Origin of the sequence: Sinimarinibacterium flocculans, from assembly GCF_003201205.1 — a bacterium.
GTDB classification, from domain to species: Bacteria; Pseudomonadota; Gammaproteobacteria; order Nevskiales; family Nevskiaceae; genus Solimonas; species Solimonas flocculans.
This window is the reverse complement of record NZ_QICN01000009.1, coordinates 56,557-110,792: the sequence shown is the minus strand read 5'-3', so window position 1 is coordinate 110,792 and position 54,236 is coordinate 56,557. Positions and strand designations below refer to the sequence as shown.

The 54,236-nt window shown below is 67.5% G+C and carries 60 protein-coding genes (1 of these 60 running past the window's edge); 9 read left to right on the top strand and 51 right to left on the bottom strand.

What is annotated here, in order from left to right; all coding sequences use genetic code 11:
- Positions 1-627 precede the first annotated feature (627 nt).
- From C8D93_RS15490 to C8D93_RS15475, 4 genes are read left to right on the top strand one after another with little or no spacing between them, the layout of a single operon-like run.
- On the top strand, positions 628-1,551 hold the full coding sequence (locus C8D93_RS15490; protein WP_110266123.1) for a TIGR03756 family integrating conjugative element protein: 924 nt from the start codon (positions 628-630) through the stop codon (positions 1,549-1,551).
- 10 nt (positions 1,552-1,561) lie between these two features.
- Complete coding sequence (locus C8D93_RS15485) at positions 1,562-2,971, top strand: integrating conjugative element protein (RefSeq protein WP_110266122.1); 1,410 nt, start codon at positions 1,562-1,564, stop codon at positions 2,969-2,971.
- The gene (locus C8D93_RS15480; protein ID WP_110266121.1) at positions 2,968-3,306 is read left to right on the top strand and encodes a hypothetical protein; all 339 of its coding nucleotides are present in this window, start codon (positions 2,968-2,970) and stop codon (positions 3,304-3,306) included. Before C8D93_RS15485 ends, C8D93_RS15480 begins: the two co-directional genes overlap by 4 nt.
- A 15-nt stretch (positions 3,307-3,321) precedes the next feature.
- Positions 3,322-4,827: a conjugal transfer protein TraG N-terminal domain-containing protein gene (locus C8D93_RS15475; RefSeq protein WP_110266120.1), complete on the top strand. Its 1,506-nt coding sequence runs from the start codon at positions 3,322-3,324 to the stop codon at positions 4,825-4,827.
- Here C8D93_RS15475 and C8D93_RS15470 read toward each other — a convergent pair.
- From C8D93_RS15470 to C8D93_RS15460, 3 genes are read right to left on the bottom strand one after another with little or no spacing between them, the layout of a single operon-like run.
- Positions 4,824-5,186, bottom strand: a complete 363-nt coding sequence (locus C8D93_RS15470; protein ID WP_110266119.1) for a DUF3742 family protein — start codon at positions 5,184-5,186, stop codon at positions 4,824-4,826. The two genes, C8D93_RS15475 and C8D93_RS15470, sit on opposite strands and share 4 nt — an antisense overlap.
- Before the next feature lie 19 nt (positions 5,187-5,205).
- Positions 5,206-5,619: a putative toxin-antitoxin system toxin component, PIN family gene (locus C8D93_RS15465; RefSeq protein ID WP_110266118.1), complete on the bottom strand. Its 414-nt coding sequence runs from the start codon at positions 5,617-5,619 to the stop codon at positions 5,206-5,208.
- On the bottom strand, positions 5,619-5,837 hold the full coding sequence (locus C8D93_RS15460; protein ID WP_110266221.1) for an AbrB/MazE/SpoVT family DNA-binding domain-containing protein: 219 nt from the start codon (positions 5,835-5,837) through the stop codon (positions 5,619-5,621). Before C8D93_RS15460 ends, C8D93_RS15465 begins: the two co-directional genes overlap by 1 nt.
- 226 nt (positions 5,838-6,063) lie before the next feature.
- Here C8D93_RS15460 and C8D93_RS20470 point away from each other — a divergent pair, with 226 nt between their 5' ends.
- From C8D93_RS20470 to mobH, 3 genes are all read left to right on the top strand, one after another.
- The gene (locus C8D93_RS20470; protein ID WP_146216627.1) at positions 6,064-6,855 is read left to right on the top strand and encodes a hypothetical protein; all 792 of its coding nucleotides are present in this window, start codon (positions 6,064-6,066) and stop codon (positions 6,853-6,855) included.
- A gap of 342 nt (positions 6,856-7,197) precedes the next feature.
- Positions 7,198-7,665 carry a hypothetical protein gene (locus C8D93_RS15450; RefSeq protein WP_110266116.1) on the top strand — a complete coding sequence of 156 codons (468 nt, stop codon included), beginning with the start codon at positions 7,198-7,200 and terminating at the stop codon, positions 7,663-7,665.
- Between the two features lie 255 nt (positions 7,666-7,920).
- On the top strand, positions 7,921-9,783 hold the full coding sequence (gene mobH, locus C8D93_RS15445; RefSeq protein WP_110266115.1) for a MobH family relaxase: 1,863 nt from the start codon (positions 7,921-7,923) through the stop codon (positions 9,781-9,783).
- Between the two features lie 503 nt (positions 9,784-10,286).
- On the opposite strand, the gene modC is transcribed toward mobH, so the two are convergent.
- The 9 genes from modC to C8D93_RS15400 form a co-directional block, all read right to left on the bottom strand.
- Positions 10,287-11,369: a molybdenum ABC transporter ATP-binding protein gene (gene modC / locus C8D93_RS15440; RefSeq protein ID WP_110266114.1), complete on the bottom strand. Its 1,083-nt coding sequence runs from the start codon at positions 11,367-11,369 to the stop codon at positions 10,287-10,289.
- Positions 11,366-12,043, bottom strand: coding sequence for a molybdate ABC transporter permease subunit (gene modB, locus C8D93_RS15435; protein ID WP_110266113.1), 678 nt, complete (start codon positions 12,041-12,043; stop codon positions 11,366-11,368). The genes modC and modB overlap by 4 nt, the downstream gene beginning before the upstream one ends.
- Positions 12,044-12,053: 10 nt before the next feature.
- Positions 12,054-12,863, bottom strand: coding sequence for a molybdate ABC transporter substrate-binding protein (gene modA / locus C8D93_RS15430; RefSeq protein ID WP_110266112.1), 810 nt, complete (start codon positions 12,861-12,863; stop codon positions 12,054-12,056).
- 275 nt (positions 12,864-13,138) lie between these two features.
- Positions 13,139-14,068: a bifunctional molybdenum cofactor biosynthesis protein MoaC/MoaB gene (moaCB, locus tag C8D93_RS15425; protein ID WP_110266111.1), complete on the bottom strand. Its 930-nt coding sequence runs from the start codon at positions 14,066-14,068 to the stop codon at positions 13,139-13,141.
- Positions 14,065-14,529 carry a molybdenum cofactor biosynthesis protein MoaE gene (locus C8D93_RS15420; protein WP_110266110.1) on the bottom strand — a complete coding sequence of 155 codons (465 nt, stop codon included), beginning with the start codon at positions 14,527-14,529 and terminating at the stop codon, positions 14,065-14,067. The genes moaCB and C8D93_RS15420 overlap by 4 nt, the downstream gene beginning before the upstream one ends.
- Before the next feature lie 3 nt (positions 14,530-14,532).
- Positions 14,533-14,784: a MoaD/ThiS family protein gene (locus C8D93_RS15415; protein WP_110266109.1), complete on the bottom strand. Its 252-nt coding sequence runs from the start codon at positions 14,782-14,784 to the stop codon at positions 14,533-14,535.
- A gap of 114 nt (positions 14,785-14,898) precedes the next feature.
- A complete protein-coding gene (gene moaA / locus C8D93_RS15410) occupies positions 14,899-15,927 on the bottom strand; it encodes a GTP 3',8-cyclase MoaA (RefSeq protein ID WP_245903929.1) in 1,029 nt (342 codons plus the stop codon).
- Between the two features lie 317 nt (positions 15,928-16,244).
- On the bottom strand, positions 16,245-17,456 hold the full coding sequence (locus C8D93_RS15405; RefSeq protein ID WP_110266107.1) for a molybdopterin molybdotransferase MoeA: 1,212 nt from the start codon (positions 17,454-17,456) through the stop codon (positions 16,245-16,247).
- On the bottom strand, positions 17,453-17,944 hold the full coding sequence (locus tag C8D93_RS15400; RefSeq protein WP_110266106.1) for a molybdopterin-binding protein: 492 nt from the start codon (positions 17,942-17,944) through the stop codon (positions 17,453-17,455). The genes C8D93_RS15405 and C8D93_RS15400 overlap by 4 nt, the downstream gene beginning before the upstream one ends.
- 65 nt (positions 17,945-18,009) lie before the next feature.
- Here C8D93_RS15400 and C8D93_RS15395 point away from each other — a divergent pair, with 65 nt between their 5' ends.
- Positions 18,010-18,381 (top strand): winged helix-turn-helix domain-containing protein, encoded by a 372-nt coding sequence (locus C8D93_RS15395; protein WP_110266105.1) that lies wholly within the window; start codon positions 18,010-18,012, stop codon positions 18,379-18,381.
- Positions 18,382-18,478: 97 nt separating this feature from the next.
- On the opposite strand, the gene C8D93_RS15390 is transcribed toward C8D93_RS15395, so the two are convergent.
- The 16 genes from C8D93_RS15390 to C8D93_RS15315 all read right to left on the bottom strand — a co-directional run bounded on the left by C8D93_RS15390 (position 18,479) and on the right by C8D93_RS15315 (position 31,996).
- On the bottom strand, positions 18,479-18,685 hold the full coding sequence (locus C8D93_RS15390; RefSeq protein ID WP_110266104.1) for a TOBE domain-containing protein: 207 nt from the start codon (positions 18,683-18,685) through the stop codon (positions 18,479-18,481).
- Between the two features lie 93 nt (positions 18,686-18,778).
- The gene (locus tag C8D93_RS15385) at positions 18,779-19,486 is read right to left on the bottom strand and encodes a putative 2OG-Fe(II) oxygenase (RefSeq protein ID WP_211307379.1); all 708 of its coding nucleotides are present in this window, start codon (positions 19,484-19,486) and stop codon (positions 18,779-18,781) included.
- A gap of 244 nt (positions 19,487-19,730) precedes the next feature.
- A complete protein-coding gene (locus C8D93_RS15380; RefSeq protein WP_110266102.1) occupies positions 19,731-20,117 on the bottom strand; it encodes a cyclic pyranopterin monophosphate synthase MoaC in 387 nt (128 codons plus the stop codon).
- A 26-nt stretch (positions 20,118-20,143) separates the two neighbouring features.
- Positions 20,144-20,737 carry an OmpW/AlkL family protein gene (locus tag C8D93_RS15375; protein ID WP_110266101.1) on the bottom strand — a complete coding sequence of 198 codons (594 nt, stop codon included), beginning with the start codon at positions 20,735-20,737 and terminating at the stop codon, positions 20,144-20,146.
- A gap of 92 nt (positions 20,738-20,829) precedes the next feature.
- Complete coding sequence (locus C8D93_RS15370) at positions 20,830-21,444, bottom strand: hypothetical protein (protein ID WP_110266100.1); 615 nt, start codon at positions 21,442-21,444, stop codon at positions 20,830-20,832.
- Positions 21,431-21,871 (bottom strand): Fe-S cluster assembly sulfur transfer protein SufU, encoded by a 441-nt coding sequence (gene sufU / locus C8D93_RS15365; protein ID WP_110266099.1) that lies wholly within the window; start codon positions 21,869-21,871, stop codon positions 21,431-21,433. The genes C8D93_RS15370 and sufU overlap by 14 nt, the downstream gene beginning before the upstream one ends.
- A complete protein-coding gene (locus C8D93_RS15360; RefSeq protein WP_110266098.1) occupies positions 21,868-23,121 on the bottom strand; it encodes an aminotransferase class V-fold PLP-dependent enzyme in 1,254 nt (417 codons plus the stop codon). Before C8D93_RS15360 ends, sufU begins: the two co-directional genes overlap by 4 nt.
- Positions 23,118-23,942: an XdhC family protein gene (locus C8D93_RS15355; protein WP_110266097.1), complete on the bottom strand. Its 825-nt coding sequence runs from the start codon at positions 23,940-23,942 to the stop codon at positions 23,118-23,120. The genes C8D93_RS15360 and C8D93_RS15355 overlap by 4 nt, the downstream gene beginning before the upstream one ends.
- Positions 23,942-24,586, bottom strand: a complete 645-nt coding sequence (locus C8D93_RS15350; protein WP_110266096.1) for a nucleotidyltransferase family protein — start codon at positions 24,584-24,586, stop codon at positions 23,942-23,944. The genes C8D93_RS15355 and C8D93_RS15350 overlap by 1 nt, the downstream gene beginning before the upstream one ends.
- Positions 24,583-25,485, bottom strand: a complete 903-nt coding sequence (locus C8D93_RS15345; protein WP_110266095.1) for an XdhC family protein — start codon at positions 25,483-25,485, stop codon at positions 24,583-24,585. The genes C8D93_RS15350 and C8D93_RS15345 overlap by 4 nt, the downstream gene beginning before the upstream one ends.
- A gap of 2 nt (positions 25,486-25,487) precedes the next feature.
- The gene (locus tag C8D93_RS15340; protein ID WP_110266094.1) at positions 25,488-26,681 is read right to left on the bottom strand and encodes a vWA domain-containing protein; all 1,194 of its coding nucleotides are present in this window, start codon (positions 26,679-26,681) and stop codon (positions 25,488-25,490) included.
- 7 nt (positions 26,682-26,688) lie between these two features.
- Positions 26,689-27,585 (bottom strand): AAA family ATPase, encoded by an 897-nt coding sequence (locus tag C8D93_RS15335; RefSeq protein WP_211307378.1) that lies wholly within the window; start codon positions 27,583-27,585, stop codon positions 26,689-26,691.
- A 13-nt stretch (positions 27,586-27,598) separates the two neighbouring features.
- A complete protein-coding gene (locus C8D93_RS15330) occupies positions 27,599-28,204 on the bottom strand; it encodes an SRPBCC family protein (protein WP_110266093.1) in 606 nt (201 codons plus the stop codon).
- A 30-nt stretch (positions 28,205-28,234) separates the two neighbouring features.
- Complete coding sequence (locus tag C8D93_RS15325; protein ID WP_110266092.1) at positions 28,235-30,640, bottom strand: aerobic carbon-monoxide dehydrogenase large subunit; 2,406 nt, start codon at positions 30,638-30,640, stop codon at positions 28,235-28,237.
- Position 30,641: 1 nt separating this feature from the next.
- Positions 30,642-31,127 (bottom strand): (2Fe-2S)-binding protein, encoded by a 486-nt coding sequence (locus tag C8D93_RS15320; RefSeq protein WP_110266091.1) that lies wholly within the window; start codon positions 31,125-31,127, stop codon positions 30,642-30,644.
- Positions 31,124-31,996, bottom strand: coding sequence for an FAD binding domain-containing protein (locus tag C8D93_RS15315; RefSeq protein ID WP_110266090.1), 873 nt, complete (start codon positions 31,994-31,996; stop codon positions 31,124-31,126). The genes C8D93_RS15320 and C8D93_RS15315 overlap by 4 nt, the downstream gene beginning before the upstream one ends.
- A gap of 353 nt (positions 31,997-32,349) precedes the next feature.
- Here C8D93_RS15315 and C8D93_RS15310 point away from each other — a divergent pair, with 353 nt between their 5' ends.
- Positions 32,350-33,111 (top strand): LytR/AlgR family response regulator transcription factor, encoded by a 762-nt coding sequence (locus C8D93_RS15310; protein WP_170124051.1) that lies wholly within the window; start codon positions 32,350-32,352, stop codon positions 33,109-33,111.
- 56 nt (positions 33,112-33,167) lie between these two features.
- On the opposite strand, the gene C8D93_RS15305 is transcribed toward C8D93_RS15310, so the two are convergent.
- The 23 genes from C8D93_RS15305 to C8D93_RS15195 all read right to left on the bottom strand — a co-directional run.
- The gene (locus C8D93_RS15305; protein ID WP_245903928.1) at positions 33,168-34,466 is read right to left on the bottom strand and encodes a di-heme oxidoredictase family protein; all 1,299 of its coding nucleotides are present in this window, start codon (positions 34,464-34,466) and stop codon (positions 33,168-33,170) included.
- A gap of 16 nt (positions 34,467-34,482) precedes the next feature.
- A complete protein-coding gene (locus C8D93_RS15300; RefSeq protein WP_146216626.1) occupies positions 34,483-35,028 on the bottom strand; it encodes a hypothetical protein in 546 nt (181 codons plus the stop codon).
- Positions 35,029-35,035: 7 nt separating this feature from the next.
- The gene (locus C8D93_RS15295; protein ID WP_110266087.1) at positions 35,036-37,045 is read right to left on the bottom strand and encodes a TonB-dependent receptor plug domain-containing protein; all 2,010 of its coding nucleotides are present in this window, start codon (positions 37,043-37,045) and stop codon (positions 35,036-35,038) included.
- Positions 37,046-37,169: 124 nt separating this feature from the next.
- Positions 37,170-37,949: a molybdenum-dependent transcriptional regulator ModE gene (locus tag C8D93_RS15290; protein WP_110266086.1), complete on the bottom strand. Its 780-nt coding sequence runs from the start codon at positions 37,947-37,949 to the stop codon at positions 37,170-37,172.
- Between the two features lie 239 nt (positions 37,950-38,188).
- Positions 38,189-39,556, bottom strand: coding sequence for a sensor histidine kinase (locus tag C8D93_RS15285; protein WP_110266085.1), 1,368 nt, complete (start codon positions 39,554-39,556; stop codon positions 38,189-38,191).
- Between the two features lie 97 nt (positions 39,557-39,653).
- Positions 39,654-40,727: a hydrogenase nickel incorporation protein HypB gene (gene hypB / locus C8D93_RS15280; protein WP_245903927.1), complete on the bottom strand. Its 1,074-nt coding sequence runs from the start codon at positions 40,725-40,727 to the stop codon at positions 39,654-39,656.
- A gap of 26 nt (positions 40,728-40,753) precedes the next feature.
- Positions 40,754-41,095: a hydrogenase maturation nickel metallochaperone HypA gene (gene hypA / locus C8D93_RS15275; RefSeq protein WP_110266083.1), complete on the bottom strand. Its 342-nt coding sequence runs from the start codon at positions 41,093-41,095 to the stop codon at positions 40,754-40,756.
- Positions 41,088-41,606 (bottom strand): hypothetical protein, encoded by a 519-nt coding sequence (locus C8D93_RS15270; RefSeq protein WP_110266082.1) that lies wholly within the window; start codon positions 41,604-41,606, stop codon positions 41,088-41,090. The genes hypA and C8D93_RS15270 overlap by 8 nt, the downstream gene beginning before the upstream one ends.
- Positions 41,607-41,624: 18 nt before the next feature.
- Positions 41,625-42,683, bottom strand: a complete 1,059-nt coding sequence (gene hypE, locus C8D93_RS15265) for a hydrogenase expression/formation protein HypE (RefSeq protein ID WP_110266218.1) — start codon at positions 42,681-42,683, stop codon at positions 41,625-41,627.
- Between the two features lie 5 nt (positions 42,684-42,688).
- Positions 42,689-43,837, bottom strand: a complete 1,149-nt coding sequence (hypD, locus tag C8D93_RS15260) for a hydrogenase formation protein HypD (RefSeq protein ID WP_110266081.1) — start codon at positions 43,835-43,837, stop codon at positions 42,689-42,691.
- Positions 43,834-44,529: a D-sedoheptulose-7-phosphate isomerase gene (locus C8D93_RS15255; RefSeq protein ID WP_110266080.1), complete on the bottom strand. Its 696-nt coding sequence runs from the start codon at positions 44,527-44,529 to the stop codon at positions 43,834-43,836. Before C8D93_RS15255 ends, hypD begins: the two co-directional genes overlap by 4 nt.
- A complete protein-coding gene (locus C8D93_RS15250) occupies positions 44,526-44,822 on the bottom strand; it encodes a HypC/HybG/HupF family hydrogenase formation chaperone (protein ID WP_110266079.1) in 297 nt (98 codons plus the stop codon). The genes C8D93_RS15255 and C8D93_RS15250 overlap by 4 nt, the downstream gene beginning before the upstream one ends.
- Before the next feature lie 3 nt (positions 44,823-44,825).
- Entirely contained in the window at positions 44,826-47,228 is a 2,403-nt protein-coding gene (hypF, locus tag C8D93_RS15245; RefSeq protein ID WP_211307377.1) for a carbamoyltransferase HypF, read from the bottom strand.
- Positions 47,225-48,430 (bottom strand): NHL repeat-containing protein, encoded by a 1,206-nt coding sequence (locus C8D93_RS15240; protein WP_211307376.1) that lies wholly within the window; start codon positions 48,428-48,430, stop codon positions 47,225-47,227. The genes hypF and C8D93_RS15240 overlap by 4 nt, the downstream gene beginning before the upstream one ends.
- The gene (locus C8D93_RS15235; protein ID WP_211307375.1) at positions 48,430-49,341 is read right to left on the bottom strand and encodes a NifU family protein; all 912 of its coding nucleotides are present in this window, start codon (positions 49,339-49,341) and stop codon (positions 48,430-48,432) included. The genes C8D93_RS15240 and C8D93_RS15235 overlap by 1 nt, the downstream gene beginning before the upstream one ends.
- Positions 49,342-49,350: 9 nt before the next feature.
- A complete protein-coding gene (locus C8D93_RS15230) occupies positions 49,351-49,575 on the bottom strand; it encodes a hypothetical protein (RefSeq protein WP_110266077.1) in 225 nt (74 codons plus the stop codon).
- Positions 49,576-49,588: 13 nt separating this feature from the next.
- The gene (locus tag C8D93_RS15225; protein WP_110266076.1) at positions 49,589-49,819 is read right to left on the bottom strand and encodes a hypothetical protein; all 231 of its coding nucleotides are present in this window, start codon (positions 49,817-49,819) and stop codon (positions 49,589-49,591) included.
- Between the two features lie 31 nt (positions 49,820-49,850).
- Complete coding sequence (locus C8D93_RS15220) at positions 49,851-50,876, bottom strand: tetratricopeptide repeat protein (protein ID WP_211307374.1); 1,026 nt, start codon at positions 50,874-50,876, stop codon at positions 49,851-49,853.
- 231 nt (positions 50,877-51,107) lie between these two features.
- Positions 51,108-51,809 (bottom strand): energy-coupling factor ABC transporter ATP-binding protein, encoded by a 702-nt coding sequence (locus C8D93_RS15215; RefSeq protein ID WP_110266074.1) that lies wholly within the window; start codon positions 51,807-51,809, stop codon positions 51,108-51,110.
- Positions 51,806-52,558, bottom strand: a complete 753-nt coding sequence (gene cbiQ / locus C8D93_RS15210; RefSeq protein ID WP_110266073.1) for a cobalt ECF transporter T component CbiQ — start codon at positions 52,556-52,558, stop codon at positions 51,806-51,808. The genes C8D93_RS15215 and cbiQ overlap by 4 nt, the downstream gene beginning before the upstream one ends.
- Positions 52,555-53,166: a cobalt transporter CbiM gene (cbiM, locus tag C8D93_RS15205; RefSeq protein ID WP_110266215.1), complete on the bottom strand. Its 612-nt coding sequence runs from the start codon at positions 53,164-53,166 to the stop codon at positions 52,555-52,557. Before cbiM ends, cbiQ begins: the two co-directional genes overlap by 4 nt.
- Complete coding sequence (locus C8D93_RS15200; RefSeq protein WP_110266072.1) at positions 53,166-53,696, bottom strand: NikL family nickel/cobalt ECF transporter subunit; 531 nt, start codon at positions 53,694-53,696, stop codon at positions 53,166-53,168. Before C8D93_RS15200 ends, cbiM begins: the two co-directional genes overlap by 1 nt.
- 1 nt (position 53,697) lies before the next feature.
- A protein-coding gene (locus tag C8D93_RS15195; protein WP_170124050.1) for a DUF4198 domain-containing protein crosses the window boundary here: on the bottom strand, positions 53,698-54,236 show its 3' portion. The gene runs 166 nt beyond the window's last position; the window shows 539 of its 705 coding nt (coding positions 167-705); the start codon falls outside the window, past its right edge; the stop codon is at positions 53,698-53,700.

The window sequence follows — 54,236 nt, the reverse complement described above, 5'->3', positions numbered from 1 at the left end:
GCTGTCTCCCAGGGAGGTCGGTGGATCACTGATGCTGATCGGGCCGGCGGCCTTGGCGCAACACCCTCGCGGAGGGAGGTCTCCTCGGGAACGCGTGAGAGGGATTCCCCTTCGGGCCGGCCGCTGCCGCGGCTTCGAATCCCTCTCACTCCTTCGACAAGCACATACGCAAAAGCCCCTTTTCAAGGGGCTTTTGCGTATGTGTGGCGTGAGAGGCAGCCAAAAACCCGTGTTATGGCTATGAATATACAACAAAAAATGAGTTAGCTTTTTGCTGCTTACCCGAATAGTTACCCGAACATTCGAAAGTGACCGCGGAATTTCAGTGAGTGACGTCCGCTGAGCACCACTCTGCAGCAGATAATTTTACGTGATTTCTGACGAACGGTCACAGCACGAGCAACCAATCCAACAACTCCGCGCAGCGCTCTCACTACTTTGTTGATAGGAGCCTTGATCAGGCGGATCTGATCGTCGAGATCACCAAGCGCAGAAAACCGGGACTGGTTCGTTTCGCCTTCTTAGTCGCTCCAGAGCTACGCCTGGGATCGACTACGACCCGTATCGGTTTCGTACGGGTTCGACATGTCATTCCCTGCCTTCTGCGTCTTCCCTCGGTCGCGGTGGATGTACCTGCGGCTCGCCATCGCCTCTTTGTCGATGTGCGGTGCCACATCGTCAGTCGCCCTGAACACCGCCAACATCGCATCGTCGGCGATGTCGCCCGACTGTTTGGAGTATCGGGTCACCGGGATTTGCTACTGGCTGCTGTGCACGATCACCGGCTGCTCGGTAGAGACATCGATCAAGGTCAGGCACTACGTCCCCGACGCCGTGGTATCGAGCTACTCGAACACCGGCGAGAACCCCTGGACCGAAGTCCGGGCGATGAGCCAGCCCAACTCGAGCGCCCGGGGCGGCGGCGACGGCACGACCAACCACGACAACGAAAACAATCTTGCCCGCTTTAAGAACGCCGACGTCATCGGGCATCCCGGGGGCTTTGTATTCAGCCAGTTCGCCAGCGCATCCGGCTATAGCTGCTCAGGCGCCGGCGCTGCATTCGCACCGTACCTGCTCAGCACGCTCGATACGCTGGCCTGGCGCTACAACGTCCCCGAGGCGCTCTACCCGGAAGCGCTGATCCCCGGCATGCGGGAGATTGGACGTCGAACGAGCCTCAACCTCTGGGGCAACGTCTACCCACGTGGCGGACTGCTCCATCAAGTCGATGACTACAAGGCCGGCGCCGTCGTTGCGCAACGCGCGGGGGACATCGTTACCCGTCGTGGCCAGCCGCATGTCTACCAACCGCTGCTGGCCAGTCCCGCAGACGGCTATTGGCCCGCAGGGGCACTGGTGGAAAGCGACGCGTCAACCGGTAAGTGGCAGGAGCTGACACCCGCGCTGTCGAACAGCTGCACGGTCTTCCCGCACGGCCGCACCCGCGTGCAGGCGCGGCGCGGTGACTATGCGTGGGCGCTGTGGCGTCCTTATGCCTGCTGCCAGCGCGAAGGCCAGACTTTCCTCGGCAGCACGGACTTCATGTGAGTGCGCAGCGATGAACGCTCTGCCCTCCCACTACGTGCGTCGCGCAAGGCCGTACCTGCAGGCGCTCCTGCTCGGCGCTGGCGCTGTGGCGGCGGTCGGCAGCGCTTCTGCCTCTCAAACGCGCATCGACAGCACCGGTGTCAGTGTCAGCGGCAGCGTGATTGGCGACGACGTGCTCTACAGCATCGGCGGGGGCCGCGCCGTATCCATGAGTGGTGCCGGCAACATGCAGAGCATCGGTGTCGGGGTCGGTTGGAACAGCAATCTGATCTGCGGCGACATGAGCATTACGACGACGCTGCACAATCAGCTCAACGGTATCACGCAGGGTTTCCAGGCGATCATGTCGAACGTGATCGAGAACGCTACCGCGGCAGTAGCATCGCTGCCCGCGTTGATTATTCAGCGCGCGGATCCCGGCTTGTATAACTTGTTGACCAACGGAATCCTGCAGGCCAGGCTCGATTTTGACAGGTCCAAGCTCACCTGCCGGGCCATCGCAAATCGAATGGCGGACATGGCTGGCGGCCAGGCCGGATGGGACCAGCTTGCCGAGGCCATGGCGCTCAAGGAGGCGGTCGGCAGCAGCGACGCCGTCTCCGCAATCGAACAAGCCGAGTCCAACCGCGGCAACAGCGGCGTGCCCTGGATCGGCGGTGGCAATGCCGGCGGTGCCGATCAGGACGCGATTAAGGTGGTGGGCGATGTCACCCGCGCGGGTTACAACCTGCTCAACGAGCGCAGCGTTACCGACACGTCCTCGATCGACCCCAGTACCTGCGGGAATCGCCTGACCTGCCAGACCTGGTCGTCGCCGGAGGCCGCGGCCGAGTGGGCGACCCGCGTTCTCGGCGAGCGGGAGCAACGCACCTGCGAGACCTGCACGAAGACCGAGACCACGCCCGGCGTGGGCCTGACACCGCTGATCCAGGAGGAATTCGAGATCAAGCTGGAGGTTCTGCAGGAACTGGTGATGGGAGTTCGGCCGACGACAGTCGCCAATCTCGATACGGCCGGCAGCGGCTCGCTGCCGATCACCCGCGGCGTGATCGAAGCCCTGCGAGATGAACCCGATCAGGACGTGCTGGGCAAGCGTCTCGCCTCGGAAGCCGCGCTGTCCAGCGTGCTGGAGAAAGCCCTGCTGCTCCAGCGCACGCTGCTCACCGGCAGGAAGGAACCGAACGTCACGGCCAATGAGCTGGCCCTGCAAGCGATCGATCAGGAGATCGACGCGCTGGATCAGGAGATCCGCAACCTCAAGACCGAGTTGGAGCTGCGGCGCACGTTGGCTGGTAACTCGGCGCTGGCGATCCTGCAGCGCCACAGCGGCCGCGCATCCGGATCGCGCGGTGTCTTCGAGGGAGACACCACACGCGATCGGCTCAACGAGCTTCAGAAACTGCAGAGCGGTGCGCCATGAACCGGCCAGCCTGGCTTTCCAATCGCCGCGTGGTTGCCGCGTTGGCGTGGAGCCTGCTGGTGGTGCTTATCGCGGTGGCCGTGAACATCGCCGGCATACACTTCATCGGCAGTATCGACGACTGGGAGCGCTGGCTCGAAACGCATACGGAGCACTTCTTCGTATCGCGGCTCTGCCTTTACTCAGCGACAGCCGGCGGCTGGTGGTGGATGCGCAAGCGCCTGCGGCAGCGGGAGCCGGCGGCGCAATCTCACCAGCGGCTGCTGCGCACGGAGATTGCGGCCGTGATCACGCTCGTGCTGCTCGAAGGTAGCTTGCTGCTGCGGCACGGCTGAGCGTGTGAGACCGACATGACGCTCTACACGTCGGACTACCTGGAGTACTACCTGACCCTGGTCGGGTGGATCGTGAATAACGGGATCTGGAGCATCCTTGTCGCGAGCGGGGTCTTCGCATTGCCGTTTCTGGCGATCATCATCCAGGAATGGCTGCGGGCACGCACCGAAGGCGCCGATGAGGGCAACAAGGGCGTGCTGTCCTCGATGCGCGTCGAGAGCCGCGTGTGGGTGGCGATCGTGGTGATCCTATTCGCGGGTATTCCGTTCATCCCGGTGGACTTCAACACGATCAAGTTCGATACCAGCCGCTCGGCGCAGTGTCAGGTCAACGTTCCGCTACCCGCCGATACGGGATGGTCGAACGCGTACACGACAATCAACGACCAGAGCGCACTCGTCCCGGTGTGGTGGTTCTTCATGCACGCATTGTCCCGCGCCGTGACGGGTGCGGCCGTAGCGGCGATTCCCTGCGGCGCAGATCTGCGGCAGATGCGCATGGACGTCGACGCCACCCGCATCGACGATCCCGTGCTTGCTCAGGAAATCGCGGATTTCACGCATGACTGCTACGGACCATCGAGGGCGAAGCTGTTCATGAACAGACCGACGCTCTCCAACGAGCAGATGAACGACGTGACCTGGATCGGATCGACGTACTTCCTCAACACGCCGGGCTTCTACGACACCTACCGCTCCAGAACACCGCGCACGGCCTGGCCGTATGACGTCGATCGCGATGCAGGGCTGGCACAGGTGGACAGCGGTGGCGGCTATCCGTCGTGCTCGCAGTGGTGGTCCGACGACAGCTACGGGCTGCGCAGCCGGTTGCTGGCACAGATCGATCCGGGACTGCTGTCCCGCATCGGCCAGTGGGCCGGCTTCCTGTCGCAGGACCAAGTCGACGATTCGGTGATCCGCGCCCTTGCCTCGCCTCGGCAGCAGAAGCTGAACCAGGGGGCCGTCTATACCGACTATGGTGGGCAGATCGACAAGACACTGCCCAACATCGTGACGCGCGGCGCCTCCGACCTCGGCTTGCTGGTAGGCGCGCTGGGCATCTTCCCCGCCATGGACGTTGTGCGTCAGGCGCTGCCGATGGTGTTGTCGCTGCTGAAGATGGCGCTCGTCATCTGCATCCCGCTAGTGCTGCTCATCGGCACCTATGACCTAAAAGTAGTGATGACAGTGAGCTGCGTGAAGTTCGCGCTGTTCTTCGTGGACTTCTGGTTTCAGCTCGCGCGCTGGATCGACTCGACCATCCTCGATGCGCTGTACGGCTGGGGCCTCGGCTGGAACCGACCGCACACCAACTTCAATCCCCTCATGGGGCTCAACAACGCTTTCGGAGACATCCTGCTGAGTTTCGTACTGGCGATGATGTTTATTGTGCTGCCTGCCTTCTGGATTGCGGCACTTGCGTGGGCTGGCGTACGTGCGGGCAACGTCGCTCAGATGATGATCACGTCAACCGATGGAGCGAAGTCCGCAGGAGGCAAAGCCGTCAATAAGGTGGTCTAGTCGTCATCCGGATCGCCGAGATCGATGCGTGTTTCTCCACGGTACAGGCCGTATCCGGACAAGCCCATGCGCCATTCCGCCTTCTCATCGTCATCTTCAGGGACTGCATTGTCGACAGCCCAAACAAGCACCATTGCAAGCAGCAACAGCAGCGCCAACCAAAACGCCGCGTACAGCAGCACACCCAGCACAACCAGCTTGGCGATCCACAACAGGGCCCTGGCTGCACTCGTCGGCACGCCGCGCCCTACCAGCCAGCCAGCGGCACGCTGTTCGCGACGCAGGTATCCACCCCAGGTGCGGCCTGCGCCACGGCCCAGCCGATGAACCCAGCTTCCACTATGTGCATGCGTTGCCATGGCTCGACCTCCTGTCTTCTTACTCCATCGTCCTAGCCCATTCCTCTGCGGTCAGGATAGGCTGCGAGATAGCGCCGCGCATCGAAAGCAGATCCGCGTCGCCAGTAACCAACGCATCGACCTGTGCGACATGCGCCAGGACCAGAAAAACCTGGTCCTTCTCGTCCCGACACTTAGGTAGATCGGGCCATTGCGCCGGCAGTTCCACGACTTCCGCATACGGCAGGAAGTCCGCCAGCAGTTCCTGTTGCTCCTGCGCAGTCAGCCTGAACTTCGGGTAGGCCAGAACGCGCAAAAGTTCGCTGACCGTGTGCTTGCACACCAGTGGCTTCAATCGCCCCTGCTGCCAAGCCTGGCGAACCCAGGCAAGCCGGCCCGCATGGAAGACCAGCGCCGAAAGCACGATGTTGGTATCCAGGACGACCCTGGGCATCAGCGGCGCGACCAGGCGACAGCGTCCTCCACATCCTGCTCGGTGATGCCGAGTGATTCCAGCTTGTCGCGCACGGCGTTGGCCTTCTGAACGCGGACGGGCGTCAAAACAATGCGCCCCCCTTCGACCGTCACTTCGAAGTATTCCGCGGCATCTACGCTCGACACGGCCGCCTTTGGCAGCGTGATCTGATTCTTGGACGTCAACTTGGCCAGCATCTTCATATCCTCGCTGAGGTCTTCGCTTTGTAATGAAATCTTACTTCCTTACTATTGCATCGACAAGGGCGGCACTCGCTGAGGACCAATTTGTTTTGTTTAATAGACTTTTAAATCATAAATATATCTATTATTCACACTATGGAGGCACGCTTCAGAAGACTCGCAGCCTGAAATCCGTTTCCGACCACATGCAGAGACAACAACGCTTCCGGGGATTTTGACGTTGAACGCACCGATCCGCCTACCTGGACCAACGCTCGCTGAGAGATTGGAAGGGCTGACCGTACTCCTCGCGGACAATGCGGGATTGCCATTTGGGCTTCACGCAGAACTCCACCCCTATCTCGGCGGAAACGCCGATCTCGACATCCGCTGCTTCTTCCCGACACAACGCCATCCAGAACCCGAAACAGACGGCATAGACCTGGCAAAGGTGTTTCGCTGGGCAAAACTACGCGAACGCGATTTCCACAGCGGACTGTATGAATCCCTCGAGTTCGGCGACCTTCAGAACGTCCGATACCGCTCACAGGGTATTGGGACGATTCTGGTCAACGCGACCCTGATGTGCGCAGCACCGCTACTGCAAAGCAGCGCAACGACACGCGGAAAGTTCAGCGACGAGGAGGGCGTGGGTCGCCGCACAAGCTTCTATGCCGGTTACGGCTTCCCCCACCAGTCGTTTCGCACCACCTTTTCAAGTATCCATCCAAGGCCTCCCAACCCGCGCCGACGTTTTTCCGTGGCCCTCCCCGACTTGAATGAATGGAAGGCCGGCTCCCAACACAGCATCGCGCACTCCGTGGCAACGTTCGCTTGCGCCGATTGGATCTCGTTTGCGACGCCAGCCCCTCCGTTTGGCGAGGCGATGGAGTGGTTCTCACTGGCGCCGCGGCGCCAGCACAACCGAAACCGCGAGTGGAAGCGCACGTCCTTCAGTTACCTCTCAGACATCGAGTGGAAGCGCTTTCCATTCCTCGAAGAACGCGAATCGCCTTCCGGGCCCAACTACTGACACTGCGGCAAGACGGATAGCGCAGTATCCGATTCATGGCTGCCTGCGGCTGATTCTCCTGCTGTGATGCCCCTGCCGATGGTTCGCATGCCGCGAACCCTCTAGTCGCCCGCCAGGCGACACCTGCGGCAGCATCGTCCGGCGCCATGCAGGCGCAGCTGCAACTCGTCGACCAGCCAGCACGAGTTCCCGGACTTGTTGTTCTCCCCGATGGGGCATTCGTGCCCCCGGCCCGGATGCCCTTTTTCTTCCACCCAGGAGCATCCGTTCTTCAACACCAGATCGTCCGGGCGGCGCATCCGCCCGACTCCGATGGATGCTCCGCGTTCCAGGAGCATTGACATGGGCATGGACGTCTTTGGAAAAGCCCCGACCTCTGAACAGGGCACGTATTTCCGCAACAATGTGTGGTGGTGGCATCCCTTGTGGCAGTACTGCGAGGAGATCGCCCCCGATCTCATCCCCCCAGATAACCTCGGCCATTCGAATGACGGCTGGGGTCTTGGCAGCGACGACGCCATCGCATTGGCCGATCGTCTCGCGAGCACACTGGCTTCGGGCGAAACGGAGCGGTACGCAAAACGCTACGTGGCATATCTCGAAACACTGCCGCCACAGCGCTGTGACATCTGCGGCGGCACCGGCAAACGCGCCGAACCGCCGCAGATCGGTCCAGGTCCGCTGAACTGCAACAGTTGCAGCGGCGCCGGCACGGTCCCGCACTTCGACACGCACTATCCGTTCTCAATCGAGAATGTGCGCGAGTTCGAAGCGTTTCTTCGTACCTGCGGCGGATTCGAGATCTGCTGATGCTCTGGCACATAGGCGCGGACGCCGTTACCGGCTCCGCGCCTATGTGCTGTCTCTCCCCGCAACCATCCGCTACCCCTGACCACAATCGGACTTGGATCAACCCCGTATTGGCTGTGGTTCGGAAAAACGCGTTGGCCTATAACCCGAAAGGCCAAAGGGCTGAAAGGACCAAGGGAATGGACCTCAAGGGGAAAGGCCCTACCCCAAAGGGCCAAAAGGCTCTCCTGAGCAGCCTGCCATTCGGGGTTCGCCATGCTCTCGCTGTTCCAGCGCAAACGGGTGCCACCATCCAGCGCCACACCTTCCACTCCCTTCACCGAGACACCCAAAGGGCTGACACGGCCGGAGTCGGCCACGTCGCTGCTGGCAACGCCGCGCCGACAGAAGCTGCTGAAACACATCTGGCAGCGCACCTCGCTCTCGCGCCAGCAGTTCACCATGCTGTACCTCGCCCCGCTGGAGCGCTACGCCGATTTGGTTCAACAATTCCCGGCCTCCGAGAGCCATCACCACGCGTATCCGGGGGGTATGCTGGACCACGGCTTGGAGATCGTCGCCTACGCGCTGAAACTGCGACAGTCGCATCTGTTGCCCGCCGGCGTCACGCCGGAAGCGCAGGCCGTTCAGGCCGAGGCTTGGACCGCAGGTACGGCCTATGCGGCATTGCTGCACGATGTAGGCAAGATCGCCGTCGACCTGCACGTCGAGCATGCCGACGGCAGCGTCTGGCACCCATGGCACGGCCCGCTGCGACGGCCATATCGCTTTCGCTACCGCAAGGACCGCGAATACCGGCTGCACAGCGCCGCGACCGGACTGCTCTACACCCAGATACTTGATCGCGCGGTCTTCGACTGGCTCAGCGGCCATCCCGATCTATGGACCGCCCTGTTGTACGTGTTCGCCGGCCAGTATGAGCATGCCGGCACGCTGGGTGAACTGGTCAGGCGGGCCGACCAGGCTTCGGTCGCGCACGAACTCGGCGGCGATCCGGGCAAGGCCCTGACCGCACCCAGGCACGCATTACAGCGCAAGCTGCTCGACGGCCTGCGCTACCTGCTACGGGAAGAACTCAAGCTCAACCAGCCACAGGCTTCCGACGGCTGGCTGACCCAGGACGCCCTCTGGCTGGTGAGCAAGACCGTCTCCGATAAGCTGCGCGCACATCTGCTGTCACAAGGCATCGACGGCATCCCGGCGAGCAACACGGCTGTCTTCAACGTGCTGCAGGACCACGGCATTGCATTGGCTACGCCGGACGGCAAGGCGATTTGGACGGCCACCGTGACCAACGGCACCTGGTCGCACAGCTTCACCTTCCTGAAACTATCACCCGCAATGATCTGGAACGCTTTCGATCGCCCCCCGCCCTTTTTAGGCAGTGTGCGGATCAACCCGGAAGAACCGACGACGACGCTCCCCGAAGACGCACGCAAGGACCGCGAGAAACCCGCCTCCGCGATCACCGTTCCCGTCCCTGCAACACCCGAAGACAATGGCGCCGAATCACTGCTTGGTCTGCTCGATACACCCTTGCCCGCAACTGCGGCTCAGCTACTTCGGCCCACAGCCGCACTTCAGCCGGCATCGTTGCCGAACAACGAAGCAGACGGTACGAGACCAGCCCAAGAAGTGGACCAAGACAATGCCTCATCGCATGACGCACATTTCCTTGCGTGGCTACGCCGGAGCATTCGAACGCGCAAACTTATCATCAACGACACCAAGGCATTGGTACATACCGTCGCCGGTTCAGTCTTCCTGGTAAGCCCTGGCCTCTTCCAGCGCTATGCGCAGGAGCATCCGGAAATCGCCCTGACAGCCCGGCGGAAAGATCTTACCGACTGGCAATGGATCCAGAAGCGCTTCGAGCGCGAAAAGCGACACAGGAAGCACCCGAACGGGCACAACATCTGGACGTGTGGAATCGTAGGTCCACGGAAAAGTCGTCGCCTACACGGCTATCTTCTGATCGATCACGCCTGTGTATTTGACGATCTGCCGCCCGACAATCCCTACTTGACCTTAGACGCAGTATGGGCTGCCGCGGAAACTCCGTGGACTCCAGTGTTCGACAGAAAACTTTCTGGACGGCGCCAGAACGAATCGCCTTGACCATTGCTTTGCTTTCCTGCGCTTCGGGATGCTGGTGCTCATGTGTGTTTCCGGGCACATGGCACCCGCATGGCAGTACTACAAGTCAGACATATCTCGTCCCATTGACTGTGTGCTCACCTGTCGTCGAATGGAGATCTCGACGGATGAAGATCAATTCCGCCATTTCGGCGTCTCTGAATTCATCGCGAAGACGCTATGGATTCAGAGACGCAGGCTGGGCAGCGCACGCGCGTTCCAATGGGGAAGTGCTCCGCGCAGCGAGGCAACCAGGCCAGTGCGTCATTGACCAGAGATGTCCGCGCGGAACGTTCGATCCAGCCAATCGGTATCGCACCCGGATTCCCGGGCAGGCCGATCAACAGAGCCCGCCCATGCCGCGCCGCGTACACCGGCTTTCCCGGCTTCTGCGCCACGTGCCAGAACAGGCGTTCGGCGTCAAGCCGCTCGGCTGAGGGCCGGAATCGACTCGACCGCGCCGAGGGGACAACTGTCAACAGGCCCTAGTCGAGCACCGCGACCGCCTTCACCTGAACCCAGACTGGCATCCCCACCTCCAAGCCAAGCTGCCGCCAGGAACGGTCGGTGATCTGCGCCAGCAGGCGCAGGCCGTGAACATCCAACCCCACCAGACACTGCCCCGGCTGGAAGGGCGCACAGCCGGCAACCCTTCCCTGCAGCAGGTTCAAAATGCTGCTCTGCGCCGGCCGCTGCCGCACAAGGCTGAGGTCGCGCGCCTGGATGCGCAGGCGCAACACGTCGCCGGCCGTCGCCGAGGATCGTGTCACCCACAACCGCCCGTCATCGCCGAAGCGCAGTTCGCTGAGATGATCGCCCTCGTCGTGGCCCAGCACCTGCGCCCCGAACACCACGCAGGGATCGCGCCCCAGTTGGCCGGGCAGGTCCGGCCGTTCCAGCAGCCTCGCCAGCGGACCCTGCGCCTGAACCTGCCCGGCGTCGATCAGCACCAGGTGATCGGCCAGGCGCAGCACCTCTTCGGTGGTGTGGCTGACGTAGATCGCCGGGATCTCCAACCGCGCGTGCAGCCGCTCCAGGTAGGGCAGGATCTCCGCCTTGCGGCTGGCGTCCAGCGCCGCCAGCGGTTCGTCGAGCAGCAGCAGCTTGGGCGCCGTCAGCAACGCGCGGGCGATGGCAACGCGCTGGCGTTCGCCGCCGGACAGTGTCTCGGGATAGCGGCCGAGCAGGCCACCGATGCCGAGCAGCGCGACGATGGCCTCGCGATCCACCGACGCCGGCCGGCCGGCGCGACGAAAGCCATAGTCGAGATTGCCGCGCACGCTGCGGTGCGGGAACAGGCTGGCCTCCTGGAACACGTAGCCGAGCGCGCGCTGATGCACCGGCTGGAAATGGCCGCGCGCCTCGTCCTGCCAGACCTCGCCGTTGACCGCGACATAGGCACCCGCATGGCGCTCCAGCCCCGCCAGCGCGCGCAGGCAGGTGGTCTTGCCCGCTCCGGACGGACCGAACAGTGCCGTGATGCCCCGCCCTGGCAGGTCGAGATCGACTTCCAGCGAGAAGTCCGCGCGCCGCGCCGCCATCCGCAGGCGGATGCCATCGGCGCTCATCCGAAGGTTCGCAGGCGGGGATTGAAGACGTAAAGCACCAGCAGCACCAGGAAAGAAAAGATCAGCAGCACACCGGCCAGCCCGTGTGCAGCGGCGTAGTCAAAGGCTTCGACGTGGTCGTAGATCCGCATCGATACCAGCCGTGTCTCGCCCGGAATGTTGCCGCCGATCATCAGCACTACGCCGAACTCGCCGACAGTGTGCGCGAAGCCGAGTACGGCGCCGGTCAGAAAGCCAGGCCGCGCCAGCGGCACGACCACGGTCAGGAAGCGGTCCAGCGGTCCGGCGCGCAGCGTCGCGGCGACTTCCAGCGGCCGTTCGCCCAGAGATTCGAAGGCATTGCACAACGGCTGCACAACGAAGGGCAGCGAGTAGATCATCGACGCCACGATCAGCCCCTCGTAGGTGAAGGGCAGCAGGCCGATACCGATCGCTTCAGTCACCTTCCCCAGCGGCCCCTGCGGCCCGAAGGCGATCAGCAGGTAGAAGCCCAGCACCGTCGGCGGCAGTATCAGCGGCAGCGCCACGACGGCCTGCGCCGGACGCTTCCACCACGAGCGGCTGCGTGCCAGCCACCACGCTAGCGGCGTACCGATCAGCAGCAGAAGCAGGGTGACGGTCGCCGCCAGTTTCAGCGTCAGCCACAGTGCGGCGAGATCGTCGGCGGGTAGCATGTCCCTCCCTTTACTCGACTGCTTCGGCCTCCAGCAGTGTTTCGACTGTTTCGGCCTCCGGCAGTGTATAGCCGTAGCGTTCGAACACAGCATGCGCCGCCGGGGAGCCGATGTAGGCTGCGAAGCGGTGGGCCAGCGCGTTGTCCGCAGCGCGACGGGTGACGATGAACCCCTGGTCCAGGGGCTCGTGCAATGTCTCCGGAATCAGCGCGTAGCCACCCTTGTCGGCGAGTTGCGGCACCAGCGCCTGCGCCAGTGCGATGATGCCGATCTGCGCGCTGCCCGATTCGACGAACTGCGCGGTCTGGGCGATGCTCTCGCCGTAGACCATGCGGTCTTCGATGGCATCCCAGATGCCCGATGCACGCAGCGCCTCCTCGGCACGCATGCCATAGGGCGCATGGCGCGGATTGGCGATGGCGATGCGCTGGAACTCGGGCCGGGCGAGGTCCTGCACGCTGAGCGCGCTGGCGTCGACGGTGGCGCTCCACAGCACGATGCGGCCGCGCGCGTAGATCTTGGGCGTCGACCCGGCGTGCCCGTCCTCGGCCAACTGACGCGGGAAATCGGTGTCAGCAGAGAAGAACAGGTCGAAGGGCGCACCCTGGCGAATCTGGGTTTGCAGGGCACCGGAGGCACCGTAGACCGGCTCGACACCGGCATCAGGATGCTGGGCGCGGAACTCCGTGACCAGCACATCCATCGCCGGCTTGAGGTTGGCGGCGGTGGCGATGAGCAGCCGCTCCTGCGCTTGGGTAGTGCCTGCCAGCAGCAGAAGCAGGATGAACGCCGCAGGACGAAAGCCAAGTTTTTGGAACATGTCGCTACTCCTTGCCGGAGGATGGCAGTGTCAGGTCGAGGGAGCGGGAGGGACCCGGCCGATGAACTCGATGCGGCCGGAACCGAATGCCGGTGTCGTCGCGTCCGCCAGCGGCAGGAACCGCAGAATAGGTAACGGCGTAGCAATACTGGTATGTCATCCAAGCACTCTCGGCAGGAGGACTGCATCCTTACAAGGTGATGGCGTTGTTGCCAGTATCGTTATGTAACATGTTACATAACGACATGAGCGCAAATCAATTCGGACGGGATGACTCAGCTATAGCCCCCCGCGTGCGGCTTGCCGGGTCGGCAGACTTCGATCAGGTGCACAAGGCTGGGTAGGATGGCCGCCAGCGTTTCAGTCGCGCCGCCACGCGAGCCGGGAAAGGTGACGATCAGGCTTTTCCCGGCATAGCCCGCGACGCCGCGCGACAGCGCCGCATAGGGTGTGCGCCGCTGGCCGAAGGCACGCGCGGCTTCCATCAGGCCAGGCAGGGCTTGGCTGAGATAGGGCGCGACGGTTTCCGTCGTCTGGTCGCGCGGGCTGACGCCAGTGCCACCGACGGTGATGATCAGCGCAACATCCGACGCGAGTGCCGCATCAACCTGCGCCCTGAGTTGCGCCGGCTCATCGGGAATAACGTCGTAACCCACCGGCGCGAAACCGGCAGCCGCGAGTGCCTGTTCGACCGCGCGTCCGGCAGTGTCCGGTTTGCGACCCGCGGCCACGGTGTCGGACAGCACGATCACCCTGGCATCCGCGGCAACCCGAAGTTTGCGGCCAAACTGCGACTTGCCGCCGCGCTTGTCCTCGAGGTGCGTATCGGTAATGCGCAGTTCGGCGGGCCGGCAATGCGGTTTGAGCATGTCGTAGAGCGTCAGCGCCGCGAGGCTGGCGGCGGTGAGCGCCTCCATCTCTACACCTGTGGGACCGATGGTCTCGACGGTGGCGATGATCTTCACCGAGATTCCGGCCAGTTCGTAATCGATGTCCGCGCGATAAATGGGCAGCGGATGGCACAGAGGAATCAGTTCATCGGTGCGCTTGGCGGCGAGGATGCCGGCGACGCGCGCGGTTTTCAGCGCATCGCCTTTCTCGGTATCGCCATTGCGCAGCCGCTCAATGCAATCCGCGGGCGCGTGCAGCACACAGGAAGCGCGCGCGCTGCGCCGGGTTTCGGGTTTGCCGCCGACGTCTTTCATGCGTGGGAGTGGTGGTGGGCATGAAGATGCGGCTCGCCGAGTTCCGGATTGATGCAGCAACCGTCCACGAAGGCGCTGCTGCCGTCGGCGTAGAACTCCTCTTTCCAGATCGGCACACGATGCTTGACGGCATCGACCACGTAGCGGCAGCCGTCGAAGGCTTCGGCGCGGTGCGCAGCGCGGGTCACGCAGTAGATGGCGACGTCGCCGATCTCCAGCATCCCGACGCGGTGTACGACGCGGCAGTACGGCAGGCCGAACCTGGCTCGCGTCTCGACCTCAATCTCGCGCATCAGCCGTTCGGCCAGCGGCGCGTAGGCGGAATAGCGCAGGCGCAGCACACTACGGCCCTCATGGTGGTTGCGCACCGTGCCGCCGAAGATGGCGAGGCCGCCACAGTCGGGGAACGGGCCTTCGGCAAGGAGGGATTCCAGTGCCAGTGGTGATTCCGAAAGCGACACGGCTCACCCCCCGGCCACGGGCGGCAGCAAAGCCACCGTCATGCCGTCTTCCAGTGCCGAGTTCCGCCGCGACATGATCTGGTCGCCCACCGCGCAGGCGGCGCGCCCCAGCGCTTCGGCAGCATCGGGAAAACGCTCGCCCAGCACCGCGATGGCATCGCCCAGCGTGGCGGCGTCATCGGGCAGATTGAGAGTGAGCGGGTCTTCCTGACAGCGGCGGGTCAGGCCGCCGTAAAAGGCAAAGGTGATCTTCATGCTGCTCTACGACTCCTGAATTCGTCTGCTGTTGCCATCCCCGGCACGGCATCGTCTCTCGATCAACCGGCCCTCCATGGCCGTGCGTTCGCCATGCCTGCAAGCAGGCATGGCTCACCCACCTATTCCGTACATGAGCACGGGCCGCTCCACCGGCCCCGGCTGCGCGGCATAGCCGGCCTGCTTGTGCCACACGGCATTGCGCAGGATCTCGGTGAGCGCGGCATCGTCATCCCCGGCGCGCATCCTTGCGCCCAGCGGCGTGCCGGTCTTGGCGAACAGGCAGGTGAACAGTTCGCCGGTCGCGGTGAGGCGAATGCGGTCACAGGTGCCGCAGAACGGGTTGCTGACGGTGGCGATGACACCCACGCGATCCTGCCCGTCGATACGGTAGCGGGTCGCCGGCTCACTGCCGCGCGGCAGGGCCTCAACCGTATGGCGGGTGCGCAGCGTGGCGAGGATGTCCGCTTCCGTCACCACGTCTTCACGCTGCCAGCGACCCGGCTGGTCCAATGGCATGTATTCGATGAAACGCAGCGCCAGACCGCGCGCCAGCGCCCATTCGGTGAGCGGCAGAATCTGATGTTCGTTGCGACCGCGAATCAGCACGGTGTTGAGCTTGACCGGCAGCCCCGCTGCACGGGCGGCGTCGATGCCCGCCATCACCGGCGCGATGCCACGCCCGGTCAGCGCCTTGAAGACATCGGCATCAACGGCGTCGAGACTGATGTTGAGATCATCCAAGCCAGCGTCGCGCAGCGGTCGTGCGAACATGCCCAGACGCTCGGCGTTGCTGGTCATCGACAGGCGTTCCAGCCCCTCGTCGCGCAGGCTTTGCAAGTCGTGGACGATGTCTAGCACGTCCGCCCGCAGCAGCGGCTCGCCGCCGGTAAGGCGGATGTTAGTGATGCCGTGTGCCACCGCCAGCCGGGACAGCCGCAGCAGTTCCGCCCGCGTGAGCAGCGTCGCCTTCGGCAACCACACCGGATGCGTCGGCATGCAGTAGCTGCACCGGAAGTTGCAGCGGTCGGTAAGAGACAGCCGCAGCTTGCGCTTCACCCGCCCGTGTTGATCACTCAGCATGCCGCGCGCGTCGTAAGAACGTGGCGTGGGGATCTCGGCAGGTGCGGTGGCAGTGAGCAAACAGGTATTCCGATCAATCACAAAGAGTCTCTACGTTATACATCAGTCGACATAACGCGTCATCCGAGCGAGCCTCCAGTCGTGCCCAAACCACCCACGCGCACCGATCACGGTGCAATCCAGTTTCTCGCTGATGGCAGGCGAGGAAAGCCTTGGCGGGCGCGGCCGCATCGAACTGCTGGAGCGCATCGCCGAAGCCGGCTCGATCCGCCAGGCAGCGAGCCGCCGGGGGCACCAACACGATGAAGATTCTCGACGGATGAAAATCAATTCCGCCATTTCGGCATCTCTGAATCCATTGCGAAGACACGATGGATTCAGAGACGCAAGCTCAAGCAGCGCACGCGCGTTCCGACGGGGAATTGCTCCGCGGAACGAGGCAACCAGGCCAGTGCGTCCGCGACGGACAGATTGGAGATCATGTGCGAATTCTGGCGCGGCAGCGGCTCAAGGCCGAGGCTGCCATCCTCGCCGATGCGCCTGCGCACCCGCAGCCAGGTATCGCGCTGGGGATCACCTGCCGCTGCGGCCAGCAGGAAGCCGACCTGCAATGCGGCGGCGTGATCGGCCTCCGCTTCCAGGCAGCCGAGGACACGGGCGACGAAGACCGCCAGATTGACCAGAACCGAACCCGGATTCCCGGGCAGGCCGATCAACAGAGCCCGCCCATGCCGCGCCGCGTACACCGGTTTTCCCGGCTTCTGCGCCACGCGCCAGAACAGGCGCTCGGCGCCAAGCCGCTCGGCTTCCGGCACGATCAGGTCCCGATCGCCCACCGATACACCGCCAGCGCTGAGCACCAGGTCGGCCGAATCGAACGCCCGGCGCAGCGCTTCGCTGACCACCGCTTCACGGTCCGGCACCGCTTCGATCTCGGGGTCCGGATAGCCGTTGCGCCGCAGCCAGGACGCGATCAGCGGCCCGTTGGCATCGTAGACCTCGCCCAGGCGAAGCGTCCGCCCGGCGGGCACGATTTCGTCGCCGCAAACCAGCACGCGGACGCGTGGAGCCGCATGCACGCGTACCCGGTCGATGCCGGCGGCTGCGAGCATGGCGATGCGACCGGCGTTGAGACGCTCGCCGCGCCCGATCATCAGCGTACCGGCACACAGTTCCTCGCCACGGCGGCGGATGTCCTGCCCCACCGGCACCGGCCGCGCAACCACCAGGGACTCTCCCTCGCGCTCGACCCATTCCTGTGCGACGACCGCATCCGCTCCCTGCGGAATCATGCCGCCGGTGTAGATGCGGGCGGCGGTTCCGGCGTCGAGTGCCGGCACGGCCGCAAGGGTGCCGGCCGCGATCGTTCCACCCAGTGGAAGGCGCGCGGGCCAGTCCCGGATGCCGGCGACGCTCAGGGCGTATCCGTCGACGCCACTCTGGTCGAAAGGCGGCAGATCGCAGGCGGCATGCACCGGCACCGCGGTGACACGGCCCAGCGCCGAAACCAGCGGCAGGCTGGCCGCCGGCAGCGGCGCGCAGGCGGCGTCCAGCCGTGCCCAAGCGTCTTCGATCGTAAGCATGCTCATGTGTAGCCTCCCTCATGCGGCCGGGACGTGCGGCAGACGTCCAGCAGGTGGACCAGCCCGGGGAGCACGGCGGCGAGCGTTTCCTCGGCGCCCCTGCGCGAACCCGGGAAGGTAGCGATGAAACTGCCGCTCGAAAGACCGGCGGCGCCGCGCGGCAGCATGGCGTAGGGCGTGCGCGCCTGACCGAACGCGCAGGCAGTTTCCATGAAGCCGGGCAGCGGCGTGGTGATCAACCGCTCGACCATATCGACCGCGCAATCACGCGGTCCCGTGCCGCCGACGGTGAGCACGCAATCGGTGCCCTGCGGCTCGCCGCCGGTAAGGCGGATGTGAGTGATGTCGTGTGCCACCGCCAGCCGGGACAGCCGCAGCTTGCGCTTCACTCGCCCGTGTTGATCACTCAGCATGCCGCGCGCGTCGTACGAACCTGGCGTGGGGATCTCGGCAGGTGTGGTGGCAGTGAGCAAACAGGTATTCTGATCAATCATTAAAGAGTCTTTACGTTATACATACATAAGTCGACATAACGTTTCATCCGAGCGAACCTCCGGCCATGCCCAAACCACTCGCGCGAGCACCGATCACGGTGCAATCCAGTTTCTGGTTGATGGCAGGCGAGGAAAGCCTTGGCGGGCGCGGCCGCATCGAACTGCTGGAGCGCATCGCCGAAACCGGCTCGATCCGCCAGGCAGCGATCTGCATGGGCATGAGCTATCGCTCCGCTTGGGGCGCGGTGGAGCTGATGAACCGCCGCGTCGGCGTCACTCTGGTGACGCGACTCACCGGCGGTCGTGGCGGTGGGGGCGCGATCCTCAGCGCCGACGGTCTGGCACTTGTGAAGGCGTACCGGCGGCTGGAAGCCGAACACGCCCGCCAGGTAGCGCGTCTCAACACCCGCGTTCAGGCTCTGCTCCAGGGCGAATAGAGCGGGCTGCCCGGCCACCGCCTCGCGCAACGCGCATTTCCTTGCGTGGCTACTCGAAGTATCCGGACGCCCATGCTCATCATCTGCCGGGCGTGGGCTACTTGCCGACGATGACATCCGATGCCTTGATGATCGCGGTGACGTCGTCGCCGACGCCCAACGCCAGGTCATCGGCGGCCTCATTGGTAATCGACGATGTGATGTGGATGCCGTGGCCCACGTCGATGCGAATGGTCGTGGTCACGGCTCCCTTGGTGATCTTCTCGATCTTGCCCTTGAGGGCGTTGCGGGCACTGAGTTTCATGAAAGCCTCCTGGTTTTGTGACAATGGATCATGGATCACTGATCATGCCGATGCGGTGCTTGACGATGGCGACCGGCTCGCATCGGGACCTGCTCAGTGGGCACTGTATTCATGCAGACGATCGCCGCCTGCGGCATGCAGGCTCGCATTGAATGAAATGATGATGCGATCGAGCGTCCCGGCGTAAGGCAGCGCCTGATGCGCCAGCCAGGAAGGAAAGATGGTGAGCTGCCCCGGCACCGGTTCAACGTCGCGATGCGGCGGTTGCAAGTAGGCGTTCGCCACATCGACAAACGCGCCGCCCAGCACGCCGAATGGAGGACCGTAGAACCGCGTGACGCCATTGGCCGGCCCGTAGACCGGGTGACGGATGCGCTCCTGGGGATTGTCGACCTGGACCACATAGACGCCGGACCAGGAGCAATTGCCATGCGTATGCACGTCGTGGAAGGCACCGCCGTTGCTGCATTGGAACCACATGCCCTTGATGGCGACTTCCAGACGAAGCCCTTGCGCCGGCCAGAAGCCGGTGTTGGCCTGCTCCGCAGTGTCACGAATGCGTTCGACGACGAACCGGACGAACGGTTCCCATCCCTTGAGCTTGGTACGCTGCAGGAGATCATCGTCGCTTGCGAAGAAACTTCCGGGGGCCTGCCGCCGCTGCTCCAACTGCTCCGCGCGAATGGCCTCAAGCTCCCGGGCGAGCGAATCATTGAATTCCGATATGCCAGCCAGCCGGTAGACGCCCAGCGGCGTGGGCCACAGGCCGTGGAAGCCTGGCCCGAGTTCCATGTCACTCATTCCACCTCCAGTAAGGCCTTCTGACGGTTACCAAATCTCGCGCTGAAATCGCCTTGCCGCCCTATCGTCCGGGAAAGAGGCGACGTCAACGCGATGCCCTCCGACTGCCCCGCTTGAAAGGCACACGCCTCGAGTGGCCTGCGCCTGCCACCGCTCAACGAATGACGATGCCCGAAGTGGGCATTGTTCTTTCGCGAACAAGCTGTTCGGGCCATTCCGCTGCTCTCGACCGTGCCTGCCAGACTCATCCGCTGAGACGGATGCCACCGATCCGTATCGGCGGCCCGGAGGTCGCATGCGTCTTGAGCAGGTCGTGGAGAGACAGCGCGGCAACCGCGACGGCGGTCAGCGCCTTCGCGTCGACGCCCGCCCCGGATGGGCCTTCGACATCCGCAACCAGATCGACGCCCTCGTCAAAGATGTTTGTGTGCAGGTCGGCACTGAGCACGGCGGCGGTGTCGCAGTACGGCAGCAGTTCGGACGTGCGCGCGACCGCCGCGAGGGCGGCGTGGCGCGCCACTTCCAGCACCCCGCCCTCGCGGACGCGAACGATGGCTGCCGGAGGCAGCCGGATGAAGCCGACCGCCCGCGCCTTGCACGGCGCGGGCGGTTCCGGTGCGACGTCACGCATGCGCGCTCACCACGGCGACGGGAGGCTCAGAAGTACCAGCCTACGCCGACGCCCAGCAGCAGCGGATCGATCGACAGGTCGGTGACCGTGGCGCCGCCCGCCTTCACGTCGGTGGACATCCTGACCTTCTTGACGTCGAGGTTCAGCGTCATGTTCTTGCTGATCGCGAAATCGAGACCGAGCTGGTAGGCGAAGCCGAAGCTGCTCTTGTCGACATCGAGACTGCCGTCCGCGAGGTCGGCGTCCATGAAGCGCGTGTAGTTGAAGCCGACGCCGGCATAGGGCTTGAAGCCGTTGGCCAGCGGCAGGTGGTACTGCAGCGTCAGTGTCGGCGGCAGGTGCTTCACCGATCCGATCCTGTCGCCGCCTACGGTCACGTCGTGCTTCTGCGGATAGGTCAGGATCAGCTCGACGGCCAGGTTCGGCATGAAGAAGTAGCTGATGTCCACTTCCGGGATGGTCTTGTTGGAGACGTCCGCGTCGATGTCGGGACTGGTGCTGACATCGGGCGCGATGTGTACCGCACGCACACGCACGAGCAGCGAGGAATCGGCGGCGGCCGCCGTGCCGAGGAAGCCGCAGAGCAGCGCGGCCGGAACCGCAAGACGAACGAATGACATTTACTCTCCTCCTTATTGCCGGGACGACCGGGTCGCGGACTGCGCCCTGCATACGCCCTCGGGGGTTTCACCGCGAAATTTGGGGATGCCGTCTACGCCTCCCGGAAGGTCCAGGACACGAGCAACAGGCCAGCGGCCATGCCGGCCACCATCCAGATCAGGAACACGGCGGCAGGCCACGGTCCCGGCAGGCCGCCGCCGAGCTGTGCGGCCGGCGCATGCGCCAGCGCCATGCCGGCGAGCATCGCGACATGCGCCGCGAGCCGGTCCCTGCGGCGGCAGCGCGCACGCCGCACGTGCATCCACTCACCGCACTGGCATGCTGCGATCATCGCCACGCAGGCATAGGGCATCTGCGCGAGGGAACTCCAGGCGCCGTCGAGCCAGCCGGGCGATCCGGAGCGGCACAGGCTCAGCAGCGGCACCAGGCCGGACGGATGATCGAAGCTGAGGCCGATGAGCATGCCGAGCGCGCCGCTGAGCAGCATCCGGCACGCGGTCTGCAGGCGCGGATCGCTGCCCGGCGCGGCCGCGCCCTGCACCAGCGGAGCGCCGAGCGCGATGCAGGTCAGCGCCAGCCCCGTCCACGCCGCCGCACCGCGCAGTCCGAGCAGGCCGGCAGCCACGACCGCGCAGGCCGCGACCATCGCCCACGGCACGAGCGCCTGCGGCCAGGCCGGCGGCGCGATGGCGTCAGCCGAGCGCATCGGCGAGCGCCTCCCAGGCCAGTGTGAGGCAGCGGTGGCGCGCGGAACGCTCGCGCAGCAGCGCCAGCGGCGCGAGCGCGTCCGGCGGCGTCCATGCCGCGTCGCCCTCGGCGACCCAGCGCCGGAAGTCGGCGCACAGCGCACGCACCTCGGCAAGCGGTCGGCCATGGACGAGTTCCGTCATCATCGACGCCGACGCCTTGCAGACATTGCAACTGCGCTCCTTGAACGCGATCTCGCGCAGCACGTCGCCGTCGACCACGAGCGACACCGACACTGAGTCGCCGCAGAGCGCGTTGCTGCCGGAACCGTGATGCGTCGCCGCGTCGAGATCGCGGCGGTTGCGCGGATGCCGCGCGTGTTCCAGCAGCGCGGCGTGGCGCGGGTCCGCCGCCGGTGCCGGCCGCAGGAACGGCTGCGCGCTCATCGCAGCGCTCCGCGCGCGTATTCGAGCGCATCGACCAGCGCGTCCACGTCCTCGCGCGTGCTGTACGCGGCCAGGCTCGCGCGCACGCTGCCGGGCTCGCCGAGCCAGTCGTGCAGCGGCTGGCAGCAGTGATGGCCAGCACGCAGGCAGACGCCGCGGTCGCCGCAGGCGGCGGCGACGTCGTGCGGATGCAGTCCGTCGAGCTGGAACGAGAAGATGCCGAGCCGGCCGTCGGCGCCCGACGGCCCGTGCAGCCGCAGGCCGCGCACGGCGCGAAGACCGTCGAGCAGATGGCGGCGCAGCGGCGTGCCGTCCATGCGCGCCGGGTCCGTGCGCCGCCAGTGCGTCACGAACCCGGCCGCCGCGGCCATGCCGAGCACGCCCGGCAGGTCCGGCGAACCGGCCTCGAAGCGCTGCGGCGGCGCACGCCAGCGCGACGCCGCGGCAAAGCCGGCTTCCTCGACCATGCCGCCGCCGACGAGCAGCGGTTCCATCTCCGCGAGCCGGTCGCGGCGGCCCCACAGCAGGCCGATGCCGGCCGGCCCGTACATCTTGTGCGCCGACAGCGCGAGGAAGTCGGCGCCCATCGCCTGCACGTCGAGCGGCAGGTGCGCGGCCGACTGCGTGGCGTCGACCAGCAGCGCGGCGCCGGCCGCATGCGCGAGCGCGCCGATTTCAGCGACGGGATTGATCGTGCCCAGCACGTTGGAGACGTGGACGACGGCGACGAGGCGCGTCCTCGCATGGATGTAGCGGCGCGCCGCGTCGAGATCGAGACGCCCTTCGCCGTCGAAGCCGACGACGCGCAGCCGTGCGCCGCAGGCCTGCGCGACGCGCTGCCAGGGCAGCAGGTTGGCGTGATGCTCCATGCGCGTCACGCAGATCTCGTCGCCGGCGCGCAGGCGCGGACGCAGCCAGCCTTCGGCGACGAGGTTGATGCCGGCGGTCGCCGACGGCACGAACACCGCTTCGTCGTCATGCGCGGCGCCGACGAAATGCGCCATCGTCGCGCGCGCGGCCTCGTAGGCTTCGCTGACCTGCTCGGCGAGTGGATAGAGGCCGCGGTGGACCGGCGCCGTGAACGTTTCCATCGCGTGCCGCACCGCATCGATCACGGACTGCGGCTTCTGCGTCGTCGCGGCGCTGTCGAGATAGCGCAGGCCGTCCCAGGCCGCGCTCGCGAAGCACGGGAACTGCGCGCGGAATGCATCCACGGCAGGGGTCGCCAGCCGCTGCGCGGCCGCGCTCATGCCGTCTCCGCCGCCTTGCGCTTCGCCGACGGCGCCTCCGGCTCCGTTTTTTTCAGCTTGCCCGAGCCGCCGCGCCGCGTCATGACGATCTGCGCGATGACGGACAGTGCGATCTCCTCCGGCGTGCGCGCGCCGAGGTCGAGGCCGGCCGGCGCCATCACGCGTGCGAGCGCCGCCTCGCCGACGCCGAGATCGCGCAGGTACTGCAATACGAGCCGCGCGCGCTTGCGGCTCGCGATCAGCGCGATGTAGCGGGCCTGCGACGCCAGCACGCGCTGCATCGATTCGTGATCGCCCTTGTGCTGCGTCGCGATGACGACGTAGTCGTCGGCGATCGGATCGAGCTGCTCGTAGTCGAGGTCGTCGGTGATGATGCGCTGCGCGGCCGGGTACTGCTGCGCCGTCGCGCCGGGATCGTTGACGATCACTTCGAGCCCGATCGTGTCGCCGAATGCGCACAGCACCTCGGCGACGCGGCCGTGGCCGAGCAGCCACAGCCGCGGCTTCGGATTCACCGGATCGACGAACACGCGCATATGTCCTCCGCAGGGCATGCCCGCGCCAAGTACCTCGTCGTCGAGGTCGATCTCGAGCACGGTCGGCTCGCCGCTTTCGATGCACTGCAGTGCGGCGCTGCACGCCGCCGACTCGGCGCAGCCGCCGCCGACCCAGCCGAAGACGACGCGGCCCTCGTCGTCGATCACGGCCTTCGCGGAGGTCTTCGCCGACACCGAGCCGACCGTCTCGACGACGGTCGCGACCGCGTACGCCCTGCGCTGTGCGTTGAACTCCGTGAGGAGCCTGAGCATGGTCTCGTTCATCAGGCGGCCCTCTCCGCTGCGGGCGCCGCACCGGCATGTGCGAACCGGGCCGCGAGCGCCGCGTAGTCGTCCGGTGTGTCGAGGTCGGTCACGCAGTGCGCGTCGCGCATCGCCAGCGTCGCGACCGCCTCGGGATGGCGTTCGATCAGATGCCGGCAGCCGAGGTTGTGGCCGGCGACGATGGCCTCGCGGTGCGGATACGCCATCACGATCGGGTTGCCGCGCCGGCTCTCGAAGGTCGGCACGAGGATCGAGGCCCTGCCGAGCCGGGCGAAGGCCGCGAGCAGCATCGTTACGTCGCCGGATTCGAGCAGCGGCAGATCCGCCGGACAGACGACGATGCCGTCGACCGCTCGGTGCAGCGCGCGCACCCCGCAATTGACGGAAGTCATCTGGCCATCGCGATAGTGAAGGTTCTCGACGAACCTCGCGCCGCATTCGGCCGCGGCCGGCGCGAGCGCAGCGCGCACCGCCCCGGCTTCGTGCCCGAGCACGACGACGAGATCATCGGGATCGCAGCGCGCCAGCGTGCGCATCGTGCGCGCGGCGAGCAGCTCGCCGTCCAGCCGCAGCAGCAGCTTGTTCGCCGCGCCCATGCGCCGCGACTCTCCGGCGGCAAGCAGCACGGCCGAGAACGAACTCATCGCGCGGCTCCAGGCTTTGGCGCGGCGCCGCAGCAGTCATGTGCGCCGGCGTCCGGCGCGGCCGGGCTGCCGGCATCCACCACCTTTTCGGCCTTCGCAGCCCTGACGGCAGGCGCGGTGCGCCGACGCGCGGCGACGAGCCCGGCAACGATGGACAGCGCGATCTCGCCGGCGCTCACCGCACCGATCTCGACGCCGGCCGGTGCGTCGATCGAATCGACGCGCGCGGGATCGCCGCCGGCATCGAGCAGGCCGGCCTTCAGCTTCGCGGCCTTGCGGCCGCTGGCGACGAGCGCGAGATGGCGCGGCTGCAGGTCGAAGGCCGCCCTCAGCGCAGCGGCATCGCTGAAACCCTGCGTCGCGACGACGGCGAAGTCCGCATGCAAACCGTCCTGCGTCCAGCCGTCGACGACGCGCACCGCCTGCGGCGCGGCATCCGGCGTCAGCCCCGGGCACGCGAGCGTCACCGCGAAGCCGACCTGCACGGCGAGCGGCGGGATCGCGAGCGCGACCGGCGACGCGCCGAACACCAGCAGCGCCGGCTTCGGCACGACCGGTTCGACGAAAATCTCCAGCGTGCCGCGGCTCGAACAGGTCATCGGGAATTCGAGCGTGCCGTCATCCTCGCGCACCGCGAGGTCCGGTGCGATGCGCACGAGGAACGGCCGGTCCTCGGCAATCGCGCGCTTCGCGACGCGCCGCACCGTCGGCTGCGCGCAGCCGCCACCGATCCAGCCATGCATCGTGCCGTCGTCGAGCACCAGCGCCTTGGCGCCGGGCTTCGCCGACGTCGGCGCGACGCAGCGCACGACGGTCGCGAGCGCGAACGGCTGCTCGCCGAGGCGCAGCCTGCGGGCCTCCTCGTCGAGATCGATTCCGGGCGGCATGAAGCTTCCCATCGTCAGCACCTCCTCAGCAGCGGCTCGAGCGCGATCAGGCTTGCGAGGTCGTGCGCGGGCGCGAACGCGTCCAGGTACGGCAGTGCGAGCTGCATCGCGCGGGCGCGCGGCGCGTAGCCGTCGCGTCCGAGCAAAGGATTCAGCCAGTACAGGCGACGGCAGCGCGGACGCAGCGCCTGCAGTGCGCCTTCGAGCACGGCCGGCTCGGCGGTGTCGAGGCCGTCGCTGACCACGATCAGGCTCGTGCGCCCGCGGAACAGCTCGCGGCCGTACCGCATCAGCAGCGTTTCGAGCGACGGACCGATGCGCGTGCCGCCGGACCAGCCTTCCGACAGCGCCGCGAGCCGCGCCGCCATGCGCGGACCGGTCGGCTCGTGCAGGCAGTCGCCGATGTCGACGAGCCGCGTGTGGAACGCGAACACGCGCAGCCGCGGGAACACCGTGCATAGGCCGCGCGCGAAGCGCAGCATGAACATCGCGTACGGGTTCATCGACGCGCTGACGTCGATGACCAGCGCGAGCCGCGGCTGGCGCGGCCGGCGGCGGCGCAGGACCAGGCGCAGCGGCTCGCCGGCAGTCGGCAGCGCGCCCCGCAGCGTGCCGGCGAGATCGATCTTCAGTCCCCTGTGGTGGCGGCGCAGCCGCGCGCCCAGGCGGCGCCGCATGCGGCGCGCGACACGCTCCGCGAGCGCCTCCATCGCGCGCTGCTCGGCGGCGTCGTGCAGCCGGCGGAAGTCACGGCGCTCCAGGCTCTCGGCGCGCGACGGCAGCGCCTGCAGCGGGGCGCCGTCACGATCCTGCGCGGCCTCGTCCGCCGTATCCGCGCTGCCGGGCGGCACCGGCGCGCCGCGCGCGGCATCGGGCGCCGCCTGCGCGAGTTCGCCCGGATCGACCGGACGCCGTTCGCTCGCAGCCGGCTGCACGGTCTCGCGCAGCCGGCTGCGGCGCCGCGTCGCGAACCAGTAGTGATCGTAGAGTTCGTCGAAGGTCTTCCATTCGCGGTGGCTGCCGCACAGCAGGCTGCGCATGCGCCAGCGCGCGAGCCGCGGCTCGAGCAGTCCGCCCTCGCCCAGCGTGCGCAACACGTCGGCCGATTCCTGGAGTCCGTGGCGGAAACCGTTCTCGCGCAGCGCACGCACGAAACCCGTGATGCGCGCGGCGAGATCGTGATCGAGATGGGAAGCGGTGGCGTTCATGCCGGGCTCACGCGACCTTCGCGAGCAGGCGCTCGACGGTATCGGCGCCCAGCGCTCCGCGGTCCTCGCGCGTCTTGATCAGGCAGGACAGCGTCTCCAGCACACGCTCGGGCTCGTCCTGCAGCTTCTCGGTCTTGAAGCCGGTGAGCGCCGCCGCCCAGTCCAGCGTCTCGGCGATGCCGGGCTTCTTGCGCAGCTCGATCTGCCGCAGTTCCTGCACGAAGCCGACGATCTGCCCGGCGAGCGCCCGGCCGACGTCCGGCACGCGCGTGACGACGATCTCGACCTCGCGCTCGTGCGACGGGAATTCGAGGTAGTGGTAGAGGCAGCGACGGCGCAGCGCGTCGCTGAGCTCGCGTGTCGCGTTGCTCGTCAGCAGCACGGCCGGAACCGTCTTCGCCCGGATCGTGCCGAGTTCGGGGATGCTGATCTGGAAGTCCGACAGCACTTCGAGCAGATAGGCCTCGAACTCCTCGTCGGCGCGGTCGATCTCGTCGATCAGCAGCACCGGCGCCTGCTCGCGCGTGATCGCGCGCAGCAGCGGGCGTTCGAGCAGGTGCACCGACGAGAACAGATCCTCCTCGCGCAAGGCGGCCGCGCGTTCCGGCGACGCGGCCTCGGCGAGCCGGATCGCCAGCAGCTGGCGCTGGTAGTTCCAGTCGTAGACCGCCGAGTGCACGTCGAGACCTTCGTAGCACTGCAGGCGGATCAGCTCGCAGTCGCGCGTGCCGGCTAGCGCCTTTGCAAGCTCGGTCTTGCCGACGCCGGCCTCACCCTCGATCAGCAGCGGTCGCCGCAGTTGCTGCGCGAGCGCCAGCGTGCACGCCAGGCTGGTGTCGGCGATATAGCCCTGGCGCTGTAGCGCAGCGCGCAGTGCCTGCATCGATGCGGCGGCCTCGCTCATGCTTCGCCCGCGCTCAGGTCGAGCCAAAAAGGCGCGCGAACCAGTTGCGGATCACTGCGAACATCAGCGCGAACGCGCTCAGCTCCTTCGGCTGCAGGGCGACCTTCGCGGAAGCCTCGGCGACGGCCTTGTGGTCGGCGATCGGTTCGCCGAGCTCGGCCTGCGCAGCGATCGCGCGGTTCGCGAAGTTCTCGGCGAACTGCTTGAGGATCTGCTCGGACACCTGCTCCATCATGCGGCCGCCGAAGTTCGCGAACTTGCCGGTGACGGCGACCGTCGAAGCGCCGCGCAGTTCGCAGTGGCCGGCGTCGATGGCGACGATCCGTGAGTCGAGCTCCATGCTCGCACCCGAGGTTCCCTTGTTGTCCTGGCCCTTGCCGAGCAGGCGCATTTCCATCTTGTCCGGGTCGAGTCCGAGCACGTCGATCTGGCCTTCGAAGGCCGCGCTCGCCGGACCCATCTTGACCTTGACCGTCCCCTTGTACTGGTTCGGTCCGACCTCTTCGGTGATGTCGGCGCCCGGCATGCAGCCGGCGACCGCGCGGATGTCCGACAGGACGTGCCACGCCGCCTTCGAGGGGGCTGCGACCGGGAACACCTTTTCGAGCTTGACTTCCAAAAGCGGATCTCCGTTTCGTTGTGGTGAGCGCTATGCGCGCTGATCGAGGTTCAGCGTGTGGATGGTCTTCCACACCGTGCTCGACTTGTACGGCATGTTCAGATGCGTGACGCCGGCATGCGCGAAGGCGTCGATGACCGCGTTCGAGAACGCCGAGACGCCGCCGACGTGCGGCGATTCGCCGACGCCCTTCGCGCCGATCGGGTGATGCGGCGACGGCGTGACGGTGAAGTCGGTCTCGTACCTGGGCGTCTCGACCGCGGTCGGGACGAAGTAGTCGAGCAGGCTCGCGCCGAGCAGGTTGCCGGCCTTGTCGTACGGCAGCTCCTGGCCCATCGCGACTGCGAAGGCCTCGGTCAGGCCGCCGTGGATCTGGCCGTCGATGACCATCGGGTTGATGCGCGTGCCGCAGTCGTCGAGCGCGTAGAAGCGGCGCACCTTGACCTCGCCGGTATGGCGGTCGATGTCGACGACGCAGAGATACGCGCCGGACGGATAGGTCATGTTCGGCGGGTCGTAGTACTCGACCGCTTCGAGGCCCGGTTCCAGGCCCGGCGGCGTCCTGTTGTACGCGGCCCAGGCGATCTCCTTCATCGTCTTCGCCTGGTCGGGCACGCCCTTGACGACGAAGCGGTCGATGTCCCATTCGAGATCGTCCTCGGCGACTTCGAGCAGGTGCGCGGCGATCTTCTGCGCCTTCGCGCGGATCTTGCGGCCGGCGCGCGCGGCGGCGGCACCGGCGGTCGGCGTGGAGCGCGAGCCGTAGGTGCCCAGGCCATAGGGCGCGGTATCGGTATCGCCCTCCTCGATCATGATCGACTCGGACGGGATGCCGACCTCGGTCGCGAGGATCTGCGCATAGGTCGTGCGGTGGCTCTGGCCCTGGTCCTTGGTGCCGAAGCGCGCGATCGCGCTGCCGGTCGGGTGGATGCGGATCTCGCAGCTGTCGAACATGCCGACGCCGAGGATGTCGCAGATCTTGGTCGGGCCGGCGCCGACGATCTCGGTGAACGTCGACAGCCCGATGCCCATCAGCTCGCCGCGCTTGCGCTTCTCTTCCTGCTCGCGGCGCAGGGCGGCGTAGTCGCAGACCTCCATGACCTTGCGCAGGCCGGCCTCGTAGCTGCCGCTGTCGTACTCCCAGCCGAGCGCGGACTGGTACGGGAACTGTTCGGGCTTGATGAAGTTGCGCAGGCGGATCTCGGCCTTGTCGAGGCCCATCTTCTGTGCGAGCACGTCGATCATCCGCTCGATGACATAGGATCCTTCGGTCACGCGGAACGAACAGCGGTAGGACACGCCGCCCGGCGTCTTGTTCGTGTAGACGCCGTCGACGGTGACGTGCGCGGCCTTGATGTCGTATGAGCCGGTACAGATGTTGAAGAAGCCGGCCGGCCATTTCGTCGGGTCGGCGCAGGAGTCGAAGGCGCCGTGGTCGGCGAGCACGTAGAAGCGCGCCGCCTGGATGCGGCCGTCCGCGTCGGCGGCGAGTTCGCCGGTCATGTGGTAGTCGCGGCCGAAGGCGGTCGCGGCGAGATGCTCGACGCGGTCCTCGATCCACTTGACCGGCTTTCCAAGCACGATCGACGCGACGATCGAGCAGACGTAGCCCGGATAGACGCCGACCTTGACGCCGAAGCCGCCGCCGATGTCCGGCGCAACCACGTGGACCTTCGACTCGTCCAGGCCCGACAGCAGCGAGACCACGGTGCGCACGACGTGCGGCGCCTGCGAGGTCACCCAGACCTTCAGTTCGCCGTTGACCTTGTCGAACGAGGCCACCGAACCGCAGGTCTCCAGCGGCATGCCGTGGTTGCGTGGATACCAGATCTGCTCCTTGACGGTGACCGGCGCCGTCTCGAACACGCGGTCGGTCTCAGCCTTGTCGCCGACCTCCCAGGTGAAGATGTGGTTGTAGTGCTTGCGCTTGCCGTGCGCACCGGTGTCCTTGCCGTCGAGGTCGGGGCGGATCACGGGCGCGTCGGGGTCCATCGAATGGAACGGATCGGTGATGCTCGGCAGTTCCTCGTATTCGACCTTGACGAGGTCGACCGCGTCGGCGGCGATGTAGCGGTCGTCGGCGACGACGAACGCGACCTCCTGGTACTGGAAACCGACCTTCTCGTCGGCGAGCACGGCCTGGACGTCGCCGGCCAGCGTCGGCATCCAGTGCAGCTTCAGCGGCGCGAGGTCCTTGGCCGTCAGCACCGCGCGTACGCCGGGCAGCGCGAGCGCCTTGGAGGTGTCGATCGACTTGATCCTTGCGTGGCCGTACGGGCTGCGCACGAAGTCGGCGTGCAGCATGCCCGGCAGCTTGACGTCGTCGACGTAGTTGCCCTTGCCCTGGATGAAGCGCGCGTCTTCCTTGCGCTTGCGGCCGCAGCCGATGCCGCCGAGCTGGTCGATCCGCGCCTGCTGGTCTTCGAGGATGCCCATGTCACACGCTCCCTGCGGTTTGTTTTTCGGCCGCGTAGCGGATGGCCTTGACGATGTTCTGGTAACCCGTGCAGCGGCAGAGGTTGCCGGCCATGCCTGTGCGGATCTGGTCCTCGTCCGGGTCCGGGTTCTCCTGCAGGAACCGGTACGCGCGCACCAGCATGCCGGGCGTGCAGAAGCCGCACTGCAGGCCGTGCTCCTCGCGGAAGCCCTCCTGCAGCGGATGCAGGCCGTCCGGACCGGCGAGCCCTTCGACGGTGAGAACCTCGGCGTTCTGCGCCTGCACCGTCAGCACGGTGCACGACTTCACCGACCTGCCGTTGAGGTCGACCGTGCACGCACCGCAGTGAGAGGAGTCGCAACCGATGTGCGTGCCGGTGAGGTGCAGCCGCTCGCGCAGCGTGTGCACCAGCAGTTCGCGCGTCGGCACACTGACCGTGTGCCGCTCGCCGTTGACGGTGAAGCCGACAGTCTGTTGTTCGCTCATTTCGCCTCCTTCGCTCGCTCCAGCGCCTGGCGGATCGCGCGTCGCACCATCTCGCCGGCCATGTGGGTCTTGTATTCCTTGTCGCCGCGCAGATCCTCCGCGGGATCGCAGATCTGCATCGCCAGCTGCGCGGCGTTCTCGACCGCCGCGTCGTCGATGGCCTTGCCGGTCAGCGCCTGCTCGGCCGCGGACGCGCGCAGCGGCGTCGGGCCGACGTTGGTCAGCGTGATCGCGATGCGCTTGCAGATCCCGCGGTCCAACGTCAGAAGGACGCAGGCGGCGGCGATCGCGAAGTCGCCGGTCTTGCGCTTGAGTTTCTTGTACGCGTAGCCGGTTCCGGGTCCGAGCACGGGCACGCGGATCTCGGCGAGCACCTCGTTCGCTTCCATCGCCGTGAAATAGGTGCCGAAGTAGAATTCGTTCGCGGGGACGACGCGCTCGCCCTGGCTGCTGCGCAGGACGAAGTCGGCTTCGAGGGCCAGCATCACGGCCGGGTGGTCGTTCGCGGGATCGCCGTGCGCGACATCGCCGCCGATCGTGCCGCGGTTGCGCACCTGCGGATCCGCGATCCAGCGCGCGACCTCCGGCAGCAGCGGGCATTTCTGCTGCAGCAGCGCCGAGCCGATGATCTCGTTCTCGGTGCTCATCGGGCCGATGTGGATGCGGTCCCCGGCCTCGCGGATGCCCTGCAGTTCGGGGACGCCGCCGAGATCGATCAGCACCGCGGGTTCGGACACGCGGAACTTCATCATCGGCAGCAGGCTGTGACCTCCGGCGAGGAACTTGGCGTCGTCACCGGACTCGTCGATCAGCGCCAGCGCCTCCTTCAGGCTCGCCGGCGCACGATACGCAAAACTGGGCGGAATCATGTCGCTCTCTCCTCGTGGCTACGCTTGTGTTTGTTGTGCCTTTACGTCGCTTTGGCCATTAACCGCGCAGCGATGCCATTGCCGCAACATGAAATTCACGAAATGGCGTATTCGTGCAGGAACGGCGGCATCCGGCGCACGAACGGCATTGGCCGCAGCGGGCGCGCGCGGTTCGCGGCTCGCATGCCGCAATGCAGAATTGACCCTCGCGGCCGCAGGCTCAAGAATGCCGGCGCCCGATCCGCTGCATGGACTGCGCTTCGGCCCGCGACCGCTGCGTGCGGCGCAGGTCCGGCAGACGAAAGAACGGGATGCACAGGGCGCACAGAGACGCCCGGCCACGAGGACAGAAGATGGAGACCCTTCAGTACAAGCTGCAGAAGTTCGACCCCGGCGTCGTCGTGCTGGACTCCGGGCACCGCGTCATGTCGATGAACTTCCTCGCGCAGAAGATCCTCGGCAACATTCTCGGCAACCCGATCGGCCGCGACGTGCTGCAACTGCACCCGGAGAAAAGCCGCGCGAAGATCGAACTGCTGCTGCGCGACGGCGATGGTCAATGCCCGGCCGAATCACCGCCACCGATGACGATGATCATCAACATTCCCGACCGGGTGCTGCTGATCAAGGTGACGAAACTCGGCGACGGCAGCGGAGCGTTCTCGACCTGCATGATGTTCTACGACCTCACCGACATCACCACGCGCGAACACGACGATACGGGCGACGACGGCAAGCACAAGCAACTCGTCAAGATCCCGGTCGTCGTGCGCAACCGTGTCATCCTGATCTCGCTGTCGGACGTCGCCCACATGCAGGCGGTCGGCCATTACACGAACATCTTCACATCCGACCAGAAACACTTCTGCAATCTGTCGCTGTCCGACCTCGAACTGCGCCTGAATCCGGAGCAGTTCATGCGCGTCCACCGCAGTCACATCATCAGCCTGCATCACGTGCATTCGGTCGAGCGCGAGAACGAGCAGTACCACGTCGTGCTCGACACCGGCGACCGCGCGGTCGTGCCCCGTCAGCAGGGCGCGGCTCGGTCAGGTGAAGGAATATTTCGGGCTGACCTGAGCATTAACAGGCCTGGAGCGCCCGCGGCAGCATGACGGTGAACTCGGCGCCGCCCTGATCACGGACGATCGCCTCGCTGGCTTCTTTACAGTCAGCGCAGCGCCACCCAGTCGAGCAGGCGGTTGCGTTCGGCGTGCGACAGGCGCCCGAAGCGCTGTCGTGCCGGCGCGGCGGCACCGTCGTGCCAGAGCACGGCTTCCTCGATCGAGCGCGCACGCCCGTCGTGCAGCAGGGCCAGCGGCCGGCCGCTGCTCACGGCGTGGCCCAGGCCCCATAGCGGCGCCGTGCGCCACAGCGTCGGCACGGGACGTCCGTCCGCGCCGCGGTCCGCGAGCGGTGGCCCGAGGTCGTGCAGCAGCAGGTCAGTGTACGCGGCGATGCGCCGTACCGGGCCGGCGCCGGTCACCGGCAGATCGGGGCGGTGGCAGGCGGCGCATCCGGTGCGTGCGAACAGTGCGGCACCGTCGGCTTCGGTCGCTTCGTCGACGTCCGTGCGCGGCACGGCGAGCCAGCGCTGGAAGGCCAGCATCGCGTCGAAGAAATCGTCGGAGACCTCGGGCTGGCCTCCGTCGGGCGCCCGCTGGCACGCGGCGTCGGCGCCGCCGCAGTCGTCGCGCTCCGCGCCACGCGAAGTCAGGCCCATTTCCCGCGACAGGGCACGCGCGGTCTGCTCGTCCAGCGAAACCGAGTCCGCCTGCCAGCCGAACCGGCCGATCAGTCCATCGCGCCGCGATACTTGGCCGCGGACGCCGTTCTGCGGCCGTTCGGCGAGCGCGATGATGGCGGCGTCCGGCACGGCTTCGAGCAGACCGGCGCCGAACAGCGCCGGCGCGAGGCGCGGCTTGATCAGGCTGTGCTTGCCGATGGTGCCGAGGCGCAGCGCGCGCAGTTCGTAGCGGGGCTCGCGCAGACGCCATTCGCGGCCGTCCGGATAGCGGCCACGCCGCTCCGTGTACGCGACGAAGACGGTGCCTTCCGGCGCGTGGCCTTCGATCGCGCTGGTGTTCAACACGTGTCCATAGACCGGATCGGCCGCGTCCCCGGCGCCGAGCTGGATGACCAGTCCCACCGGCGCCGGTCCGGACTGCGCAGGACCCTGGCCGCGCGCGCCGTTGTTATGGCAGGCGTCGCAGCTCGCGGCGTTGAACATCGGTCCAAGGCCGTCGCGCCGCCCGGCGCGCGGCGTTCCGGCAGGCACCCAGGAGGTGTTGAAGACCGTCTGGCCGAGTTCGTAGCGGTCCCGTTCTTCCGCCGTCAGCACACGATACGACGGCGGATCGCGACGGTCGGTGAACGGGACGGTCGCGGGATCGGCCGCGGCCGCGGAAACGCTCAGCGCGCCGGCGAGGCAGGCGCCGAGCAGATCGCGCAGGCGTCTCGGACGATGCACGGTGGAACGGCCGTGCCTACGGACTGGCGTCGGGGGCCGCCGTCAGCGCGACCTGCACCTGCGTGGACACCGCGCCGGTGAGCTGCAGCAGGAGATCGCGCCCGGCCGGCAGTTCGTATATCACGATCTTGCGCGGCGCCGCGCAGCCGGGGCTGCCGCCGAAGTCCACCGACGGAATCGCCGTGCCGTCGGCGACGACGTCGATCCAGAAGCCGGCGTCGAGGGCGACGCGGTACAGACCGGCCCGAGCGACGCGGAAGCGCAACAGTCCACCGGAAGCTCCGTCGGCCAGCATCTTCTTGCTCGGCGGTGCCGCGTAGCGCAGCGTTTCCTGCGGCGACAGCGCGGCCCGGTAGAGTCTGTCCGGAACGATGGTCGGCGCTGTGCCGGGATCGGTTCCGGCACGCACGTCCTCGGCTGCGGTCGCGAACAGCGCGCGTTCCGCGGCGACGTTGTCCCACTTGAACCCGTCGCAGCCGTCCTGCGCGAACGTGGCGGCCGGCAGGATCACTCCGAGGACGACGGTCAGTCTTGCGAGCGCCAAAACTGTCAATGGTTTCATCATGGCCTCAATAGCGATAGTCGATCTGCGCGAGCCAGGTGCGGCCGGGCTCGAAGAAGCCTTCCTGGTAAGCGTACAGCTCGTCGGTGAGGTTGCGGGCGCCGGCCTCGATGCCGATGCGCGGCACCGGTTCGTAGCGCACGAAGGCGTGCACCAGCGTGAAGTCGTCGGCGACGCGCGCGCCGTCGGTCGTGCTGTAGCGCTCGGATTCGTGCTGGGCGTCGGCCTTCAGCGTCCAGCCGGCGACCGGCTGCCAGCGCGCGGCGAGACGGTACTTGCGCTCAGGCGTACTGAGCGGGCGGATGTCCGGGCTCGTGCGATTGTCGCGGTCCAGCAGGCTCACCTGCACGTCGAGCCTGAGCGTGTCCAGCGGCCGCCAGCCCAGCGCAAGCTCGGCGCCGCGGTTGCGCTGCTCGCCGATGTTGCGCTGCTGGAAGCAGGTCGGGTTCGGCGAGGTGCACAGGTCCGCGTCGATGATCACGTTCTCGATCGCATCGTCGATGTCGGCCTGGAACAGCGCGACGCGCAGATCCCAGCGTTCGCGCTTCTCGGTCCAGCCAAGCTCATAGTGCTGCGCGGTCTCCGGGCCGAGGTTCTCGTTGGGGATCGCCGCCCCCATCCGGAAGGAGAAGCGATCCTTGATCGTCGGGAAGCGGGTCTTGCGGCTGACGCCGGCGATCAGCGCGCCAGTGGGCGTCGCCGACCATGCGGCGACGAGCTGCGCGTTGTCGCCGTCCGCGCGGCCGACCTCGAAGAGCAGGATCTCGCTGCCGTCGAAGTTCTCGGCGCGGCGGCCCTGCTGCACCGTGTACGCGTAGCCGGGCGTCAGCGTCAGCGCCGGCGTCACGCGCCATTCGTGCTCGACGGCGAAGGCCCAGGAGCGGTCCTCGTAGCGCTCCTCCGGCGAGTCCACGTCGTCCACTTCGCGGTGCACGTCCTGCTTCCAGTGCACGGCGGTGCGCGTCGCATGCGCTGCACTCCAGCTCCACTCGAAGTCCGCGTTGCCGCCAAAGGTGTAGTCGTCGTAGACGCTGCCCTCGAACGCGTACGGCCGCGTGAAGCTGGAGTAGGTCTCGTCGTCGAAGGAGCTGAGGGAGTTGGAGAAGCTGTCGTGGTACAGCCGCCAGCGCAGCGTGCCGGCGCCGCCGATGCCGTTGCGCGCGGTGAAGTAGAAGCTCTCCTTGTCCCAGAACGGCCACTGCCAGAAACGTGCCTGCACGCCCGGCGCGGTGCCGGCGTAGGGCGGCACGTTCTTCTCGCCGTCCTGGCGGTAGTAGCTCAGCGCGTACTCGTCGCCGCGGCCGGCGACGTAGCCGAGCTTGGCGCTGATGACAGTATCCCGGCTGTCGGCGTTCCTGCGCTTGCGGTCCGGCTGCGCCGGTGTCGGCTCGAAATCGTCCGCCAGGCTGTAGCCCTCCGAGTCCACGTGCGAGGCGGTGAGATGCGCGTACCAGTTGCCGCTGATGCCGCCGACCGAGCCGGACACGCGCGAACGCAGCGAGTCGCCGCGTTCGCCCATCTCGGCGCCGACCTCGAAGGAGGTCTCGAGCGGCGCCGTGGGACGACGGCTGACGACGTTGATCGCGCCGCCGAGGATGTTCGGGCCGTACAGGACCGACGCGAGGCCCTTGGAGACGATGATCTCTGAGACGTAGTCGATGCCGAAGCGCGAGAGGTCGACGTTGCCGTCGTAGGGCACGTAGACCGGCACGCCGTCGATGAACAGCGGCACCTGCCGGCTGGAGAAGCCGCGCACCGAGACCAGGCGCTCGCGCCGCTGGCCGACGTTCTCCAGCGTCACGCCCGGCAGCAGGTCGAGCGCCTCGGAGAGATCCCTGGTGTGCAGGGCCTGCATGGTTTCGGCGTCGACGCGCTCGACCGCGAACTGCGCCGCGGCGGACTCGCGCTCGCCGATGACCTCGACAGTACCAAGCTCGAAAACACCGTCGCGCGTCTGCGCACCTGCCGCTGCCGGAACCAGCACCGCCGCCACGAATGCAGCCCTGAACTGTCGCATCGTTCTCCCCCAGTTATCAAAATTCCATCGACATGTAAAAAATTACATATCGATGCTCGGCCGTCGTTATATAGAAAAATACATAACGATGTCCAGCCATCCCCTCTGACGGGGGCAAAGGGTTTCAGTCGAGGCGCACGAGGATGACGCTGGCGGCGCTGAACAGCGCGATCGCCGGTGCGGAGCGGCGCAGGCCCAGGGCGTCGACGCTGGCGTTGGTGACGATCGCGGCCAGTGTCTGGCCGCCGGCGAGTTCGAGCACGACCTCGGCGTTCACCGCGCCGCGGGCAACGCGGCGCACGCGGCCGTGCAGCTGGTTGTCGGCGGAGCAGGCCAGCGGTGCCGGCGTGCCCGCCGCGAGCATGATCCACGGCGCCTTGATCAGCGCCGTGATCGGTGTGCCGGCCTGCAGGCGCAGCGTGCGCGTGCTCTCGCGGGTGATCGTCGCGCGGATGCGGTTGTCACCGCCGATCTCCAGATCGACCTCGTCGTTGACGGCACCGGTCTTGATGTGTGTCACGCGGCCGGCGAGCTGGTTGCGCGCGCTGCTCAGCATCGCCAGCCGACCGAGCACCGGCAGATCGCGGCTCGCGCCACGCCGTTCGCGTTCGATGCGCGCGACAAGGCTGCGGCGCTCGGTCTGAAGGCGTTCGTACAGATCGAGCAGTTCCTGTCCGCGCGTCGTCAGCCGCGTGCCGCCGCCGCCGCGTCCGCCGGCGACGCGGTGCACGAGTGGTTCGCCAGCGAGGTTGTTCATCGTCTCGACCGTGCTCCATGCCCCCTTGTAGCTGAGGCCCACGGCCTTGGCCGCGTGCGTGATCGAACCGCTGGCCGCAATCGCCTGCAACAGTTCGAGGCGGCGCTGTTTGCCGCCGGCAAGCTGCGAGAGCAGGTCCGCGTCCATCGCCTCAGGCCGGACGGTCCGCAGCCACCGCACGGCGCTGCCGGAAAAGCGGGTTCATCAACAGACCTCCTGATCCCCAAGACGCATCCCGGACGGCGCATTATAGGCGCACCGCCGCTCAGCACACCGATCTGAGCGAGAGTTTCGGCAGCAGCCCCTCGCCCTCACGCAGCATGAAATCCCAGAACGAGTGCGTACCCGGACCGAAGCGGTGGTCGGCGCGCCCTCGCCCACTTTTCTCATAGGGTCGCGTCCGGCGCCCGCGGCAGCACGACGGTGAACTCGGCGCCGCCGCGATCACCGTTGGCGGCGGTGAGGCTGCCGCCGTGATCGCGGACGATCGCCTCGCTGATCGACAGCCCCAGGCCGGTACCCTTGCCGATCGGCTTGGTCGTGAAGAACGGATCGAAGATGCGCGTCAGGTCATCCGGCGGAATGCCGCCGCCGTTGTCGCTGAAGCGCAGCCAGACAAGATCGCCGTCGCGGCCCGCGGTGATCCACAGCAGAGGCCTGTCGACGCCCTCCATTGCGTCGATCGCGTTCTGCATCAGGTTCACCATGACCTGGTGCAACGAACCCTCGTGTCCCCATGCCAGCAGCGCGGCATCGACATCCACCGCGATCTCCACCGGCCGCGTCGCGCCCTGCTGGATCCAGTGCGCCGCACTGTCCAGCGTCGTGGCCAGCGCCACCGGCACCGGATCGCCGCGCTGGCTCGCGGTGTATCGGCGCAGGTCGTTGACGATGTCACGCACGCGCTCGGCGCCTTCGAGCGTGCCGGCAATCAGCGGGTCCAGGTCTTCCAGCGTGCGGTCCAGCTGCAGGCTGCGGCGCAGCTCGGCCAGCTCCGTATCGGCCTCGCGCACGTCCACCGCTGCGAGGTAGCAGCGGATGCGCTCGGCATACTTGCGCAGCGTATGCACGTTGGAATAGACGAAGCTGATCGGGTTGTTCAGCTCGTGCGCGACACCGGCCACGAGGCGGCCCACCGTCGCCAGCTTCTCGGAGTGCACCAGTTGCTGTTGCGTACGCTTGAGTTCGAGGTGCGCATCGTTGAGCGCGTCGTAGGCGCGGCGCAGTTCGCCGACCGGCCTGCCGATCAGCACCATGCCGATGAAGCGCTCGCGGCGGTCCCGGCGCGGCGTGCAGTTGACCGCCACCGGCGCCGGACCGTCGCGGCCGGCCAGCGTCAGTTCCACGTCCTTGACGACCTCGTTGCGCGCGCGGCCGAGCAGCGTGTCGAGCAGTTCATGGTTGTCGTCGATGAACAGGGTGTGCAGCAGGCGGCCGCGCAGTGCGTCCTCGGAGCTGCCCACCAGTTCGGTGACGGCGCGGTTCGCCTGCTGGATGCGGCCCTGCGCGTCGCAGACGATGAGCACGTCGAACATCGACGACAGCACGCTGGAGATGAAGCGGTGCGCGCCCTCCAGCGCGTGGTTCTTGCTTTCAAGGTCAGCCTCGTAGCGGATCAGGTCCGCGTAGACCTCGTCCATCTTGCGGACGACGTCGATCCATGCGCTTTCGCTGAACTCCGCCACCTCGGGCTGACTGCCGCCGGCGACGCTGCTGAACAGGCTGGTGACGGGTTCCTTCTGGCGACGCGGCATCACGTGAAACCGGGGTGGAGGCGCCCCTATTATTGATCCGGCCACGATCAACTTGGAAAGATCGGTGGCCGCTTCGATGAAGCGCCCCGCCTCGCCGTTACAAGGCAGCTGGCACCGACGGCCGCGTCAGGGGTGGCGCAAGCGGCCGGCTGCCGAGGCGGTCCCGCAGCCACGCGTACCACTCCTGAAGCCCCTCGCCGCTGTATGCGGAGACCTGCATCACGTGGATGCCCGGATTCACTTCGCGCGCGCAGGCGATGCAGCGCGCCACGTCGAAGCGCAGGTGCGGCAGCAGGTCGATCTTGTTGAGCAGCATCACCGACGCGGCGCGGAACATGTGCGGGTACTTGGCCGGCTTGTCCTCGCCCTCGGTGACGGAGAGGATCACCACCTTGGCGTGCTCACCCAGGTCGAACAGCGCGGGGCACACGAGGTTGCCGACGTTCTCGATCATGACGACGGAGTGCGGCGGCGGATCGAGCCGGCGCAGGCCCTGGGCCAGCATGTCCGCCTCGAGATGACAGCCGGTGCCGGTGTTGATCTGCACCGCATCGCAGCCGGTCGCGCGAATGCGCTCGGCATCGTTCACCGTGGCCTGGTCGCCCTCGATGACGCTGACCACCGGATCGCCGCCGAGATCGCGGATCGTGCGCTCCAGCAGCGTGGTCTTGCCCGATCCCGGCGAGCTGACGAGGTTCAGCGCAAGAATCCCCCGCCCCTCCAGCCAGCCGCGATTGCGCTCGGCGATGAGCTGGTTCTTGGAGAGGATCTCCTGCTCCAGCGCGACGGTACCGCCGTGCCGCCACGCGTGCAGGGTCGCGGCATCGCGGGCATGGGGGTGCTCGCCGTCGCCATGATCGTGATCGTGCCCATGGTCGTGCGGATGATCGTGATCGTGCTCGTGGCGATGCGGGTGCCGGTGCGGCCGGTCGTGCGTATGGCCGTGGCCGGGTCCGTCGTGCTCCGCGCCGTGCTCATGTTCGTGGTCGTGCGTATGCGGGTGACTGTGCGGATGCCCGTGATCGTGCGGGTGCGCCGCATCGTGCCCGTGCTCATGATCGTGGTCATGGTCATGGTCGTGTCCATGACTGTGTCCGTGATCATGCGCATGGACATGGGGATGCGGGTGAGGATCGTGATCGTGCGCGGCGCGCATCCCGCTGTAGGTCACTTTGGCATTGTCGGAACATCCGCAGACTACGCACATGGCGCCACCTCCATTTCCTTGATCTTCAGCTCCTCGCCCGCCAGCAGCTCCAGCTCCGCGCTGCCGCAGGCCGCACAACGCCCGTAGGGCTGCTCCAGGGCGGTCTCCGCGCCGCAGCCGCGACAGCGCGCCCGGCCCGGCGTCTCGATGATCTCCAGCGCCGCGCCCTCCAGCGAGGTGCCCTGCGCGCAGACGTCGAAACAGAACCGCACCGCATCCGGCAGGATGGCCGCCAGCTTGCCGATCTCCAGCGTCACCCGCAGCACCTTCGCGCCCTTCGCCTGTTCGCTGACGATGGAAACGACGCTGCGGGTGATGCCGAGTTCATGCATGGACGGCAGCTTCCATGTGGACGTCGAACAGGCGCTCGGCCGGGCTCGTGATCACGCGCTCGGCCACCTCCGCCTTGAGCCGCACCAGCGCGATCTCCTGCGCGGCATCGCGCTGCGGCAGGCTCGCCAGCGCGAAGAATTCCTCCGATACGACACCGGGGCGCAGCGCGACCGACACCTCCAGCGCACGCTCGCGCACCAGGAAACGGAAGGCGTCCAGCCGCGCGCAACTGCCGCCGTCCGCGTGCTGCGTGTAGCGGTTGCGCGTGACCGCGCGCGTCACGAACTCGATCGCATCGCGCACACCCGGCCCGTGGTGCCAGGAGACGACGTGCAGGTCGCGACGGTCCCAGACGCGGCGCGCGCCGGACAGCCGCGCGGCGGCACAGGCCATCGCCTGGAAGCCGATCGCCGCGCCGGCCAGCGCGCCGTCGCCGTGGTACTCGAGCAGGCTCGCGTAATGCAGTTCGATCAGACGGCCGTGATCGCGGATCAGGATGGATGCGGGCATGGGTCTTTCCTCGACAGATCAGCAGATACGGGGCAGCTGTTCGCCCACCAGCATGTCGACGATGCGTTCGCCGCCGAATCCCGTTTCCAGGATCACCGCGCCGCGCGGTCTTTCGGCGATGCACCCGACCACCGCCGCGTCGCGGCCATCGGGATGCGCGCGCATCGCCTCGATCACGCGCTCCGCCGCATCGGCCGGCACGACGGCGACCAGCTTGCCCTCGTTGGCGAGATACAGCGGGTCCAGCCCGAGGATCTCGCAGGCGCCCTTGACCGTCTCTCGCAGCGGCAGGGTTTCCTCGCGGATGCGGATCGCGACACCGGAATCCTGAGCGAACTCGTTGAGCACCGTGGCGACACCGCCGCGCGTCGCGTCGCGCAGGCAGCGGATGTCCGGGCAGGCGGCGAGCATCGCGTCGATCAAACCATTGAGGGGCCGGCAGTCGCTGGGAATGTCGGCCTCCAGCGCAAGCTGCTTGCGTGCAATCAGGATCGCGGCGCCGTGGTCGCCGAGATGGCCGCTGACGATCACCGCGTCGCCGGGTCGAGCGCGCGCAGAGGAGATCTCGATGCCGGCCGGGATCACGCCGATACCGGCGGTGTTGATGAACAGCTTGTCGGCGGAACCGCGCTCGACGACCTTGGTATCGCCGGTGACGATGCGCACGCCCGCGGCCTCGGCGGTGCGCCGCATGCTCTCGGCGACGCGGCGCAATGTCTCCACCGGCAGCCCCTCTTCCAGGACCACGCCGCAGGACAGGTACAGCGGCCGCGCGCCGCTGACGGCGAGGTCGTTGACCGTGCCGGCCACCGCGAGCGTGCCGATGTCGCCGCCGGGAAAGAACAGCGGATCGACCACGTAGGTGTCGGTGGTGAACGCGAGGCGGTCGCCGTGCCGCGCCAGTGCCGACAGCGGCACGCGCGCCTGGTCTTCCATCGCCGCCGCGTCCGGCTGGCCGAAGGCGCCGACGAAGACATCCTGGATCAGGTCGCGCATCGCCTTGCCGCCGGCACCGTGCGTGAGGTTGATCGTGACGTCGTTGATGCGCGCGCGGCGCGGCGGGAATGGCGCGGACATGTCGTTCATGCCCCCGCCTCCGCGGTGTCGTGCGATGCGCGCGTCTCGAAGCGCGCGTACTGATAGTAGGCCGCGCAGGCGCCCTCGCTGGAGACCATCAGCGAACCCAGCGGCATTTCCGGCGTGCAGGCCGTGCCGAAGACCTTGCAGTCGCGCGGACGGATCGCGCCCTTGAGCACCTCGCCGCACTGGCAGGCCTTGGGATCGGCGATCTTGAGGTTGGGGATCGGGAACTTGCGCTCCGCGTCGAAATCCGCGTACTCCGCGCGGATGCGTACGCCGGAATGGTCGATCGAACCCAGTCCGCGCCATTCGAAGAACTCGCGCAGCTCGAACACCTCCTGGATCGCGCGCAGCGCCTGCGCATTGCCGTCGCGCGGCACGATGCGGCCGTACTGGTTCTCGATTTCGCTGCGGCCCTCGGCGATCTGCCTGAGCACCATGTACACCGACTGCAGCACGTCCAGCGGCTCGAAGCCGGCGACGACCAGCGGCCTGCCGTAGTGATGCGCGATGAATTCGTAGGGGGCCTGCCCGATGACCATGCTGACGTGGCCCGGGCCGAGGAAGCCGTCGAGTTCCATGCCCGGCGAATCGAGGATCGCCTTCACCGTCGGGATGATGGTGATGTGATTGCAGAACAGCGAGAAGTTGCGCAGCCCCTCGGCCTTCGCCTGCATCACGGTCATCGCCGTGCTCGGCATCGTCGTCTCGAAGCCGAGACCGAAGAACACGACCTCGCGGTCCGGGTTGTCGCGTGCGAGCTGCAGCGCGTCCAGCGGCGAGTAGACCATGCGCACGTCGGCGCCGTCGGCCTTGGCCTTGAGCAGGCTCTTCTTCGAGCCGGGCACGCGCATCGCGTCGCCGAAGGTCGTGAAGATCACGTCCCGCCGCTCGGCCAGCGCCACGCAGTCGTCCACGCGCCCCATCGGCAGCACGCAGACCGGACAGCCCGGCCCGTGCACGAACTGCACGGACTCCGGCAGCAGCTGCTGGATGCCGTAGCGGAAGATCGAATGCGTGTGGCCGCCGCAGACTTCCATGATCAACAGCGGCCGCTCCGGCGTGCGGCCGATGCGTTCGGCCAGTTGCGCGATCTCGCGGGCGATCTCCTTCGCCCGCGCCGGATCGCGATACTCGTCCACATGTTTCATGCGGGTGTCTCCATGTTCTTGAGTCCGCCGCGATCGTCGGCGAGCAGGGTATGCACCAGGTCCCAGAGGATGTGGTAGAGCGCCACGTGCGTTTCCTGCACGCGATGCACGCTGTCGCTGTCCACGACGAGGCAGTGATCGACGTCGCCGCAGGTCGCCATGCGCCCGCCGTCGTGACCGGCCAGGCCGATGGTGACCAGCCCCATCGCCCTGGCGCGCGCGAAGGCCGTGAGCAGGTTGTCCGAATTGCCGCTGGTGGAAATGCCGATCAGGCCATCGCCGCGGCGTCCGTGCGCGATGACCTGCCGGGCGAAGATGTGCTCGAAGCCGACGTCGTTGCCGACGGCCGTCATCATCGCGGTATCGGTGATGAGGTTGATCGCCGGCAGCGCCGGCCGGCCGGCCGTGACCGGATGCTGGAACTCGACGGCGACGTGCGCGGCATCGCAGCTCGATCCGCCGTTGCCCATGCACAGCAGGCGGCCGCCGCCGCGATAGACATCGGCGATCGCACGCGCGGCGGCGACGATGCGCCCGCCCTGCGCGGCGAAGAAGCGGCGCTTGGTTTCGAGGCTGTCGTCGCACTTCTGGCGGATCGACTCCAGCAGCGCGGCGTCGAGCCTGCCGGCGTCCTGACGCGCCCCGTGCAGGAACGGATAAAGCCCTTGCAGCGCCGAGGTGCTGCCGCTCATGACGGCGTGCCGTAGCTGGCCGCGGACCCGCGCATCGCGTCGATCTCCGCCTGCGCCTCGCCGATCTGCTCCAGCAGTTCCAGCGTGCGCCGGGCCTCGTCCTCGTCGATGCGGCTCATCGCGAAGCCGACGTGCACGAGCACCCAGTCGCCCACGCAGGATTCCGGCGGGTGTGCGTCATCGACGATGAACGCGATGCTGATGGCCCGCCGCACGCCGCCGACATCCACCACCGCGCGGCGCTGCGCCGCATCGGTGACCTCGACGATCCGTCCGGGAATACCCAGGCACATGATTCACTCTCCTCGTCGTTCTGCTGCGGACAGCGCGCGCGCCGCCGCGATCACGGCCTGGCCCAGCGACAGACCGCCATCGTTGGCGGGCACCTGCCGATGGGCCAGGACATCGAAACCCGCCGCGCGCAGGCGCGCAGCCACCTGTTCGTGCAGCACGCGGTTCTGGAACACGCCGCCGGACAGCGCCACGCGGCGCACGCCGCCTGCCGGCGCACCATCGGCGCAGAGCTGACGCACCATCGCGACGATCACCTTCGCCAGTCCCTTGTGGAAGCGCGCCGAGATCACCGGTACCGGAGTACCGAGGATCAGGTCGCCGAGCAGGGCCTGCCACATCGCCAGCGGCTCGATGTACGGCAGCCCGCTCTTCAGGCGCGGGACCGCGAACGGATACGCGAGCGTGTCGTCCGCATCGGCCAGCGTGCCGGCATCGGCCAGCGCCTCGAACTCGATGGCCGCCTGCCCTTCGTACTGCGTCCGTTCGCGGCAGATGCCGGCGGCGCCGGCCACCGCGTCGAACAGCCGGCCGCAGGAACTGGCCGGCGGCGCCTGCGTGCCGGACGCGAGCATGCCGTCGATGAGCGCGCGCGACTGCGCGGCGAGGAAGCGATGCAGTTCCAGTTCCGCGTAGTCGTTCGCGAAGCGCGCCCAGCCCATCTCCGCCATCAGGTGTGCATAGGTGTTGCGCCAGGGCTCGCGCATCGCGCGGTCGCCGCCGATCAGCGCCACCGGCTTGAAGGTGCCGAGACGACGCGCGGCGCGGTAGTCCGCGAGCAGGAACTCCCCGCCCCACAGCGCATCGTCGTCGCCGTAGCCGAGGCCGTCGAGCGCGATGCCGAGCACCGGCGGCGCGGCCAGCGCCACCTCGTTGTCGGCGAGGCAGGCGGCGACGTGCGCGTGGTGATGCTGCACCGTCGCCAGCGGCAGGCCCCGTGCCGCCGCCTGTTCGCGACCCAGCCTGGACGAGCGGTAGTCCGGATGCAGGTCCACCGCCAGCCACTCGGCACGATGCTCGAACAGCTGCTCGTAGTCGGCGAGCGCGCGCCGGTAATCCTCCTGCGTGCGCGGGTTGTCGAGATCGCCGACGTGATGCGAAACGATCGCCTCGCCGGCACGCAACAGGCAGAAGGTGTTCTTCAGTTCGCCGCCATAGGCGAGCACGGCGGGCGCACGCTCGAACCCGGCCGGCAGCCGCAGCGGCGCCGGGGCATAGCCGCGCGCACGGCGCAGCAGGCGCGGCACGCCGTCGACGATGCGCGCGACGGAATCGTCCACGCGCCGCGCGATCGGCCGGTCGTGCGTCAGCACGTAGTCCGCGATGCGGCCGAGCCGCGCGCCGACCTCGGCGTCGTCGATGCATTGCGGCTCGTCGGCGAGGTTGCCGCTGGTGAGCACGATGGGCCGGTCCATGCGCCTGAGCATCAGGTGATGCAGTGGCGTGTTCGGCAGCATGAAGCCGAGCGTGCGCAGGCCGGGCGCAACGCCGTCGTCGACGCGGCGCGCGCCGTCCGCCACCAGCAGCACGACCGGCGCCGCCGGGCTCGCCAGCAGCGCGGCCTCGTCGTCGCTCACGGCGCAGTGGCGGCGGATCACGTCGAGATCGCGCGCCATCAGGGCGAAGGGCTTGCGCGGCCGCCGCTTGCGGTCGCGCAGGCGCGCCACGGCATCGGCGCGCGTCGCGTCGCAGGCGAACTGGTAGCCGCCCAGGCCCTTGATCGCGACGATCTCGCCCCGCTGCAGCAGCGTGCAGGCGGCGTCCACGTCGTCGAGCATCGTCAGCATGTCCGCCGCCATCGCCGCGCCGTCGGTGCGCAGCAGGCGCGCGCGCGGACCGCAGGCGTGGCACGCCACCGGCTGCGCGTGAAAGCGGCGGTCCTGCGGCGAGGTGTATTCGTCCCGGCAGTCGTCGCATAGCGCGAAGCCGCGCATCGTCGTGTGCGCGCGGTCGTAGGGGATCGCCTCGACGATGCTCAGGCGCGGTCCGCAATGCGTGCAGTTGGTGAACGGATAGCGGTAGCGGCGCGCGAACGGATCGAAGATTTCCGCGCGGCAGTCCGTGCAGGTGGCCGCGTCCGGGACCACGCCGGTACGCGCGGCGCCGCCTTCGCTGTCGACGATGCGGAAATCACCCGCATCCTCCGGCACCGCGGGCCTGCGGATCACGCGGTCGATGCGCGCCAGCGCCGGCATCTCGTCGCGCAGCGCACGTGCGAAACGCTCGATGGCGGCCGCGTCGCCCTGCACGTGGAGATCCACGCCGTCGCCGTCGTTGCGCACCCAGCCGCGCAGACCTTCGCGGCGCGCGAGCCGCCAGACGGTGGGCCGGAAGCCGACGCCCTGCACGAGACCCTGTACGCGGATGCGCTCGGCCTGCGCCGCGACGGGCTGCATCACCGCGCTCATCGCACCAACTCCGGCGCGACCGGCCACAGCAGCACGCGGTTGTTGCCGGAGTCGGCGACGACGGCGACACCGTCCTGCTGCGTGACGCCGTACGGCCAGCACAGGCTGTCGTGCGCCGGCATCTGCCAGCGGTTGTCGCCCTTGGCGTTGAAGTCGTACTGGCCGCTGAGCGCCCTCGCCTCGGCACCGATACCAAGGTCGTCCACGTGCCACGCGAGAATGCGCGAGTTGGCGGTGTCCGCCGCGAGCAGCCAGTCGCCCGCGGCACACAGGCCATAGGGCATGTTGAGACTGCCGGCGGACGGCCAGTACAGCGACTGGTTGTGATCCACGTCCCGCACGTTGCGCTGACCCAGCAGGTGATCGCAGGCGGCGCCGTGCGCGGCCGGCACGCCGTTCCAGACCATCACGCGGTTGTTGCCGGCGTCTGCGACGCAGACGCGGCCGTTCCAGGTCGCGATCGCGTGCGGCCAGCGCATGCTGCGCGCGTCGGGCTCGCCGCCGCCGTTTTCATCGCGGCGGTCGAAGTCGCGCTGGCCCAGCACGAGGTCCGCGGGCTGGCCGTGCGACGACGGCAGGCCGCGCCACATCAGCACGCGGCGGTTGCCGCTGTCGGCGACCCACAGATGCGCGCCGTCCCAGTGCACGCCATAGGGCCAGAACAGCCGGTCGGCGCGCGGCTGCGGCTGGCCGCGATTGCTCTCGCCCTGCGCGGCATCCGCCTGCCCGAGCACGACGTCGGCCGGCACGTGGCTCGCCTGCGGACGCCGGTGCCAGACCAGCACGCGATGGTTCCACGCATCCGCCACCGCGAGGCCGTCGCCACAGGCGGCGATGCCGGTCGGCACGTTGAGCGTGGCGGCGCCGACGGCGCCTTTCGCGTTGCGGCCTTCGTGCTCGAAATCCGGCTGGCCGATCACCCAGTCCGCAGGCGCGTCGTCGCGCGCGGGCGCCTGCGCCCATCCGAGCAGACGGTGATGGCCGGTGTCGCAGATCCACAGGGTCTCGCCGGCGAGGCAGGCGCCGCGCGGGCCGAACAGCGTCGCCGGTCCCGGCCGCACGGGTGCGGCCAGACCATCCGCCGCGTCCGCGCCGCCGATGCGCACGCGCGGCCCGGCCCGGTCCAGCGCCGGCAGCCCGCAGGGCCGCGCGCCGCGGTGCAGCGCGGGCGTGAGGCCGACCCGGAGCACGGTAGCGCTCATCAGTCCTCGATCCTCACCTGCACGCGTCGCCCGATCACGCGCACGGCATGGGTCCGCAGCTGCACTTCCGGCGCGGTCAGGCATTCGCCGGTTTCGAGCAGGTACCGGAAGCCGTGGTAGCCGCAGGTGATGACGCCGTCGGCGACCTCCCCCATGTCCAGCGGCATGCCCAGGTGCGCGCAGCGGTTGTCGAAGCAGCTCACCGCGTCGCCGTGGCGCGACAGCAGCAGCGCGCGCCCCTTGATCTCGCAGGCGAGGATGCCGCGCTCCGGAATGCGGTCCAGCGTCGTGGCATCCTGCCAGCCGCCCTTGGCGCCCAGCGCGAACGGACTGATGTAGTGGACGCTGCCGCCCTCGCCCCGAGCCGGAGATGCGTTCGCGGCCTCCGCGCTGCGGCTCACCTGATGGATGTGCAGGATCTCCGGGCAATGCTCGCGGATGGCTTTCTCCACTCCCTGCGTCAGCGTCGTGCTCGACGCCGGGCAGCCGTGGCAGGAGCCGGTCAGGCGCAGTTCGACCGTGTCCGGCGGCTTGACCGCCACCAGTTCGACACCGCCGCCGTGCGATTCCATGAACGGCCGCACGTCTTCCAGCGCACGCCGCACGCGCTCTTCCAGCGGATCGCGCACCAGGCCGTGAAAACGCAGCACTCCCCAGACGACGGGATCGGACAGCGCTTCGCGCAGCCGCGCGTTCGCGGCCGGATCGCCCTTGAGCGCGCGGATCATCCGGCGCAGCGCTTCCTTGTGCAGATCCTCGATCGCCGACTTGAGCGCCTGCGCACCCATGCGCTGCGGCTCGTCCCAAGCCTCGACGAGGTTCTCGACCGCGGCGATGGACTGCACCAGACGATCAAGGTCATCTGCTGCATCCGGGGCTGGCGGCACGCTGGCGTCCGGCATCGCGTTCATGGGGTGGCCTCAGTTGTATTTCAGGTCCTTGAACAGCCAGGGCTGCAGTGCGCCGAAGATCAGGCCGACGCCCAGCACGACCAGCCAGACCGGCAGGCCGATCTTCACCAGGACGACGACGGCGATCAGCGCCGGCACGAAGCCGATGGCCCACTGCCGCACGACCATCGCCGGATCGCGGAACAGCTTGCCCTTGAAAAACAGCTTCAGCGAGTTGAGGAACATGTCCCACATGGCGGCGCCTCCGTCAGACCAGCATCAGCACGATGAGCCCGACCAGCACCGCCGGCACCGCCGCCGTGGGGCCGAACATCGCGCCCATCAGCGACGCCAGGTCATTGCCCAGGTCCTTGCCCGCGAGCTTCAGGCCCGCCAGCGCGCCGCCGGCCAGCGCCGCGATGAAGGCCAGTGCCGTCCAGACCAGGACCGTCGCGATACCGATCTGACCGCTGCCGAGTTGCCGCATCAGCTCTTCCATTGTCGCGCTCCTCTGTTTTCGTCACGGATGCTCATCGGGCTGCGTGCGAGCCGTCGCCACCGTTGCCATTGGCCGGCCGCGCCCGCGCCAGTTCGCCGTCGATGTCCAGCATGGCGTCGTCGATGACGCCGACGCCATGCGCGTTGGAGAACCGGGCGAAGACCTCGCGTGCTTCCTCGTACAGTGTGCGCGCCCGCAGCAGGCCCGACTCGCGCCCCATGCCGGGCGCGTCCGGATCCTCCGGCAGGTTGCGCAGCACGTTGGCCTTGTTCGACAGCGTGTTCGCGTATTCCAGCGGCGTGTCGCGCGCATTGCGCACCTTCAGCGCCTCGTCGTAGGCCGCGAGCGCGCGCAGGTTGTTCTCGAGCGGATGGCCGCTGCTCGCGTATTGCAGGGCGTTGCCGAGGTTGTTCTGGATCATCGCGTACTCGCTCGGGTGATCGACGAGGTTCACGACCTTCAGCACTTCCTCGAAGGACTGCACCGCCAGCGCCTCGCGCATCTGCGCGCGCTCGTCGGCGAGCGGGATCGACAGGTACGCGATCGCGAGGTTGTTGTGCAGGATGGCGTACTCCTGCGGATGCGACTCCCGCGTGAACACACGCAGCGCGCGGTGATAGCACTGGATCGCATCCTGGATGCGCGCGCCGCCATTGGCGGCCAGCGACTGCTGGGTCAGCCCGAGGTTCATCTCGACCTCGGCGGCTTCCTCCGGGCGTCCATGCCGAGCCAGCTCCGGCAGCGCCGACTCGTAGAATCCGCGCGCCTGTTTCAGCGCGTCGCTGCCGCCGTCCGGCAAGGCCTGCAGCGCGGTCCCGAGACGCGCGCGGATGCGCGCCGCCAGCACACCTTCGGGATTCAGTTCGAGCGCGCGGCGATAGAGCGCGATGGCCCGATGCAGGTCATCGACCTCCTTCGGCCGCGACTGCATGCCCATGGCGACCTCCATGAGCATCTCCGCCTTTTCGGCATCCGTCGCGGCATCGGACTCGATGGCCCGGATCGCCGCATCGTACTGCGACTGCGAAAGCGCCTGCCCCATTCCTTCTTCCTCCATGACCGCGACCTGGATCGGCCGTCAGCCGCACGTGGGTGGGGGGGGTACGGATTGCAGCGTAGGAGCCCCGAACAGGACTGTCAATCAATCTGACAGAGTGAAAAGAAAGTTATCACTGACAAGCGCGTTATCAGGGTGCATGAAAGCCGCTGAACCTTGATCTGCGGGCAAAAACGGCACCTACCGCAAACTCGCTGAACACCCTCCGCCCCGACGGCAACGGGCATTGCGTCAAACGCTGCGCAACACCGGCCGGACAACTGGCATCGCGCACAGCGCGCCGTCCCTGAGCAACAGCGTCCGCGAGGCGACGCAGCGCAGGAAATGCGGATCGTGCGAGACGATGACCATGGCCTGCGGCAGGCCGAGCAGCAGCCGCGTCACGCGTGCCTGCGCATCCTCGTCCAGGCAGGTGGTGGGCTCGTCCAGCAGCAGCACGTCCGGCTGCATCGCCAGCACCCCGGCCAGTGCCACCGCGCGCTTCTCGCCGCCGGAGAGCTGGTGCGTGGGTCGCTGCGCGAGGTGGGCGAGCCCGAGGTCCGCCAGGGTGCGCGCGACGATGCCGCGCACCTGCGCGTGGCTGTAGCCCTGGTTCAGCGGGCCGAACGCGACGTCCTCTTCTACCGTCGGGCAGAACAACTGGTCGTCGGCGTCCTGGAACAACAGGCCGATGCGCCCGCGCAGCGGACGGAAATCAACCTCGTCCCGGCACAGGTGTCCGAACAGTTCGACCGTGCCGGCGGCAGGCCGCTCCAGCCCCATCAACAGCTGCAGCAGCGAGGACTTGCCGCTGCCGTTGGCGCCGGACACGCCCAGGCGCTCGCCGGCCCGCAGTTCGAACAACACGCCTTCGAGCAAGGGCCGGCCGGCGTGGTAGCGGAACGCGAGGTTCCTGACGCGGATCAACGGGACCTGGATCGCTGGATCGTTCATGGCATCACCATCGCCGCGGCGAGCGCGCCGGCGAACAGGCAGGCGAAGCGGACATCCCGCGCGCCAGCGTGAAAGTGGTTGAGGACCGGAAACTGTCCGCGCCAGCCGCGGCAGCGCATGGCCCGCTCGATGCGGGCCGCCCGGTCCAGGCTCTGCGCCAGCAGGCAGGCCACCAGATAGGCCGACGTGCGAACGGTGTGGGCATTGCAGCGGGCGACGTAGCCGCGCGCCTTCATCGCCCGGTCCATGCGCAGGCGCGAGTCGTTGAGCACGTCGATGTAGCGGACCGCAAACATCAGGATGCGCACCAGCTTGTCGGGCACGCGCAGGTGCAGCAGCGCGTGTGCCAGGACCGTCGGCTCGATCGTCGCCACCAGCGACGTCAGCAGCAGCACCAGCGTGTTCCCGGTGAGGATGATCCGCAACGCCTGCGCCAGTCCCTCGCGGCTCGCGCCCAGCGCGCCCGCCTGCCAGATCGTTTCGCCCTGCATGCTGAACGGCACGGTGAGCAGCACGATCGCCATGAACGCGTTGAGCACCCGCAGGCGGCGCCACAGCGGCCGCCACGGGATGCGCGCGACCAGCACCAGCACCGCCGCCAGCGCACAGGCGGCCAGCAGCGGTCCCGGACGCGACGTGGCGGCGATGCAGACGCTCGCGGCCAGCACGCACAACAGACGCACGCGCGGGTCGATGCGGTGGATCACCGAGTCCCCATGCGCCAGCGGATGGACGACGGACGTCGTCATGTGAGCGCCGGCGCCAGCAAGGTCGGGCGCGTGCGGGCGAGCAGGAACACCACCGCGCCGGTCACCGCCGCCTCCGCGGCCATGACCGGCAGATGCGCCAGCAGCACCGTGCCGATCAGCGGCCAGTACGCCGTGCCGCTGGACAGCCACAGTGCCAGGGTCATCAGGCCGATCCCCAGCGCCACCGCACCGCCGCCGGCCAGTGCCCCGCGCAATCCGGCCTGATGCGGCGTCAATGTCGAGAATCCCGCATGGAACAGGCAGGAACACAGCACGGCCGGCACGCCCATGACGACGATGTTGGCGCCCAGCACCGACAGGCCGCCGAAGCCGAACAGCAGGGCCTGCAGCAGCAAGGCTACCGCAATCACCGGAAACGCCGCCCAGCCGAGCAGGACGCCGCAGAGGCCGTTGAGCACGAGATGCACGGCGCTGACGCCGACCGGCAGGTGGATCAGCGAGGCGACGAAGAACATCGCGCACAACATGCCGGCCTGGGGAATGCGTTCATCCGGCAACTTCTTCAGGCCAACGGCGATCGCCCCCGCCGCGAGCATCGCGCCCCCGGCGAGCACCGGCACGCTCAGCACCCCCTCGGAGATATGCATCAGCCGCCTCCCCTGCGCGCCCGCCACCAGACCCACGCACCCGCGAGCCCAACGATGAAACCCAGGCCGGCGACGATGTTCTGGAGGCGGATGCGCTTTTCATAGCGCGCGATGTCCTCGCGCAGCGGTTGCAGTTCGCCGCGGATCAGCGCCGCGAGCCTTGCGTCGTCCAGCGCAGCGACCGGGGATGCGGCGGACGGCGGCAGCGGACCGACACGCACGCGCGTCTCGGCGCGATGCCCCTCCTCGCCTTCGGCAACGACGAGGTATTCGCCGTGGCGGCTCAGCGCAAAGACGAAGCGGCCGTCGTCCACGGTCTGCGTCGTTGCCAGACGTGCCCCGCCGGCATCGAACAGCAGGACCGTTTCGCCGGTCGCGGGCGTCTCGTCCGAATAGAACGCGCGCCCGGCGATGCCGTCGGCCTGCGGCGCGGCGACCACGCGCAGGCCGTGCGCCCAGCCGGCACCCACCGCACCGATCGTCAGCACGACAGCCAGCGGTATCCGCCATGGGCGCACGTTGCGGATCACGCTATTCCACCTTGAACAGCAGGTTCGCGGAGAGATTGACCCGATCCGCCTCCGGCCCGTCGTGCGCGACGCTGTGCGCGACACCGAGCATCTGTGTACCGCGGTGGACTTCAATGGCGGCACGTCCGTTGGCGTCGGTGGTCACCGGCGCTTCATCGTCATGGCCACCGGCATAGACCCTGGCACCCGCGAGCGGCCTTCCTTCATGAAGCACCTGCACATTCACCTTCTGGCGATCGCGCGGAGCGGTTGCGGACACGGCGACCAGTTCCAGGGGCTGTCCCAGCGGGCGGGTCACCACATCGCCCCACGACAGCACGGTCTTGCCGTACTTCAGCGATTGCGTGCCCTCGGCCGCGCCGGTCACGGTCCTGGCTTCGTTGCGGGACTGCCCACCCACCCGGCTCCAGTAGCCGTTGTCGAAATCCAGCGTGAGCACTGCCGCGTCCGACGCAGGCGTCGCCGTCGCACCGTCGGCGCTTCTTTCCACCGCGACCGCCACCGGATCGCCGTTCGCGCTCCAGGCGCGGACCTGGCGGA

Excerpts from the sequence above, each read along its gene's own strand:
- C8D93_RS15490 (WP_110266123.1), top strand. The coding sequence starts at position 628 with ATGTACCTGCGGCTCGCCATCGCCTCTTTGTCGATGTGCGGTGCCACA.
- C8D93_RS15485 (WP_110266122.1), top strand. The coding sequence starts at position 1,562 with ATGAACGCTCTGCCCTCCCACTACGTGCGTCGCGCAAGGCCGTACCTG.
- C8D93_RS15480 (WP_110266121.1), top strand. The coding sequence starts at position 2,968 with ATGAACCGGCCAGCCTGGCTTTCCAATCGCCGCGTGGTTGCCGCGTTG.
- C8D93_RS15475 (WP_110266120.1), top strand. The coding sequence starts at position 3,322 with ATGACGCTCTACACGTCGGACTACCTGGAGTACTACCTGACCCTGGTC.
- C8D93_RS15470 (WP_110266119.1), bottom strand. The coding sequence starts at position 5,186 with ATGGCAACGCATGCACATAGTGGAAGCTGGGTTCATCGGCTGGGCCGT.
- C8D93_RS15465 (WP_110266118.1), bottom strand. The coding sequence starts at position 5,619 with ATGCCCAGGGTCGTCCTGGATACCAACATCGTGCTTTCGGCGCTGGTC.
- C8D93_RS15460 (WP_110266221.1), bottom strand. The coding sequence starts at position 5,837 with ATGCTGGCCAAGTTGACGTCCAAGAATCAGATCACGCTGCCAAAGGCG.
- C8D93_RS15450 (WP_110266116.1), top strand. The coding sequence starts at position 7,198 with ATGGGCATGGACGTCTTTGGAAAAGCCCCGACCTCTGAACAGGGCACG.
- mobH (WP_110266115.1), top strand. The coding sequence starts at position 7,921 with ATGCTCTCGCTGTTCCAGCGCAAACGGGTGCCACCATCCAGCGCCACA.
- modC (WP_110266114.1), bottom strand. The coding sequence starts at position 11,369 with ATGAGCGCCGATGGCATCCGCCTGCGGATGGCGGCGCGGCGCGCGGAC.
- modB (WP_110266113.1), bottom strand. The coding sequence starts at position 12,043 with ATGCTACCCGCCGACGATCTCGCCGCACTGTGGCTGACGCTGAAACTG.
- modA (WP_110266112.1), bottom strand. The coding sequence starts at position 12,863 with ATGTTCCAAAAACTTGGCTTTCGTCCTGCGGCGTTCATCCTGCTTCTG.
- moaCB (WP_110266111.1), bottom strand. The coding sequence starts at position 14,068 with ATGAAAGACGTCGGCGGCAAACCCGAAACCCGGCGCAGCGCGCGCGCT.
- C8D93_RS15415 (WP_110266109.1), bottom strand. The coding sequence starts at position 14,784 with ATGAAGATCACCTTTGCCTTTTACGGCGGCCTGACCCGCCGCTGTCAG.
- C8D93_RS15405 (WP_110266107.1), bottom strand. The coding sequence starts at position 17,456 with ATGAGCATGCTTACGATCGAAGACGCTTGGGCACGGCTGGACGCCGCC.
- C8D93_RS15400 (WP_110266106.1), bottom strand. The coding sequence starts at position 17,944 with ATGATTGATCAGAATACCTGTTTGCTCACTGCCACCACACCTGCCGAG.
- C8D93_RS15395 (WP_110266105.1), top strand. The coding sequence starts at position 18,010 with ATGCCCAAACCACTCGCGCGAGCACCGATCACGGTGCAATCCAGTTTC.
- C8D93_RS15390 (WP_110266104.1), bottom strand. The coding sequence starts at position 18,685 with ATGAAACTCAGTGCCCGCAACGCCCTCAAGGGCAAGATCGAGAAGATC.
- C8D93_RS15385 (WP_211307379.1), bottom strand. The coding sequence starts at position 19,486 with ATGAGTGACATGGAACTCGGGCCAGGCTTCCACGGCCTGTGGCCCACG.
- C8D93_RS15380 (WP_110266102.1), bottom strand. The coding sequence starts at position 20,117 with ATGCGTGACGTCGCACCGGAACCGCCCGCGCCGTGCAAGGCGCGGGCG.
- C8D93_RS15375 (WP_110266101.1), bottom strand. The coding sequence starts at position 20,737 with ATGTCATTCGTTCGTCTTGCGGTTCCGGCCGCGCTGCTCTGCGGCTTC.
- C8D93_RS15370 (WP_110266100.1), bottom strand. The coding sequence starts at position 21,444 with ATGCGCTCGGCTGACGCCATCGCGCCGCCGGCCTGGCCGCAGGCGCTC.
- sufU (WP_110266099.1), bottom strand. The coding sequence starts at position 21,871 with ATGAGCGCGCAGCCGTTCCTGCGGCCGGCACCGGCGGCGGACCCGCGC.
- C8D93_RS15360 (WP_110266098.1), bottom strand. The coding sequence starts at position 23,121 with ATGAGCGCGGCCGCGCAGCGGCTGGCGACCCCTGCCGTGGATGCATTC.
- C8D93_RS15355 (WP_110266097.1), bottom strand. The coding sequence starts at position 23,942 with ATGAACGAGACCATGCTCAGGCTCCTCACGGAGTTCAACGCACAGCGC.
- C8D93_RS15350 (WP_110266096.1), bottom strand. The coding sequence starts at position 24,586 with ATGAGTTCGTTCTCGGCCGTGCTGCTTGCCGCCGGAGAGTCGCGGCGC.
- C8D93_RS15345 (WP_110266095.1), bottom strand. The coding sequence starts at position 25,485 with ATGGGAAGCTTCATGCCGCCCGGAATCGATCTCGACGAGGAGGCCCGC.
- C8D93_RS15340 (WP_110266094.1), bottom strand. The coding sequence starts at position 26,681 with ATGAACGCCACCGCTTCCCATCTCGATCACGATCTCGCCGCGCGCATC.
- C8D93_RS15335 (WP_211307378.1), bottom strand. The coding sequence starts at position 27,585 with ATGAGCGAGGCCGCCGCATCGATGCAGGCACTGCGCGCTGCGCTACAG.
- C8D93_RS15325 (WP_110266092.1), bottom strand. The coding sequence starts at position 30,640 with ATGGGCATCCTCGAAGACCAGCAGGCGCGGATCGACCAGCTCGGCGGC.
- C8D93_RS15320 (WP_110266091.1), bottom strand. The coding sequence starts at position 31,127 with ATGAGCGAACAACAGACTGTCGGCTTCACCGTCAACGGCGAGCGGCAC.
- C8D93_RS15315 (WP_110266090.1), bottom strand. The coding sequence starts at position 31,996 with ATGATTCCGCCCAGTTTTGCGTATCGTGCGCCGGCGAGCCTGAAGGAG.
- C8D93_RS15310 (WP_170124051.1), top strand. The coding sequence starts at position 32,350 with ATGGAGACCCTTCAGTACAAGCTGCAGAAGTTCGACCCCGGCGTCGTC.
- C8D93_RS15300 (WP_146216626.1), bottom strand. The coding sequence starts at position 35,028 with ATGAAACCATTGACAGTTTTGGCGCTCGCAAGACTGACCGTCGTCCTC.
- C8D93_RS15295 (WP_110266087.1), bottom strand. The coding sequence starts at position 37,045 with ATGCGACAGTTCAGGGCTGCATTCGTGGCGGCGGTGCTGGTTCCGGCA.
- C8D93_RS15290 (WP_110266086.1), bottom strand. The coding sequence starts at position 37,949 with ATGGACGCGGACCTGCTCTCGCAGCTTGCCGGCGGCAAACAGCGCCGC.
- C8D93_RS15285 (WP_110266085.1), bottom strand. The coding sequence starts at position 39,556 with ATGCCGCGTCGCCAGAAGGAACCCGTCACCAGCCTGTTCAGCAGCGTC.
- hypA (WP_110266083.1), bottom strand. The coding sequence starts at position 41,095 with ATGCATGAACTCGGCATCACCCGCAGCGTCGTTTCCATCGTCAGCGAA.
- C8D93_RS15270 (WP_110266082.1), bottom strand. The coding sequence starts at position 41,606 with ATGCCCGCATCCATCCTGATCCGCGATCACGGCCGTCTGATCGAACTG.
- hypE (WP_110266218.1), bottom strand. The coding sequence starts at position 42,683 with ATGTCCGCGCCATTCCCGCCGCGCCGCGCGCGCATCAACGACGTCACG.
- hypD (WP_110266081.1), bottom strand. The coding sequence starts at position 43,837 with ATGAAACATGTGGACGAGTATCGCGATCCGGCGCGGGCGAAGGAGATC.
- C8D93_RS15255 (WP_110266080.1), bottom strand. The coding sequence starts at position 44,529 with ATGAGCGGCAGCACCTCGGCGCTGCAAGGGCTTTATCCGTTCCTGCAC.
- C8D93_RS15250 (WP_110266079.1), bottom strand. The coding sequence starts at position 44,822 with ATGTGCCTGGGTATTCCCGGACGGATCGTCGAGGTCACCGATGCGGCG.
- hypF (WP_211307377.1), bottom strand. The coding sequence starts at position 47,228 with ATGAGCGCGGTGATGCAGCCCGTCGCGGCGCAGGCCGAGCGCATCCGC.
- C8D93_RS15240 (WP_211307376.1), bottom strand. The coding sequence starts at position 48,430 with ATGAGCGCTACCGTGCTCCGGGTCGGCCTCACGCCCGCGCTGCACCGC.
- C8D93_RS15235 (WP_211307375.1), bottom strand. The coding sequence starts at position 49,341 with ATGAACGCGATGCCGGACGCCAGCGTGCCGCCAGCCCCGGATGCAGCA.
- C8D93_RS15230 (WP_110266077.1), bottom strand. The coding sequence starts at position 49,575 with ATGTGGGACATGTTCCTCAACTCGCTGAAGCTGTTTTTCAAGGGCAAG.
- C8D93_RS15225 (WP_110266076.1), bottom strand. The coding sequence starts at position 49,819 with ATGGAAGAGCTGATGCGGCAACTCGGCAGCGGTCAGATCGGTATCGCG.
- C8D93_RS15220 (WP_211307374.1), bottom strand. The coding sequence starts at position 50,876 with ATGGAGGAAGAAGGAATGGGGCAGGCGCTTTCGCAGTCGCAGTACGAT.
- C8D93_RS15215 (WP_110266074.1), bottom strand. The coding sequence starts at position 51,809 with ATGAACGATCCAGCGATCCAGGTCCCGTTGATCCGCGTCAGGAACCTC.
- cbiQ (WP_110266073.1), bottom strand. The coding sequence starts at position 52,558 with ATGACGACGTCCGTCGTCCATCCGCTGGCGCATGGGGACTCGGTGATC.
- cbiM (WP_110266215.1), bottom strand. The coding sequence starts at position 53,166 with ATGCATATCTCCGAGGGGGTGCTGAGCGTGCCGGTGCTCGCCGGGGGC.